At 53.1% G+C, this 50,845-nt stretch carries 49 protein-coding genes and 1 pseudogene (1 of these 50 running past the window's edge); 31 read left to right on the top strand and 19 right to left on the bottom strand.

Annotation, left to right across the window (positions count from 1 at the left end; translation table 11 throughout):
* Positions 1–116: 116 nt before the first annotated feature.
* Positions 117–623, bottom strand: coding sequence for a molybdopterin-guanine dinucleotide biosynthesis protein MobB (mobB, locus tag IAE27_RS23380; RefSeq protein WP_004107330.1), 507 nt, complete (start codon positions 621–623; stop codon positions 117–119).
* The gene (mobA, locus tag IAE27_RS23375; RefSeq protein WP_004116769.1) at positions 620–1,201 is read right to left on the bottom strand and encodes a molybdenum cofactor guanylyltransferase MobA; all 582 of its coding nucleotides are present in this window, start codon (positions 1,199–1,201) and stop codon (positions 620–622) included. Before mobA ends, mobB begins: the two co-directional genes overlap by 4 nt.
* A 71-nt stretch (positions 1,202–1,272) precedes the next feature.
* On the opposite strand from mobA, the gene IAE27_RS23370 reads away from it, so the two are divergent.
* From IAE27_RS23370 to dsbA, 3 genes are all read left to right on the top strand, one after another.
* Positions 1,273–1,542 carry a YihD family protein gene (locus IAE27_RS23370; RefSeq protein WP_004107333.1) on the top strand — a complete coding sequence of 90 codons (270 nt, stop codon included), beginning with the start codon at positions 1,273–1,275 and terminating at the stop codon, positions 1,540–1,542.
* Between the two features lie 75 nt (positions 1,543–1,617).
* The gene (locus tag IAE27_RS23365) at positions 1,618–2,604 is read left to right on the top strand and encodes a serine/threonine protein kinase (RefSeq protein ID WP_070555374.1); all 987 of its coding nucleotides are present in this window, start codon (positions 1,618–1,620) and stop codon (positions 2,602–2,604) included.
* 27 nt (positions 2,605–2,631) lie between these two features.
* Positions 2,632–3,255: a thiol:disulfide interchange protein DsbA gene (gene dsbA / locus IAE27_RS23360; RefSeq protein WP_004107338.1), complete on the top strand. Its 624-nt coding sequence runs from the start codon at positions 2,632–2,634 to the stop codon at positions 3,253–3,255.
* A gap of 49 nt (positions 3,256–3,304) precedes the next feature.
* Here the strand turns inward: dsbA and IAE27_RS23355 are convergent, their stop codons facing one another.
* Positions 3,305–4,204, bottom strand: coding sequence for an acyltransferase (locus tag IAE27_RS23355; protein WP_070555371.1), 900 nt, complete (start codon positions 4,202–4,204; stop codon positions 3,305–3,307).
* A gap of 396 nt (positions 4,205–4,600) precedes the next feature.
* Between IAE27_RS23355 and polA the strand changes: the two genes are divergently transcribed.
* Positions 4,601–7,390, top strand: coding sequence for a DNA polymerase I (gene polA / locus IAE27_RS23350; protein ID WP_070555368.1), 2,790 nt, complete (start codon positions 4,601–4,603; stop codon positions 7,388–7,390).
* Between the two features lie 347 nt (positions 7,391–7,737).
* Here the strand turns inward: polA and yihA are convergent, their stop codons facing one another.
* Positions 7,738–8,370, bottom strand: coding sequence for a ribosome biogenesis GTP-binding protein YihA/YsxC (gene yihA / locus IAE27_RS23345; protein ID WP_004107344.1), 633 nt, complete (start codon positions 8,368–8,370; stop codon positions 7,738–7,740).
* 584 nt (positions 8,371–8,954) lie between these two features.
* On the opposite strand from yihA, the gene yihI reads away from it, so the two are divergent.
* Entirely contained in the window at positions 8,955–9,461 is a 507-nt protein-coding gene (gene yihI / locus IAE27_RS23340) for a Der GTPase-activating protein YihI (protein WP_154022709.1), read from the top strand.
* Between the two features lie 188 nt (positions 9,462–9,649).
* Positions 9,650–11,023: an oxygen-independent coproporphyrinogen III oxidase gene (gene hemN, locus IAE27_RS23335; protein WP_070555364.1), complete on the top strand. Its 1,374-nt coding sequence runs from the start codon at positions 9,650–9,652 to the stop codon at positions 11,021–11,023.
* 36 nt (positions 11,024–11,059) lie between these two features.
* On the opposite strand, the gene IAE27_RS23330 is transcribed toward hemN, so the two are convergent.
* The 4 genes from IAE27_RS23330 to glnA all read right to left on the bottom strand — a co-directional run bounded on the left by IAE27_RS23330 (position 11,060) and on the right by glnA (position 15,345).
* Positions 11,060–11,170: a YshB family small membrane protein gene (locus IAE27_RS23330; RefSeq protein ID WP_016809591.1), complete on the bottom strand. Its 111-nt coding sequence runs from the start codon at positions 11,168–11,170 to the stop codon at positions 11,060–11,062.
* A gap of 109 nt (positions 11,171–11,279) precedes the next feature.
* Positions 11,280–12,689, bottom strand: a complete 1,410-nt coding sequence (gene glnG / locus IAE27_RS23325) for a nitrogen regulation protein NR(I) (RefSeq protein WP_004107350.1) — start codon at positions 12,687–12,689, stop codon at positions 11,280–11,282.
* Positions 12,690–12,697: 8 nt separating this feature from the next.
* Positions 12,698–13,747: a nitrogen regulation protein NR(II) gene (gene glnL, locus IAE27_RS23320; protein ID WP_004107353.1), complete on the bottom strand. Its 1,050-nt coding sequence runs from the start codon at positions 13,745–13,747 to the stop codon at positions 12,698–12,700.
* A 188-nt stretch (positions 13,748–13,935) separates the two neighbouring features.
* Positions 13,936–15,345: a glutamate--ammonia ligase gene (gene glnA, locus IAE27_RS23315; RefSeq protein WP_004107355.1), complete on the bottom strand. Its 1,410-nt coding sequence runs from the start codon at positions 15,343–15,345 to the stop codon at positions 13,936–13,938.
* Positions 15,346–15,723: 378 nt separating this feature from the next.
* On the opposite strand from glnA, the gene typA reads away from it, so the two are divergent.
* The 5 genes from typA to fabY all read left to right on the top strand — a co-directional run bounded on the left by typA (position 15,724) and on the right by fabY (position 20,554).
* Entirely contained in the window at positions 15,724–17,547 is a 1,824-nt protein-coding gene (typA, locus tag IAE27_RS23310; RefSeq protein WP_004107356.1) for a ribosome-dependent GTPase TypA, read from the top strand.
* 133 nt (positions 17,548–17,680) lie between these two features.
* Positions 17,681–18,280 carry a glucose-1-phosphatase gene (gene yihX, locus IAE27_RS23305; protein WP_004107358.1) on the top strand — a complete coding sequence of 200 codons (600 nt, stop codon included), beginning with the start codon at positions 17,681–17,683 and terminating at the stop codon, positions 18,278–18,280.
* The gene (locus IAE27_RS23300; protein ID WP_004107366.1) at positions 18,274–19,134 is read left to right on the top strand and encodes a virulence factor BrkB family protein; all 861 of its coding nucleotides are present in this window, start codon (positions 18,274–18,276) and stop codon (positions 19,132–19,134) included. The genes yihX and IAE27_RS23300 overlap by 7 nt, the downstream gene beginning before the upstream one ends.
* Positions 19,131–19,568, top strand: coding sequence for a D-aminoacyl-tRNA deacylase (gene dtd / locus IAE27_RS23295; protein WP_004107369.1), 438 nt, complete (start codon positions 19,131–19,133; stop codon positions 19,566–19,568). The genes IAE27_RS23300 and dtd overlap by 4 nt, the downstream gene beginning before the upstream one ends.
* Before the next feature lie 44 nt (positions 19,569–19,612).
* Positions 19,613–20,554, top strand: a complete 942-nt coding sequence (gene fabY / locus IAE27_RS23290) for a fatty acid biosynthesis protein FabY (protein WP_187326134.1) — start codon at positions 19,613–19,615, stop codon at positions 20,552–20,554.
* A gap of 17 nt (positions 20,555–20,571) precedes the next feature.
* Here the strand turns inward: fabY and IAE27_RS23285 are convergent, their stop codons facing one another.
* Positions 20,572–21,336 carry an alpha/beta hydrolase gene (locus tag IAE27_RS23285; RefSeq protein WP_200092884.1) on the bottom strand — a complete coding sequence of 255 codons (765 nt, stop codon included), beginning with the start codon at positions 21,334–21,336 and terminating at the stop codon, positions 20,572–20,574.
* A gap of 116 nt (positions 21,337–21,452) precedes the next feature.
* Between IAE27_RS23285 and IAE27_RS29695 the strand changes: the two are divergent.
* Positions 21,453–21,610 (top strand): annotated as a pseudogene (locus tag IAE27_RS29695) (VapC toxin family PIN domain ribonuclease); the annotation flags it as partial.
* A 40-nt stretch (positions 21,611–21,650) separates the two neighbouring features.
* Here IAE27_RS29695 and fdhE read toward each other — a convergent pair.
* The 4 genes from fdhE to fdnG all read right to left on the bottom strand — a co-directional run bounded on the left by fdhE (position 21,651) and on the right by fdnG (position 27,518).
* Positions 21,651–22,580, bottom strand: a complete 930-nt coding sequence (fdhE, locus tag IAE27_RS23280; protein ID WP_070555358.1) for a formate dehydrogenase accessory protein FdhE — start codon at positions 22,578–22,580, stop codon at positions 21,651–21,653.
* A 340-nt stretch (positions 22,581–22,920) separates the two neighbouring features.
* Complete coding sequence (gene fdoI, locus IAE27_RS23275; protein WP_004116787.1) at positions 22,921–23,556, bottom strand: formate dehydrogenase cytochrome b556 subunit; 636 nt, start codon at positions 23,554–23,556, stop codon at positions 22,921–22,923.
* A complete protein-coding gene (gene fdxH / locus IAE27_RS23270; RefSeq protein ID WP_004107383.1) occupies positions 23,553–24,455 on the bottom strand; it encodes a formate dehydrogenase subunit beta in 903 nt (300 codons plus the stop codon). The genes fdoI and fdxH overlap by 4 nt, the downstream gene beginning before the upstream one ends.
* A 12-nt stretch (positions 24,456–24,467) precedes the next feature.
* The gene (gene fdnG, locus IAE27_RS23265; protein ID WP_094298909.1) at positions 24,468–27,518 is read right to left on the bottom strand and encodes a formate dehydrogenase-N subunit alpha; all 3,051 of its coding nucleotides are present in this window, start codon (positions 27,516–27,518) and stop codon (positions 24,468–24,470) included.
* Positions 27,519–27,674: 156 nt separating this feature from the next.
* On the opposite strand from fdnG, the gene fdhD reads away from it, so the two are divergent.
* The 10 genes from fdhD (at position 27,675) to IAE27_RS23215 (ending at position 35,335) form a co-directional block, all read left to right on the top strand.
* Positions 27,675–28,511 carry a formate dehydrogenase accessory sulfurtransferase FdhD gene (gene fdhD / locus IAE27_RS23260; RefSeq protein ID WP_004107391.1) on the top strand — a complete coding sequence of 279 codons (837 nt, stop codon included), beginning with the start codon at positions 27,675–27,677 and terminating at the stop codon, positions 28,509–28,511.
* 128 nt (positions 28,512–28,639) lie between these two features.
* On the top strand, positions 28,640–28,852 hold the full coding sequence (locus IAE27_RS23255; protein WP_004107394.1) for a YdgH/BhsA/McbA-like domain containing protein: 213 nt from the start codon (positions 28,640–28,642) through the stop codon (positions 28,850–28,852).
* A 500-nt stretch (positions 28,853–29,352) separates the two neighbouring features.
* A complete protein-coding gene (locus IAE27_RS23250; protein WP_004116804.1) occupies positions 29,353–30,333 on the top strand; it encodes a 6-phosphofructokinase in 981 nt (326 codons plus the stop codon).
* An 11-nt stretch (positions 30,334–30,344) separates the two neighbouring features.
* Positions 30,345–30,659 (top strand): PTS sugar transporter subunit IIB, encoded by a 315-nt coding sequence (locus IAE27_RS23245; RefSeq protein WP_004107427.1) that lies wholly within the window; start codon positions 30,345–30,347, stop codon positions 30,657–30,659.
* The gene (locus IAE27_RS23240; RefSeq protein WP_004107430.1) at positions 30,652–32,019 is read left to right on the top strand and encodes a PTS sugar transporter subunit IIC; all 1,368 of its coding nucleotides are present in this window, start codon (positions 30,652–30,654) and stop codon (positions 32,017–32,019) included. Before IAE27_RS23245 ends, IAE27_RS23240 begins: the two co-directional genes overlap by 8 nt.
* Positions 32,006–32,848 (top strand): class II fructose-bisphosphate aldolase, encoded by an 843-nt coding sequence (locus tag IAE27_RS23235; protein WP_004107433.1) that lies wholly within the window; start codon positions 32,006–32,008, stop codon positions 32,846–32,848. Before IAE27_RS23240 ends, IAE27_RS23235 begins: the two co-directional genes overlap by 14 nt.
* Before the next feature lie 56 nt (positions 32,849–32,904).
* Positions 32,905–33,174, top strand: coding sequence for a hypothetical protein (locus IAE27_RS23230; RefSeq protein ID WP_024274856.1), 270 nt, complete (start codon positions 32,905–32,907; stop codon positions 33,172–33,174).
* A gap of 9 nt (positions 33,175–33,183) precedes the next feature.
* Complete coding sequence (locus IAE27_RS23225; protein ID WP_108704358.1) at positions 33,184–33,621, top strand: PTS sugar transporter subunit IIA; 438 nt, start codon at positions 33,184–33,186, stop codon at positions 33,619–33,621.
* A complete protein-coding gene (locus IAE27_RS23220) occupies positions 33,618–34,169 on the top strand; it encodes an AAA family ATPase (protein WP_016809581.1) in 552 nt (183 codons plus the stop codon). The genes IAE27_RS23225 and IAE27_RS23220 overlap by 4 nt, the downstream gene beginning before the upstream one ends.
* 131 nt (positions 34,170–34,300) lie before the next feature.
* A complete protein-coding gene (locus tag IAE27_RS23215) occupies positions 34,301–35,335 on the top strand; it encodes a YiiG family protein (protein ID WP_004116813.1) in 1,035 nt (344 codons plus the stop codon).
* 37 nt (positions 35,336–35,372) lie between these two features.
* Here the strand turns inward: IAE27_RS23215 and IAE27_RS23210 are convergent, their stop codons facing one another.
* Both IAE27_RS23210 and IAE27_RS23205 read right to left on the bottom strand, forming a co-directional pair.
* On the bottom strand, positions 35,373–35,696 hold the full coding sequence (locus tag IAE27_RS23210; RefSeq protein ID WP_004107443.1) for an AzlD domain-containing protein: 324 nt from the start codon (positions 35,694–35,696) through the stop codon (positions 35,373–35,375).
* Positions 35,696–36,355: an AzlC family ABC transporter permease gene (locus IAE27_RS23205; protein WP_016809579.1), complete on the bottom strand. Its 660-nt coding sequence runs from the start codon at positions 36,353–36,355 to the stop codon at positions 35,696–35,698. Before IAE27_RS23205 ends, IAE27_RS23210 begins: the two co-directional genes overlap by 1 nt.
* Before the next feature lie 100 nt (positions 36,356–36,455).
* On the opposite strand from IAE27_RS23205, the gene IAE27_RS23200 reads away from it, so the two are divergent.
* The 9 genes from IAE27_RS23200 to IAE27_RS23160 all read left to right on the top strand — a co-directional run bounded on the left by IAE27_RS23200 (position 36,456) and on the right by IAE27_RS23160 (position 48,084).
* Positions 36,456–37,004, top strand: a complete 549-nt coding sequence (locus IAE27_RS23200; protein ID WP_004107447.1) for a helix-turn-helix domain-containing protein — start codon at positions 36,456–36,458, stop codon at positions 37,002–37,004.
* Positions 37,005–37,079: 75 nt separating this feature from the next.
* Positions 37,080–38,075, top strand: a complete 996-nt coding sequence (locus tag IAE27_RS23195; protein WP_004107449.1) for a substrate-binding domain-containing protein — start codon at positions 37,080–37,082, stop codon at positions 38,073–38,075.
* 114 nt (positions 38,076–38,189) lie between these two features.
* Complete coding sequence (locus IAE27_RS23190) at positions 38,190–40,313, top strand: alpha-galactosidase (protein ID WP_064344070.1); 2,124 nt, start codon at positions 38,190–38,192, stop codon at positions 40,311–40,313.
* A gap of 41 nt (positions 40,314–40,354) precedes the next feature.
* Positions 40,355–41,620 (top strand): MFS transporter, encoded by a 1,266-nt coding sequence (locus tag IAE27_RS23185; RefSeq protein ID WP_024274858.1) that lies wholly within the window; start codon positions 40,355–40,357, stop codon positions 41,618–41,620.
* 39 nt (positions 41,621–41,659) lie between these two features.
* Positions 41,660–42,253: a DapH/DapD/GlmU-related protein gene (locus tag IAE27_RS23180; protein ID WP_004107456.1), complete on the top strand. Its 594-nt coding sequence runs from the start codon at positions 41,660–41,662 to the stop codon at positions 42,251–42,253.
* Between the two features lie 102 nt (positions 42,254–42,355).
* Complete coding sequence (locus IAE27_RS23175) at positions 42,356–43,735, top strand: carbohydrate porin (protein WP_070555341.1); 1,380 nt, start codon at positions 42,356–42,358, stop codon at positions 43,733–43,735.
* Between the two features lie 410 nt (positions 43,736–44,145).
* Positions 44,146–45,156: a LacI family DNA-binding transcriptional regulator gene (locus IAE27_RS23170; protein ID WP_004107460.1), complete on the top strand. Its 1,011-nt coding sequence runs from the start codon at positions 44,146–44,148 to the stop codon at positions 45,154–45,156.
* Positions 45,157–45,227: 71 nt separating this feature from the next.
* Positions 45,228–46,616 carry a glycoside-pentoside-hexuronide (GPH):cation symporter gene (locus IAE27_RS23165; protein ID WP_108704354.1) on the top strand — a complete coding sequence of 463 codons (1,389 nt, stop codon included), beginning with the start codon at positions 45,228–45,230 and terminating at the stop codon, positions 46,614–46,616.
* Positions 46,617–46,719: 103 nt separating this feature from the next.
* Positions 46,720–48,084, top strand: coding sequence for a NosD domain-containing protein (locus IAE27_RS23160; protein ID WP_004116819.1), 1,365 nt, complete (start codon positions 46,720–46,722; stop codon positions 48,082–48,084).
* 54 nt (positions 48,085–48,138) lie between these two features.
* Here IAE27_RS23160 and rhaM read toward each other — a convergent pair whose 3' ends face one another.
* From rhaM to IAE27_RS23140, 4 genes are all read right to left on the bottom strand, one after another.
* Complete coding sequence (gene rhaM, locus IAE27_RS23155) at positions 48,139–48,453, bottom strand: L-rhamnose mutarotase (protein WP_004116822.1); 315 nt, start codon at positions 48,451–48,453, stop codon at positions 48,139–48,141.
* Positions 48,450–49,598: a lactaldehyde reductase gene (gene fucO / locus IAE27_RS23150; protein ID WP_049591431.1), complete on the bottom strand. Its 1,149-nt coding sequence runs from the start codon at positions 49,596–49,598 to the stop codon at positions 48,450–48,452. The genes rhaM and fucO overlap by 4 nt, the downstream gene beginning before the upstream one ends.
* A gap of 160 nt (positions 49,599–49,758) precedes the next feature.
* Complete coding sequence (locus tag IAE27_RS23145) at positions 49,759–50,763, bottom strand: ABC transporter permease (RefSeq protein WP_049128776.1); 1,005 nt, start codon at positions 50,761–50,763, stop codon at positions 49,759–49,761.
* Positions 50,760–50,845, bottom strand: the final stretch of a protein-coding gene (locus tag IAE27_RS23140; protein WP_115240104.1) for an ABC transporter permease. The gene runs 919 nt beyond the window's last position; 86 of the gene's 1,005 nt are visible here — the last part of the coding sequence; the start codon falls outside the window, past its right edge — the gene reads right to left on this strand; the stop codon is at positions 50,760–50,762. The genes IAE27_RS23145 and IAE27_RS23140 overlap by 4 nt, the downstream gene beginning before the upstream one ends.

The raw sequence follows: 50,845 nt of genomic DNA, 5'->3' as shown, positions 1-50,845 counted from the left end.
GTGAAGAGCCCATCCTGACGGATGGGCTTTTTGCGTTTTTGTCGTCTGAAAATACCAACAGAAACCTTCAGGTCGATAGATCATGGCTATGTACCTGAAAATTTACCTGCTCCTGGCTAAACCCCTTTTAACCACTGCATAATAAAAGCGGCTATCTGCGGAACATCGTTTAAATCTAACAGTGGAAGCGACGTCTCGACCGGCCTATCGCTGGCGATAGCAATCACATTATCGTCAAACACTAATTCTTCTGTACTATGCCCGCTGTTGTGCCGATAAAGCAGGATTTTGGGCACGGGTTCATGTTTAAAACCCTCAACCAGGACTAAATCCAACGTTGAGGCATCCATTCGGCTGACCAGCCATGCCAGATCCAGTGAAGGCTTATCTGGCGTTTCCGTCATTAATGCCCAACGCTGCGAACTGGCGACAATGGTCTGAGCCGCTCCGGCTTTACGCAGTTCATAACTGTCTTTACCCGGCTTATCCACGTCCATATCGTGATGGGTATGTTTAATTAGCCCTGGCCGTAAACCTTCTGCACGCAGTGCCGGAATCAGAGCCTTCAATAAGGTTGTTTTACCTGTACCGCTCCAGGCAGCGATGGCTAAAAGTGGGATCATGATGGCACCTGCATATGTTGCAAATCGTCGAGAGTATTAACGTTTATAAATGCTGATTTTACATCGCTAAAATCGACGCTATGACCGCCAATTTTGTGCAGAAATACCATTACTCGCCGCTCTCCTGCGGCCAGATACGTTTCCAGTTCGCCGATCACCTTGCGATTTACCAGAGCAATGGCCGGATGGTCTCGTTCACCATCGTGTACCCAAACGGCCAGGGCTGATGTTTTGTGCTGCATTAAGCGAGTCGCCAGAAATGATGGGATAAATGGCGTATCGCACGGACAAAACAGAAACCATTCGCCCTCGACCTGATGCATTACGGAAAGCATGCCGGCCAACGGCCCGGGAAAGTCGTTCAGAGAGTCGGTAATAATCGGGTAGCCGCTGCTTCGCCAGCAATCAAGATTGCGGTTAGCGCTAATCACCAGCCTGGCGACCTGAGGCTGCAGCGTATCGGCGACATGACGCCACAGGGCCTTACCATTCAGCAGCTGTAATCCTTTATCTATTCCTCCCATGCGCGTGCCTCTTCCCCCCGCCAGCACGACGCCGGTTATTACCTCACCCTGCATATCAATATCGCCTCTTTCATTGTGGGTTTGTCCCTGCTAACGTACTCCTATCAAGATTAAGGAGCATTGCTATGAAATGTAAACGCCTGAATGAAGTGATTGAACTCCTCCAGCCGGCCTGGCAGAAAGAACCTGAACTGAATTTGATGCAATTCTTGCAAAAACTAGCGAAAGAAGCGGGTTATGCTGGCGAATTGAGCGATCTTTCCGACGATATTCTGATCTACCATTTGAAAATGCGCGACTCGGCAAAAGAGGCCGTTATTCCGGGTATCCAGAAAGATTATGAAGAAGATTTTAAAACCGCCTTGCTACGCGCCCGCGGCGTGATTAAAGAGTAAAAGGTTGTAAGCGCTGCCGCGGAATCGGCAATGAGATGATATCCTGTATCATTCGTACGATTATCGGATGTCAGGATGCACGATAAGGCTTTCACTTTTCAGACGCTTCACCCGGATACCATCATTGATGGTTTATTTGATCTGGGTATGCGGGTAGATTCCGGTCTTACTCCGCTTAATAGCTATGAGAACCGAGTTTACCTGTTTCAGGACGAAGATCGTCGCCGCTATGTGGTGAAGTTCTATCGTCCTGAGCGCTGGTCTGCCGAACAAATCCTCGAAGAACACCACTTTTCGCTTCAGCTCGTTGAGGACGACGTGCCCGTTGCGGCGCCTTTGTTGTTTAACGAGAGCACGCTTCACCAACATCAGGGATTCTTTTTCGCCGTTTTCCCCAGCCTGGGTGGACGTCAGTTTGAGGCGGATAATCTCGATCAGATGGAGTGGGTTGGGCGTTATCTTGGCCGTATGCATCAAACGGGACGCAAACAGCGCTTTGTCGCTCGTCCGGAGATAGGCACCAATGAGTATCTTCTGGAGCCCCGACAGGTCTTTGAGCTCTCCCCACTGATTCCTGCTGGCCTGAAAGATGCCTTTCTCAGCGCTACCGATAAACTCATTGACGCGGTAATGGCGCAATGGCACGGACGCGCCAATATTTTACGGTTACACGGTGATTGCCATGCGGGAAACATCCTCTGGCGCGATGGCCCCTTGTTTGTTGATTTAGATGATTCACGTAACGGCCCTGCTATCCAGGATCTGTGGATGCTGTTGAACGGTGATAAACCCGAGCAGCGTATGCAGCTTGAGATGATTATTGAAGCGTATGAAGAGTTTAGCCCTTTCAATACGGATGAGATTGCTCTCATCGAGCCTTTACGTGCAATGCGGTTAGTTTATTATCTGGCGTGGTTGTTAAGGCGCTGGGAAGATCCCGCTTTCCCTAAAAATTTCCCATGGTTGACCGGGGAAGATTACTGGCGCGGGCAGACAACAACTTTTCTTGAGCAGGTAAAGGTTCTGCAAGAACCGCCTCTTCAGTTAACGCCAATGTATTAATGTGATATATCCAGGAGAGAGTTAATCATGAAAAAAATTTGGCTGGCGCTGGCTGGTATGATTCTGGCTTTTAGTGCATCCGCTGCCCAGATCACCGACGGTAAGCAGTATATTACCCTCGATAAACCCGTTGCTGGTGAGCCTCAGGTGCTCGAGTTTTTCTCGTTCTATTGCCCGCATTGCTATCAGTTTGAAGAAGTCCTTCACGTATCAGATAACGTGAAGAAAAAGCTGCCGGAAGGCGTCAAAATGACAAAATACCACGTTGAGTTCCTGGGCCCACTAGGCAAGGATCTGACTCAGGCATGGGCTGTGGCGATGGCGCTGGGCGTGGAAGATAAGATCACCGTCCCAATGTTTGAAGCGGTACAGAAAAACCAGACCGTCCAGACCGTGGCCGATATTCGTAAGGTCTTCGTTGATGCCGGCGTCAAAGGTGAAGATTATGATGCGGCCTGGAACAGCTTTGTGGTGAAATCTCTGGTGGCTCAGCAAGAGAAAGCCGCTGCTGATTTCCAGCTGCAGGGCGTGCCTGCTATGTACGTTAATGGTAAATACCAGCTTAATCCGCAGGGTATGGATACCAGCAACATGGACGCATTTGTTGCCCAGTATGCTGATACCGTTAAGCAGCTGGTTGATAAGAAATAAAAAATAAACGCCGGTCACTGACCGGCGTTTTTCTTTTCTGCGTCCCAATTCACTTCTTTGCCTGCTGCATGATTTCCGTTAGCTGCCGATCTTTCTCTTCCCAGAGCGTATTTAGCCAACGCTGAAAGCGTCGCTTAAAGTTTTTATCATTTACATAGTCGCCATGCAGCTCTTCCGCTACGGGCTCAAGATGGATTCGCACCACAATGCGCGTTAACCGACCGCACAGCATATCGTAAAACGGTCTTTGGTTATTTTCCGGGTAACACACCGTGACGTTCAACAGCTTATCAAACTGCGAGCCCAGCACGCTTAATGCCATTGCGATACCTGCCGCTTTTGGCGCTAACAGATTGTGGTATGGCGAACGGGTTAGCTGTCGCTTTTCTTCAGTAAAACGTGAACCTTCAACAAAGTTGACGATAGTGGTGGGATGCGCGCGGAATTTCTCGCAGGAGCGGCGAGTAGTTTCAACATCTCTGCCACGGCGCTCGGGATGGCGGAGTAAATAGCCTCGGGAATAACGGCGCATAAAAGGCATATCCAGCGCCCAGCAGGCCAGCCCAATAAACGGAACCCAGGCGAGCTGTTGCTTGAGGAAATATTTATTCATCGGAATCTGTTTGCGGAACAGCACGCAAAGTACCACGATATCGGCCCAGCTGTGATGGTTGCTGATAAGCAGATACCAGTTCTTTTTACTCAGACCATCAAGGCCCTGCACATCCCATTTAAGCCAGGGATTAAGGCGCAGCAGCCACGCCAGTCCTTCACACCAGCAGTACATCATGAAATTGCAAAAAACGGATATCGAGCGCCAGACCGCAGGAACGGGCACAAGAAGTTTAATCAGCCCGGCGATGATGATTGGCACGGAGCAGATGACGGTGACTATGATAGTCAGGGCGATACTCAGCGGGAGCGTTATCGCGGCGAGTAATCTCGGCATAGTTAAATTATTCAGAAAGTTAGGCTGATAAAGAACGCCTATAAACAGCGCAAGGGGCTGATTTTATCAGAAAATAGAGTAAATAACGGGTCTTACCAGAACAGAAAAATTTCTGGATCTTATATCCACATGGAACATCGAGTCGCCATGATGATAATAAAGCAGGTTGTGAGCCTATAATTGCATGATAAATATGGAATATTTTTCCGTTATATTATTTTATTAATCATTGGTCGATCAACGTTATAAAACTATTCACAAAGTTATCCACAGGTTAGGCCGCAACGCGATCCTGGGGATCGCTGAATCTTTTCGACGAATTGTGGGAAAAATTCAGGATTTAATGTCCGTCTGTGGCATCCTTTACCGATAATCTGATAAACAGGCACGGAAAATATGGTTCAGATCCCAGAAAACCCTCTCATCCTCGTTGACGGCTCTTCTTACCTTTATCGGGCATACCACGCGTTCCCCCCGCTGACGAATAGCGCAGGCGAACCGACAGGCGCCATGTATGGCGTGCTGAATATGCTGCGAAGCCTGATCCTGCAGTATCAACCGACCCATGCTGTCGTTGTGTTTGATGCCAAGGGAAAGACTTTCCGGGATGAACTGTTTGAGCACTATAAATCTCATCGTCCACCGATGCCGGACGATCTCCGTGCGCAGATCGAGCCGCTGCATGCCATGGTGAAAGCGATGGGCCTTCCGCTAATGGCCGTTCCTGGCGTGGAAGCAGACGATGTCATCGGTACCCTGGCCCGTGAAGCTGAAAAAGTAGGGCGTCCGGTGCTGATCAGCACCGGTGATAAAGATATGGCTCAGCTGGTTACGCCGGGTATTACGCTCATTAATACCATGACTAACACCATCCTTGGCCCCGACGAAGTCGTGACAAAATACGGCGTTCCACCGGAACTGATCATCGATTTTCTGGCCCTGATGGGTGACTCCTCGGATAACATTCCGGGCGTGCCTGGGGTGGGGGAGAAAACCGCGCAGGCGCTTCTGCAGGGACTGGGTGGTCTTGATACGTTATATGCTGAGCCTGAAAAAATCGCCGGATTGACTTTCCGCGGCGCGAAAACGATGGCGGCAAAGCTGGAACAGAATAAAGAGGTGGCTTACCTCTCTTATCAGCTGGCGACGATCAAAACGGACGTTGAACTGGATTTGGGCTGTGAAGATCTGCTGGTTGAACAACCTGTTGCGGATGAACTGCTGACGCTGTTTAAAAGATATGAATTTAAACGCTGGATCACTGATGTAGAGTCCGGTAAGTGGATGCAGGCAAAAGGCGCTAAGTCTGCGGCCAGGCCGCTGGCAGCGGCTGCCGACGTGGCCGAGGCAGAAGAAGAAACCGCGACAGTGCTCTCCGCTGAAAACTACGTCACCATTCTGGATGAACAAACATTGCTCACCTGGATTGAAAACCTGAAGAAAGCGCCGCTTTTTGCCTTTGATACCGAAACCGACAGCCTGGATAACGTATCCGCCAATATGGTGGGCCTCTCCTTCGCCATTGAACCTGGCGTGGCGGCCTATGTACCGGTCGCCCATGATTATCTGGACGCGCCGGATCAAATCCCTCGCGACCGCGTCCTGGAATTGCTGAAACCGTTACTGGAAGATGACAAGGTTCTGAAGGTGGGGCAAAACCTCAAATATGACCGCGGGATCCTGGCTAACTACGGCATTGAACTGCGCGGTATTGCCTTCGATACCATGCTGGAGTCCTACATTCTCGACAGCGTGGCGGGCCGTCATGATATGGATAGTCTCTCCGATCGCTGGCTGAAGCACAAAACCATTACCTTCGAAGAAATTGCGGGGAAAGGTAAAAACCAGCTCACATTTAACCAAATTGCGCTGGAAGAAGCAGGCCGCTACGCGGCGGAAGATGCGGATGTCACCCTGCAGCTGCACCTCAAAATGTGGCCTGAACTTCAGCAAAATGAAGGTCCGCTGAACGTCTTTAAAAATATTGAAATGCCGCTGGTGCCGGTGCTATCCCGCGTGGAGCGTAACGGTGTGAAGATTGATCCGGCCGTGCTGCATGCGCATTCTCAGGAGATAGCCAAGCGCCTGATTGAACTGGAGAAGAAGGCGTACGATATTGCGGGTGAAGAGTTTAACCTCTCGTCGCCGAAGCAGCTGCAAACGATCTTGTTTGAAAAACAAGGCATTAAGCCGCTGAAGAAAACCCCTGGCGGTGCGCCTTCTACCTCGGAAGAGGTGCTGGAAGAGCTGGCGCTGGACTATCCGCTGCCGAAAGTTATCCTCGAATATCGTGGACTGGCAAAACTTAAATCCACCTATACCGATAAGCTGCCGCTGATGATCAGCCCGAAAACGGGGCGGGTTCATACTTCCTATCACCAGGCGGTGACCGCTACGGGGCGTTTGTCGTCTACCGACCCGAACCTGCAGAATATTCCGGTACGCAACGAAGAAGGGCGACGTATCCGCCAGGCGTTTATTGCACCGGAAGATTATCTCATTGTCTCGGCCGACTACTCGCAAATTGAACTGCGCATCATGGCGCATCTCTCCCGCGATAAGGGTCTGCTGACCGCATTTGCGGAAGGCAAAGATATCCACCGGGCGACGGCGGCTGAGGTCTTTGGTTTGCCGCTGGAGAGCGTTAGCAGCGAGCAGCGCCGTAGCGCGAAGGCGATCAACTTTGGTCTGATTTACGGCATGAGTGCATTCGGTCTTGCGCGACAGCTGAATATCCCACGCAAAGAAGCGCAAAAGTATATGGATCTCTACTTTGAGCGCTATCCGGGCGTTCTGGAGTATATGGAGCGTACTCGCACCCAGGCCAAAGAGCAGGGGTATGTTGAAACGCTGGATGGTCGTCGTCTCTATCTGCCGGACATCAAATCCAGCAATGGCGCGCGTCGCGCTGGCGCCGAACGTGCGGCGATCAATGCGCCAATGCAGGGTACCGCGGCCGATATCATTAAACGTGCAATGATCGCGGTAGACGGCTGGCTGCTAAGCGAAAAACCTCGCGTGCGGATGATCATGCAGGTGCACGATGAACTGGTCTTTGAAGTGCATAAGGACGATCTTGAAGCGGTCGCGAAAAAGATCCACGAACTGATGGAGAGCAGTACGACGCTGGCGGTTCCGCTGCTGGTGGAAGTCGGTAGTGGAGAAAACTGGGATCAAGCGCACTAAGTATTCGTCGGGTAAGGTCATTTTTTGTAAGTGAGTAACATAATTTATCGTGTTTTGTGATGATCATTTGAATTTGCTATGTAAAGAGTGAAAAAAAACTACAAAAAATGCTTTATCCGTAACCGAAAGAAGAGTAGAGTTAAAGACGTAGGGTACAGAGGTAAGATGTTCTATCTTTCAGACCTTTTACTTCACGTAATCGGATTTGGCTGAATATTTTAGCCGCCCCGGTCATTTATGACCGGGGCGTTTTTTATTGCGCGAAAGAAAATTTTACGCATCGATGCATGCAAAGGCGGGGAGCCCGGATAAGGCTTCACGCGCCGCTATCCGGGTTTTTTGCGAACTTATTCGCCGTCTTCGGGTTCTTCCTGCGGTGGGATATCGTTATACCAGCTATCCAGCTTCTGACGCAGTTTATCCACACCTTGCTTCTTCAGGGAAGAAAACGCTTCTACCTGCACATCTCCGTTAAAGGCGATGACCGCTTCGCGAACCATATTGATCTGCGCTTTCCGCGCACCGCTGGCGAGCTTATCGGCTTTAGTCAGCAGTACCAGCACCGGGATATCGCTTTCGACGGCCCACTGGATCATCTGTTGATCGAGATCTTTAAGCGGATGACGAATATCCATCAGCACCACCAGCCCTTTCAGACAGAGGCGTTTCTCAAGATATTCACCCAGCGCGCGCTGCCACTTGATCTTCATCTCTTCCGGAACCTGGGCGTAACCATAGCCCGGCAGGTCGACAAGGCGTTTGCCCTCAGCGACTTCAAACAGGTTAATCAGCTGCGTACGCCCGGGCGTCTTCGACGTGCGCGCCAGGCTTTTTTGGTTAGTCAGCGTATTCAGAGCGCTGGATTTCCCGGCGTTAGAGCGGCCAGCAAATGCCACTTCAATACCGGTATCGGCAGGAAGATGGCGGATATCTGGCGCACTAGTGACAAAATGCGTCAGTTGATAATTCCAGTTGGTCAAGACGGTCGTCTCCGTTAAATCAGGCTATGGCGGGGATTATACCTGAACAACAGAAAAAGACTGTTTTTACCGCATCTCATTGATGTAAGTTAAAACCATACTCTTTGTGAGACATCGGCTATTGGTTATATGAGATATGAGTGAGAAAAATCCGAGCGTAAATAACACAAAAGCTTATAAATCATAATATTAAGCCGAAAGAAAATTCTGAAATTAGATTTTTTTCTGTACAGTCAGTTGTAGGTTTTCCTCAAACCAGTAAAGTAGTGACCAAGGGCGAGGATGCTAACAGGATGATGACTCAGGATGAGGGGTCAGGAAGCGCCAGGAGGCGAGGACTACGGATTGTCAGGATGACAAACGTCTGGAAGACGTTTTAAAGGGAAATGGAAGTAACAGGGACCGTTGGTAGCTGAAGGAAAGACAGGGTGTGTCGTTAGCTAACATGGAAAGTAGAAGCCCTTTAAGGGTTGTCAGTACGGAAAAAGGCGACAGAGTAATCTGTCGCCTTTTTTCTTTGCTTGCTTTCTGCTAGATTCCGCCTCAATTCTATACTGAAGAAAATGGCCTGAAGATTACCCAACATGAAAAAACCGACATCCGTACCTCGTGGCAAAAAAAATCGCAAAACGCGTGAAGAATTGAACCAGGAAGCTCGCGAGCGTAAGCATCAGAAGAAGCATCGCGGCCATGCGGCAGGCAGTCGTGCGACTGGTGGCGACACCGCTTCAGCAGCCAAAAAACAAGGTCAGCAGCAAGATCCCCGAATTGGCAGTAAAAAAACCATCCCGCTGGGCGTAACTGAAAGCGCTCCGGCGATTAAGCAGCATAAACCAAAGAGCGAGAAACCTATGCTTTCACCGCAGGCTGAGCTGGATTTGCTGGAGAACGATGAGCGCCTGGATGCGCTGCTGGAACGCCTTGAAGAGGGCGGCACCCTGAATGCTGAAGAGCAAACCTGGGTTGATGCCAAACTGGATCGCATTGATGAGCTGATGCAGCAGCTGGGCCTCTCCTATGATGATGACGAAGATGAAGAAGAGGAAGAGCGCAAAGAAGATATGATGCGCCTGCTGAAGGGTGGAAACTAACGTTTGCATCCCATCGGATTCCCGGTCCTGCTTATAACCCTTCTGGTTATATGTTATCTGCTGTGGTTATTCGTTAAACTACGACGGTTGTCGCGGCGTCAGAAATGGCTGCGCAACCGGCTCATTACCCGAGGTGCGGTTGGGCCGGGGCGGCGTACCCGCCGACGGCACCATCGGAAGGAGTGAGCATGTCTGTGCAGTTAATCGACTGGGATCTGGCCCTGATCCAGAAATATAATTATTCCGGGCCGCGTTATACTTCGTATCCCACCGCGCTGGAGTTTTCTCCAGAATTTGGCGCTGCTGAATTTGATGCGGCGGTTGTCCGCTATCCGCAGCGTCCTCTATCGCTATACGTGCATATCCCGTTTTGCCATAAACTCTGCTATTTCTGCGGCTGCAACAAAATCGTCACCCGCCAGCAGCATAAGGCTGACCAGTATCTGGATGTGCTTGAGCAGGAGATTATTCATCGCGCTCCGCTTTTTGCTGGCCGCAAGGTTAATCAGCTGCACTGGGGCGGCGGTACGCCGACGTATCTGAACAAAGCGCAAATTAGCCGCCTGATGGGGTTGCTGCGTACGCATTTCGATTTTAACGCGGATGCAGAGATTTCCATTGAAGTCGATCCGCGTGAAATTGAGCTTGATGTCCTGGATCATTTACGCGCCGAAGGCTTTAACCGCCTGAGCATGGGCGTGCAGGACTTCAACAAAGAAGTGCAGCGTCTGGTGAACCGCGAGCAGGATGAAGCATTTATCTTCGCGCTCCTTAATCACGCGCGTGATATCGGCTTTACCTCAACCAATATCGACCTGATTTACGGTCTGCCGAAGCAAACGCCGCAGAGCTTCGCTTATACGCTACAGAAAGTGGCGGAGCTTAATCCCGATCGTCTGAGCGTATTTAACTATGCGCATCTGCCCACGCTGTTTGCTGCACAGCGCAAAATCAAAGATGCCGATTTGCCCTCAGCTGAACAAAAGCTGGATATTCTTCAGGAGACGATTGCTTCGTTAACCTCTGCGGGATATCAGTTTATCGGCATGGACCACTTTGCCCGCCCTGATGATGAGCTGGCGATAGCCCAACGGGAAGGTATTCTGCATCGCAACTTCCAGGGATATACCACCCAGGGAGACACCGACCTGCTGGGGATGGGCGTGTCGGCGATCAGTATGATTGGCGATTGCTATGCGCAGAACCAGAAAGAGTTGAAACAGTATTATCAACAGGTCGATGAAACCGGGACGGCGCTGTGGCGCGGTATTGCGTTGACGCGCGATGACTGCATTCGTCGTGATGTCATTAAGGCGCTGATTTGTAACTTCCGTCTCGACTTTGCGGCGGTAGAGAAACAGTGGGCGCTCATCTACGATGACTACTTTGCCGAAGATATGAAATTGTTGGCGCCGCTGGCTAAAGACGGGCTGGTGGATGTGGATGAGAAGGGCATTCAGGTTACGCCGAAAGGCCGGCTGCTGATTCGCAATATCTGTATGTGCTTTGATGCTTACCTGCGGCAGAAAGCGCGGATGCAGCAGTTTTCTCGCGTGATATAAGCTATATCCCCTCTCCTTACCGGAGAGGGGATATTATCAGTTAAACAGCCCAACCATCGCCGCGCACAGGACGGCAGCTACCGCCGTCTGCGGCGTATGACCCGCTGCAACTCCGCTCGATATAATATTAATGAGTGATTCAAGCATGATTACCCCCGTCTTTCCGGGCAAGATCATACTCAACGCATAGCAACAGTAAAGTACAAAATAGCAGCAGTTTGCGCTGGATGACTATTTTTTACGCGCCGCCGCGCTGCTACTCCATTCCCAACTCTTTTAACTTACGCGTCAGAGTGTTACGGCCCCACCCTAGCAGCCGCGCCGCCTCTTGTTTATGCCCCTGAGTATGGCGTAACGCGGTGGTCAGCAGCGTACGCTCCATCTCCGGCTGCGCTTCTGAGAGCAGGTTTTGATGACCGGAGCGCAGCGCGCGATCGGCCCATTGCCCCAGCAGCGTCGCCCAGCTATCCGGCAGCATTTGCGTCGGATTATCCGGTATCGCGGTTTCAAACAGCTCACTGGGGAGATCCTGCGTCAGAACTTCCTGACCCGCGGCCATCACCGTCAGCCAGCGGCAAGTGTTTTCCAGCTGACGAACGTTGCCCGGCCACGCCAGCCGGGTTAACGCCATCTCCGTCTCCGGATGCAGCTGTTTGGCCTCCACGCCCAGTTCACGAGCGGCAATTTGCAGGAAATGCCTCGCCAGGCGAGGAATATCTTCCCGACGCTCGCGCAGCGGCGGCAGATGGACGCGAATCACGTTCAGGCGATGGAACAAATCCTCACGGAATTTCCCCTCCTGGACGCGCAGCTCAAGGTTCTGGTGGGTGGCGGCAATAATACGCACATCCACTTTCACCGGCGCATAGCCGCCCACGCGGTAAAACTGACCATCGGCCAGGACGCGCAGCAGACGGGTCTGGACGTCCAGCGGCATATCGCCAATCTCGTCAAGGAACAGCGTACCGCCGTCTGCCTGCTCAAAACGTCCCTGACGCACGGTATTGGCGCCGGTAAAAGCGCCTTTCTCGTGGCCAAAGAGCTCTGACTCAATCAAGTCTTTAGGGATTGCCGCCATATTCAGCGCAATAAACGGCGCCTTGGCGCGCGGGCTGTGGCGATGCAGAGCATGGGCAACCAACTCTTTGCCGGTACCGGATTCGCCGTTGATCAGCACGCTGATAGAAGAGCGCGACAGGCGGCCGATAATGCGAAAGACGTCCTGCATTGCCGGCGCTTCGCCGATGATATCGGCCGTTGGGCTATTAATCGGCGCATTACGCGGCTGTTGTTGCTCCTGGTAATGGCTAATTGCCCGGTCAACCAGCGCTACCGCTTCATCAATATCAAACGGTTTCGGCAGATAATCAAAGGCGCCTTGCTGATAGGCGCTTACCGCCGCATCAAGATCCGAATGCGCCGTCATTATGATGACCGGTAGCATTGGATGGCGCTGTTTAATTTGCTTTAACAGCGCCAGCCCATCCATTCCCGGCATGCGGATATCAGACAGCAGCACATCCGGGGTTTTGGTCGTGAGGGCATCAAGCACCTCGTTACCGCTCTCAAACGTTGTACAACTCAAGCCTGCCCCGGTGAGCGCGCGTTCAAGCACCCAACGGATGGAGCTATCGTCGTCAACGATCCATGCTATCCCTCGTTGCATAAACACCTCTACTTCCGAATAGGCAGGTACACCGAGAATTCGGTATGCCCTGGCCAACTGGTAAATTCAATTTTCCCGGAGTGCTGATCGATAAGGCTGCGGGCAATAGACAGACCGAGTCCGGTACCGCCTTCGCGCCCGCTCACCATCGGATAAAACAGCGTGTCCTGTAAATGAGACGGTATTCCCGGGCCGTTATCTTCAACGTCAATGCGCGCAGCGAGGCGGTAGCGTACGCCGTGTAAGGTTAACTGGAAGGCCGTGCGGGTGCGCAGAGTGATCTCGCCGCCCTCGGGTCCCAGCGCCTGCAGCGCATTACGGACGATATTCAGCAACACCTGTTCGATTTGGTCAGGGTCATGCGGGAGTTCCGGCAGGCTGGGGTCGTAATCGCGAACCAGTTTGACGTTATCCGGCAGCTCCATCGACACCAGCTTCACTACCCGCTCAGCGACCTTATGGATGCTTTCCGTCACGTGCATCCCGGGATGCTGCGGCCCCAGCAGACGGTCGACCAGATTTCTTAACCGATCGGCCTGTTCAATAATGACTTTGGTATATTCCATTAACGCAGGATCGGGCAGCGCTTTGCTCAGCAGCTGTGCCGCTCCGCGCAAACCGCCCAGCGGGTTTTTAATCTCATGGGCCAGACCACGCACTAAGTCGCGTGCGGCAATCTGCTGTGCGTGCTGCAGCTGCTCCTGGCTCAGACGACGCTGATTATCCATCGGCGCCATTTCCAGCAGAATATAGCCTTCCGGCAGGCGCTGCGCCGTCAGGGAAAGGATATGCGAGCGGCTATCAATGACCAGCGTCACTTCGTTATCGGTAAAACCCTGCCCCGCAGCGAGGCTCTCCTGCATGAGGCCGATATTCAGCGAGAAATAGCTCAACAGTTCCGGCAGCGGCGTGCCGAATAGCTTACGAGAACTTTGCGCCAGCAGCTGCTGCGCCGCCGGGTTCGCGTAATGAACCGCCAGGTCATCATCGACCAGTAAGATACTGTTGATTAAAGAGTTAAGGATCTGCCCAGCATCGGGCAGTGTGCCTGTTGCCATTCGACAGTCTCCAGAAAAAGAGTGCACCATTTTAGTGCAGTATAGCTTTTTATGAATAAAAAGCTCACGAGATCAGCGTGTTGGTGGAGAAAAAAGCCCATCCTGAGATGGGCTGAAAGTTTCCACGGCAACAAAACATCCCTGGTACCCCGCGCCACAACACGAAGCACCATGGATTTACAGCAAAATCAGACGCTGTAGTACAGCTCGAATTCAACCGGGTGCGGAGTCATACGGATGCGGTCGTTTTCTTCCATACGCAGGGCGATGTAAGCATCGATAGCGTCGTTGGTGAATACGCCGCCGGCGGTCAGGAATTCACGGTCTGCGTCCAGCGCGTTCAGTGCTTCTTCCAGAGAGCCTGCAACCTGTGGGATCTCTTTCGCTTCTTCCGGCGGCAGATCGTACAGGTTTTTATCCATGGCTTCGCCCGGATGGATTTTGTTCTTGATACCGTCAAGGCCAGCCATCAGCAGCGCGGCGAAGCACAGGTACGGGTTAGCCGCCGGGTCCGGGAAGCGCACTTCGATACGGCGCGCTTTCGGAGAGGTGACAACCGGAATACGGATAGACGCGGAACGGTTACGGGCAGAGTAAGCCAGCATTACCGGCGCTTCGTAGCCCGGGACCAGACGCTTGTAGGAGTTGGTGGTCGGGTTAGCCAGGGCGTTAATCGCTTTAGCGTGTTTAATTACGCCGCCGATGTAGTACAGCGCTTGTTCAGACAGGCCCGCGTATTTGTCGCCGGAGAACAGGTTTACGCCGTTCTTGGACAGGGACATGTGGCAGTGCATACCGGAACCGTTATCGCCAAACATCGGTTTTGGCATGAAGGTCGCGGTTTTGCCGAAACGGTGTGCGACGTTGTGCACAACGTATTTGTAAATCTGAATTTCATCCGCTTTTTTGGTCATGGTGTTAAAGCGGGTGGCGATTTCGTTCTGACCGGCAGTCGCCACTTCGTGGTGGTGAGCTTCAACAACCAGGCCCATCTCTTCCATGATCATACACATGGTGGAGCGGATATCCTGAGAGGAGTCTACCGGCGGAACCGGGAAGTAACCGCCTTTCACGCCCGGACGGTGGCCTTTGTTGCCGCCTTCGTATTTGGTGGAGGAGTTCCATGCGCCTTCGATATCATCGATAGCGACGTGGGAACCGGAAATGGACGCACCAAAACGGATGTCATCGAACAGGAAGAATTCTGGTTCTGGCCCGAACAGTACGGTGTCAGCCAGGCCGGTAGAGCGCAGATACTCTTCAGCGCGCTTAGCAATGGAACGCGGGTCGCGGTCATAGCCCTGCAGAGTGCCGGGTTCCAGGATGTCGCAGCGGATGATCAGAGTCGGTTCTTCATAGAACGGGTCGATCAGCGCGGTGGTTGCATCCGGCATCAGAACCATGTCGGATTCGTTAATACCTTTCCAACCGCCAATCGAGGAGCCATCAAACATTTTGCCTTCTTCGAAGAATTCGGCATTTACCTGATGAGAAGGAATAGTTACGTGCTGTTCTTTACCTTTGGTATCGGTGAAGCGCAGATCGACAAACTTCACTTCATGCTCGTTCAGCATCGTCAAAACGTGTTCAGCGGACATACTTAAACTCTCCCGGATTGGTCTGTGTCGTCGTGGAAACGAAAACTTTTTTGCTACTAAAAGTGGCGTTGTTGCCTTAAAAAATACAAAGCGAAATCTGTGCCAACTTTTAAATTGCCCCCAAAAGGCGTTATCATGCACGTCATCGTGCAAAAGGGCTGCACCAAAATGAATGCATTGCACCAATATAGTGCATTTGTGTGAACGTTGGGCACTTATTTGGTGCAATTGGACTCGAATAACCCTTTTAATGCTCCGTGAAAGCGATCACAAAGAATCTCTGCAATACTTGTTTGCGGAGGATGTTTGTGATCCTGTTTTGTACTGCGATTAATCCGTGTACAATAACGCGCTATTTCTAATGCCTGAGGCAAAGTTGTGATCGAAAATCTGCGTAATATCGCCATCATCGCGCACGTTGACCATGGTAAAACTACCCTGGTTGATAAGCTGCTACAGCAATCTGGTACGTTCGACGCGCGTACTGAAGCACAAGAACGAGTGATGGACTCCAACGATTTGGAGAAAGAGCGTGGGATTACCATCCTCGCTAAAAACACTGCTATCAAATGGAATGATTACCGTATCAACATCGTTGATACCCCTGGGCACGCCGACTTCGGTGGTGAAGTTGAACGTGTCATGTCCATGGTAGATTCTGTGCTGCTGGTGGTTGATGCCTTTGATGGTCCGATGCCGCAGACGCGCTTCGTCACCAAGAAAGCTTTTGCCCACGGTCTGAAGCCGATTGTTGTTATCAACAAAGTTGACCGTCCTGGCGCGCGCCCTGACTGGGTTGTCGATCAGGTATTCGACCTGTTCGTTAACCTTGATGCTACCGACGAACAGCTGGACTTCCCTATCGTTTACGCTTCCGCGCTGAACGGTATTGCGGGTCTGGATCACGAAGATATGGCTGAGGATATGACTCCGCTGTATCAGACTATCGTCGATCGCGTACCGGCACCGAACGTTGACCTTGATGGCCCGCTGCAGATGCAAATCTCCCAGCTGGACTACAACAACTACGTTGGCGTCATCGGCATCGGCCGCATCAAGCGCGGTAAAGTGAAGCCGAACCAGCAGGTCACTATCGTTGATAGCGAAGGCAAAACCCGTAATGGTAAAGTCGGTAAAGTTCTGACCCACCTGGGTCTGGAGCGTATCGAGAGCGACATCGCTGAAGCGGGCGATATCATCGCGATCACCGGTCTGGGCGAGCTGAACATCTCTGACACCATCTGCGATACGCAGAATGTTGAAGCGCTGCCGGCGCTGTCTGTCGATGAGCCGACCGTTTCCATGTTCTTCTGCGTTAACACCTCTCCGTTCTGCGGTAAAGAAGGTAAGTACGTTACCTCTCGTCAGATCCTTGACCGCCTGAATAAAGAGCTGGTGCACAACGTGGCGCTGCGCGTTGAAGAAACTCCGGATGCAGACGCATTCCGCGTTTCTGGCCGTGGTGAACTGCACCTGTCCGTTCTTATCGAAAACATGCGTCGTGAAGGTTTCGAAATGGCGGTTTCCCGTCCGAAAGTTATCTTCCGCGAAATCGACGGCCGTAAGCAAGAGCCGTTCGAGAACGTGACGCTGGACGTCGAAGAGCAGCACCAGGGGTCTGTTATGCAGGCGCTGGGTGAGCGTAAAGGCGACCTGAAAAACATGAATCCTGATGGCAAAGGCCGCGTACGTCTCGACTACGTGATCCCAAGCCGTGGTCTGATCGGCTTCCGTTCAGAATTCATGACCATGACCTCCGGTACCGGTCTGCTGTACTCCACCTTCAGCCACTACGATGACGTTCGTGCGGGTGATGTGGGTCAGCGTCAGAACGGCGTTCTGATCTCCAACGGTCAGGGTAAAGCGGTGGCGTTTGCGCTGTTCAGCCTGCAGGATCGCGGTAAGCTGTTCCTGGGCCACGGCGCAGAAGTTTACGAAGGCCAGATCATCGGTATTCACAGCCGTTCTAACGACCTGACGGTAAACTGCCTGACTGGTAAGAAACTGACCAACATGCGTGCGTCCGGTACTGACGAAGCAACGGTTCTGGTTCCACCGGTTAAGATGACCCTGGAGCAGGCTCTGGAGTTCATCGATGACGACGAACTGGTTGAAGTTACCCCGACTTCCGTTCGTATCCGTAAACGTCATCTGACCGAGAACGACCGTAAACGCGCAATGCGCGGCGCGAAAGAAGAGTAATTAACGCTTCTTTTCGCTATCTGAACCCTGCCTCAATGGCAGGGTTTCTTTTTTGTACAAAGCCCTGCCACCCATAGTCAAACTCCCCCTTTCCCGCTACAGTTAATTTTCCACGGTGCAAAAGGAGAGGGCCATGCTCTATATCTTTGATTTAGGTAATGTGATTGTCGATATTGACTTCAACCGGGTGCTCGGGACGTGGAGCGATTTAACGCGGATCCCTCTTGCGACGCTGAAGCAGCATTTCACTATGGGTGAAGCGTTCCATCAGCACGAGCGCGGCGAAATTAGCGATGAGGATTTTGCGGCGGCGATGTGCCACGAAATGAACATGCCGCTTAGCTACGAGCAGTTCTCCCACGGCTGGCAGGCGGTTTTCGTCGCCCTGCGACCGGAGGTGACGGCAATTATGCAAAAATTACGCGAGCAGGGGCATCGAGTCGTGGTCCTGTCCAATACTAACCGTTTGCATACCACCTTCTGGCCGGATGAATATCCAGAAATACGCGCCGTGGCTGACCATATCTATCTCTCCCAGGAGATGGGGATGCGTAAACCCGAAGCGCGGATCTACCAGAGCGTGCTCGAATCGGAAGGTTTCTCCGCAGAGGATACGGTTTTCTTCGATGATAACGCGGATAATATTGCCGGCGCTGATCAGTTAGGTATCACGTCAATTCTGGTAACCGGAAAGGAGACGATACCGAACTACTTTGCGAAGCAGCTATGCTAAAAACCGTTCATCAAAAAACAGCGCGCCATCTGCGGCCGCTGGTGGCCTGGCTGAAGCTGCTATGGCGGCGTATTGATGAAGATCATATGACGACCCTGGCGGGAAACCTGGCCTATGTGTCGTTACTCTCCCTGGTGCCGCTTATCGCCGTTATATTTGCGCTGTTTGCGGCCTTTCCGATGTTTTCTGATGTCAGTATCCAGATTCGACACTTTATTTTTGCCAATTTTATTCCGACCACCGGCGATGTGATTCAGGGCTATATCGAGCAGTTTGTCGCCAACTCCAGTCGGATGACCGCCGTGGGCGCTTTCGGCCTGATTGTGACATCGCTGCTGCTGATGTATTCCATTGATAGCGCATTGAATACTATCTGGCGCAGCACCCGAACCCGGCCAAAAACCTACTCCTTTGCCGTCTATTGGATGATCCTCACGCTGGGGCCGCTGCTGGCGGGGGCCAGCCTTGCGATCAGCTCCTATCTCCTGTCGTTACGCTGGGCCAGCGATCTGAATAGCGTGATTGACGATGTGCTGCGTATTTTTCCGCTCATTTTATCGTGGGTGGCATTCTGGCTGCTATACAGCATTGTGCCGACGGCCGAGGTCCGTAACCGCGATGCGATAATCGGTTCCCTGGTTGCGGCGCTGCTCTTTGAGGCGGGGAAGAAAGCTTTTGCTTTATATATCACTGCGTTCCCGTCCTATCAGCTGATTTATGGCGTGCTTGCCGTGGTACCCATTTTGTTCGTCTGGGTGTACTGGACGTGGTGTATCGTCTTGCTTGGCGCTGAAATTACTGTCACTCTCGGTGAATACCGCAAACTGAAAAAAGAAGAAACAGAACAATCATGATTGCATTAATTCAACGCGTATCCCGAGCTAGCGTTACCGTGGAGGATGAAGTGACGGGCGAAATCGGTCCCGGGCTTCTGGTGCTGTTAGGCGTCGAGAGAGACGATGATGAGCAAAAGGCGAATCGCCTGTGCGAACGCGTGCTGGGATACCGTATTTTTAGCGATGCTGAAGGCAAAATGAATCTTAATGTGCAGCAGGCTGGCGGCAGCGTGCTGGTGGTTTCACAGTTTACGCTGGCAGCGGATACCGAGCGCGGGATGCGTCCTGGATTTTCTAAAGGCGCGGCACCGGATAAAGCGGAAGCGCTGTACGAGTATTTCGTTGAGCGCTGCCGCCAGCAGAAAATGAATACGCAGACCGGGAGATTTGCTGCCGATATGCAGGTTTCTCTGGTGAATGATGGTCCTGTGACCTTTTGGTTGCAGGTATGAGCCAGCTTCCGGGCAGGCTGCGGGTAACAAAAGAGAGTACAGCTATGTATCACCTTCGCGTACCGCAAACAGAAGAAGAGTTAGAGAGCTACTACCAGTTCCGCTGGGAGATGCTGCGTAAGCCGCTGCATCAGCCGAAAGGGTCCGAGCGCGATGCGTGGGATGCGATGGCGCACCATCAAATGGTGGTCGATGAAGAGGGTAATCTGGTTGCCGTTGGGCGACTGTATGTGAACGCGGAAAACGAAGCCTCGATCCGTTTTATGGCCGTACATCCGTCAGTACAGGATAAGGGGCTGGGAACCCTGATGGCGATGACGCTGGAGTCCGTCGCCCGTCAGGAAGGCGTTAAGCGCGTGACCTGTAGCGCCCGTGAAGACGCGGTAGAATTCTTTGCCAAGCTCGGGTTTGTGAACCAGGGTGAAATCACGACGCCGACCACCACGCCGATTCGTCATTTTTTGATGATTAAGCCAATAGCCTCGCTGGACGATATTTTACATCGCGGCGACTGGTGCGCTCAGCTGCAGCAGGCCTGGTATCAGCACATCCCTCTTAGTGAAAAAATGGGCGTGCGTATTCAGCAGTATACCGGGCAAAAGTTTATCACCACTATGCCGGAAGCCGGTAACCAGAATCCCCACCATACGCTGTTTGCCGGCAGCCTGTTTTCGCAGGCAACGTTAACCGGCTGGGGGCTTATCTGGCTGATGCTGCGCGAGCGGCATCTTGGCGGCACAATTATTCTCGCAGATGCTCATATTCGTTACAGTCAGCCCATTAGCGGACGCCCCAGCGCTGTTGCCGATCTCGGCTCATTAAGCGGCGATCTCGATCGCCTGGCGCGTGGGCGCAAAGCGCGCGTTCAGCTGCAGGTTGAGCTATTCGGTGACAATCGGCTCGGCGCGGTTTTTGAGGGTATCTATATCGTGCTTCCTGCGAAGCCGTTCGGCTCTTATGAAGAGGGTGGCAACGAAGAGGAGTAGCCTCCCTTTACGCTTATCTACTGGCCCGGTGATTTTACCCGCCAGGCGATATCTCTCATCGCGCTGGCTGCCGCTGGGCTGATACCGCCCAGCTGGAAGAAGCCGTGAATCACTCCGAGATAGCGCTGACAGGTGCACTCTACGCCCTGTTCAAGCAGGCGCTGGTAAAGCGCTTCGCCTTCATCACGCAAAGGATCGTATTCTGCCGTCAGAATATGCACCGGCGGTAAGCCGTTAAAGTCTTTACGCCATAGCGGGCTGGCTTCCGGGTGGTGGAGTGTCGTCGACGAAAGGTACATTTCATAGCCGCTGAGCAGAGTGTCTTCGGTGATAATGTAATCTTTACCGTTATCGATATAGCTCTTCATACTGGCGGTGGCATCCAGCATCGGGTAAATCAAAACAAGCTGCGCGGGTTGCCATGCCCGGGTGGTTTTCAGCCGCAGAGCGGTGACCAAGGCCAGATGACCCCCGGCGCTGTGGTAAGCCAGCTGACGGAGCTGATGGTCATGCGTGGCGAAACCACCGCTGATAAAGCAGCCGCCGTGAAAATAGATGACCGCAGGGAGAGCGCCTGAGGCGTTGAGGGGGGAGACAATGCGAAATGTCATGCCTTCGAGCTCGATATCTTCTACCTGAACGCGCTTTTCTTGCTCTCCAGCCAGTACCGTGCTGGCGATATAGCCGCGTCTCCGGTCATCAATACTCTGAGCGCGCGATGAGGGGCGACCCGCCTCGATAAACTCCCGCACCTGTATTGCAATACCCTTTTCAAGCGCCATTTTTATTCCCTTAACCTGTTTGGATATACAGGTTTATAGCCTGATCGTGAGCAAAAGAAAACCGGGGATTTTCGTTGGGAAGTGATTCTGGAAAGCGGCTCGCAAAAGTGAAACCCATTGCTGGACGAAGCAGCAATCGCAGGGAGGAGTATGGGATAAAGCTGCCGGATGCCATCGTACTGGCAACAGCGCAAATAGATCGTTATGAACTGGTCACGCGCAAAGCAAAAGTTTTGCCGGCATACCGGGAGTGATTACGCTTTATCATTTGTAAGTCGGGCAGCAGAAGAGGCTGCCCGACATGCTGCTCGCCGTTACTCCCCCTCTCCCGGGAACAGGAACGGGTTGATGGAGCTGCGGGCAAAGCCCTCTTGTTCCATCCGTGCGTCCAGCACCAGTGAGGCGAGGTCGTCGGCCACGGCTTCTACTTTGGGATCCTTTTCCTGATAAAGAATCTTCAGGTAGGTACCGCAGTCGCCGCAGCTTTCGGCTTTAACGGCCGCCTGCTCGTTATCTAAAGACCAGTAGTGCAGATCGCGCGTCTGTTCGCAGTTGCTGCATTTCACGCGCACCACGTGCCACTCGGTTTCACACAGGTTGCAGTGCAAATAGCGCAGGCCCTGAGTGGTGCCAATTTGCACTATGCTGGAGACCGGCATCGAGCCGCAAACCGGGCAGAATTGACGCTGCTCACCGTATTCGGCGCGAGCTTTACCGGGTATCAGGCTGGCCATCTGCGCCCAATAGAGCGATAGCGCGGCCCAAATAAACGGTGCTTTATCGCTGCTAACGGAGGCAAAATCGGAGACAAATAGCGCGCTTGCCATCAGTTCCAGCTCTTGCTCTGACGCTTTTTCCAGATTCTCGATAACCGCCAGCGCCGGGCCGCTCATCTCGGGCTTCAGTTCGGCAATCAGCGAATGCAGTAGCTTGTGCCAGTGCTTGTCGCGCGGTAAAACGTGAATATCGAGCGGTGGTTTGCCCTGATCGTTCGCTTCTTTAATGCGTGCGGTGAGATCCATCTGCAGGGGATGATCGTACAGCACCACTTCCTGCGCGTGGGCGATAAGCGCAGCAAAGCGCAGATAATCCCCCAGCGGATTATTTTCAGCCAGTTCGCGCAGGCGCTCGGCACGACGGTTATATAAATTTTTGAGTCGAGGAAACAACAACGGTGGAATCATATCCGTCGCGCGTTTCTCGCTCTTTTCCAGCTCATCTTGCGGGATGATACGAATGCTCATTCAGTCACTTCCTGGTTTCAGCAGATTCGGCGATGGTCGCGTCCGCTCTGTGATTTGGCGGGCATCATGCGCCCGCTCTGGTGATGTCATTAATGATAACCGTAATCGGCATACGGGATATACCCATGACATCGCAATGTGTGCGCTACGATACCTGATATCGATACCCCAGACTATGCACCGTTAGGATTAGCCATCCTGTCCCATGAGTTTAGCGAAGCGGGAAGAGTGCCAATCCCGCCTGCGGTGCATGAGGGCTGGAGGCAGCAAAAGCGAACGGTATCCGCAAAAAAATGGCGTCGATATACGACGCCATTTATAAGACCAGCAAAGCGCACGCTTACGACTGGCGCTTATCCTGCTTTTCGCGGACTTCACGATACCAGCGCGGATGATGCTTCTTCGCCCAGGTCTTCGTGACCCAGCCTTCCACCATCGCGGTTATCGTGCCCTTCACCCACAGCGCGGCGTAAATATGCACCATGATCACCACAATCAGCGCCACCGCAGAGAAGGAGTGCAGCATCAGCGCGAAGCGGATAACCGGGATGGAGAACGCCGGCGCAAAGTACGGACGCCAGATAATCACCCCGCTGACCAGCAGCAGCACCAGCAAGATAATCGCCGCCCAGAACACGCATTTCTGGCCGAAGTTATAGCGTCCGGTATCGCCCACTTCCTCGTTGACGACAATCTTGCGAATATTCTTCGCCCAGAAAATATCGTCCCGGTTGATCAGGTTGTGGTGCCAGTAGCGGAAGAACATGATGATGAACGAGGCAAACATGATCACGCCCACAAACGGGTGCAGAATGCGCGCCAGCTGCGGTGTGCCCATGATTTGCATCAGCCAGTTGAAGGACGGGAAGAAAAAGCCCAGCCCGCTCACCGCCGCCAGCACGAAGCAGAAGGCGGTGACCCAATGGTTGATTCGCTCCGGCGCGGTGTAGCGCACGATGGTGTCACGTCTTTTCATTTGCGCACCTCGTCTTTCTCTTCATCCAGATTGTCCTCTTCCTCTTCCGCGCGGTTCGGACCGACGCCGACGTAGTGGAAGATGCTGGCGGCGAAGGTGGCCGCAAATCCGACCGCGGCCAGCGGTTTCCAGATCCCTTTCCAGAACTTCACGGTAGCGCTGATTTCCGGATTTTCCGGCAGGCCGTGATAGAGATTCGGCTTGTCGGCGTGGTGCAGCACGTACATCACGTGCGTGCCGCCAACGCCTGCTGGATCGTACAGACCTGCGTTGTCATAACCGCGGGTTTTCAGCTCGGCGACGCGCTCGCCTGCCAGCGTTTTCATATCCTCTTTGGAGCCAAAGTGGATAGCACCGGTCGGGCAGGTTTTCACGCAGGCCGGTTCCTGGCCAACGTTAACGCGGTCCACGCACAGTGTGCATTTATAGACGCGGTTGTCTTCCGGGTTCAGACGCGGCACGTTGAACGGGCAGCCAGCAATGCAGTAGCCGCAGCCGATGCACTGCTCAGACTGGAAGTCGACGATGCCGTTGGCATACTGAATGATTGCCCCTTCCGCCGGGCAGGCCTTCAGGCAGCCCGGATCGGCGCAGTGCATACAGCCATCCTTACGGATGAGCCACTCCAGTTTGTCGTTCTGCTCCACTTCCGAGAAGCGCATCACGGTCCAGGATTTGGCGGTCAGATCGGCGGGGTTATCGTACACCCCGACGTTATGACCCACTTCATCACGAATGTCGTTCCACTCGGAGCAGGCCACCTGACAGGCTTTACAGCCGATACAGGTCGTGACGTCGATAAGCTTCGCCACCTCTTCCTGATGGTCCCGCGCGTGCGGCGCGGGGGTGAAGCCGTTAGTCGCGGAACGACGGATAATGTCTTGCGATTGATAAGCCATAATTCGTCTCCGTTACGCCTTTTCCACGTTCACGAGGAAAGCCTTGAACTCCGGCGTCTGCGTGTTCGCATCCCCGACAAACGGCGTCAGGGTATTGGCGATAAACCCTTTCTTCGCCACGCCTTCGTAGCCCCAGTGAATCGGAATACCGATAGTATCGATATCCTTGCCGTCCGCTTTCAGCGTGCGAATACGCTTGGTCACCACCGCCTTGGCTTTAATATAGCCGCGGTTAGAGGAGACCTTCACGGTATCGCCATGGGCGATGCCGAGCTTGTTCGCCAGCTTCTCGCCGATCTCCACAAACTGCTCCGGCTGCGCGATGGCGTTGAGAAGCGCGTGCTTGGTCCAGTAGTGGAAGTGCTCGGTCAGACGGTAAGTGGTACCGACGTAAGGGAATTTTTCCGCTTTGCCCATCTGCTCAAGGTCGCCTTTAAAGACGCGAGCGGCCGGGTTAGAGACGACATTCGGGTGCAGCGGGTTAGTGCCCAGCGGCGTTTCAAACGGCTCGTAGTGTTCCGGGAACGGCCCCTCCGCCATCTTATCGATAGCGAACAGACGTCCCATCCCTTCCGGCTGCATGATAAACGGCCCGACATCGCTGTCCGGCGCCGCGGCGCTGTAGTCTGGAATATCCACGCCGCCCCACTTCGCGCCGTCCCATTTCAGGAGCTGACGCTTCGGATCCCACGGTTTACCCTGCGGATCAGCGGAGGCGCGGTTATACAGGATACGGCGGTTAAGCGGCCACGCCCATGCCCAGCCGAGGGTATTGCCAAGGCCAGATGGATCGGCATTATCGCGACGGGCCATCTGGTTGCCGTCAGGCGTCCAGCTGCCGGCGAAGATCCAGCAGCCGCTGGAGGTCGTGCCGTCGTCACGCAGCTGCGCAAACGAACTGAGCTGCTGGCCTTTCTTGACGATCACAGCACCGGTTGCCGGGTCGGTGATGTCAGCCAGCGCCTTGCCGTTGCTCTCCATCGCCACTTCTTCCGATGCCGGTTCATGCGGCGTGGCGTAGTTCCACGTCATGTTCAGCACCGGTTCCGGCGCCGGTCCGCCCTGTTCGGCGTACATCTTGCGCAGGCGTAAGAAGATACCGGCGAGGATTTCACCGTCGGTGGCCGCAATCCCCGGGGCGTCAGCGCCTTTCCAGTGCCACTGCAGCCAGCGGCCGGAGTTAACGATGGAACCGTTCTCTTCGGCGAAGCAGGTGGACGGCAGGCGGAACACTTCGGTCTGGATTTTCGCCGGATCGACGTCGTTCGACTCTCCGTGGTTTTGCCAGAAAGTGGAGGTTTCGGTGTTGAGCGGATCGATGGTCACCAGGAACTTCAGCTTCGACAGCGACGCAACAACCTTGTTTTTGTTCGGGAACGAGGCTACCGGGTTAAAGCCCTGGCAGATATAGCCATTCACTTTACCCTGATTCATCATCTCGAAGTATTGCAGGACGTCGTAGCCCTTGTCCCACTTCGGCAGCCAGTCAAAGCCCCAGCTGTTTTCCGCCGTTGCTTTATCGCCAAAGAAGGCCTTCATCATTGAGACGAAGAATTTCGGGTAGTTACCCCAGTAGTTCACCTGATCCTTCAACAGCGGTTTCGGCGTATTGGCGGCGAGGTAGGTTTGCAGGTCAGTCTGTTTCTCGCTCGGCAGCGTCATATAGCCAGGCAGGCTCTGCGACAGCAATCCTAAGTCGGTGAGACCCTGAATATTGGAGTGGCCGCGCAGGGCGTTTACGCCGCCGCCCGCCATGCCCATATTACCGAGCAGCAGCTGGATCATCGCCATGGTGCGAATGTTCTGCGCGCCGATGGAGTGCTGCGTCCAGCCCAGTGCGTACAGGAAAGACGCGGTTTTATCAGGAGCGCTGGTTTCCGCAATGTACTCGCAGACTTTCAGGAAGTCCGCTTTTGGCGTCCCGCAAATATTTTCGACAACTTCTGGCGTATAGCGGGAAACGTGCTGCTTCAGCAAATTCCAGACGCAGCGCGGATGCTGCAGCGTGGTATCGCGTTTAGCAAAGCCGTTTTCATCCAGCTCATAGTTCCAGGACGTTTTGTCGTACTTGCGGGCTTCGGCGTCATAGCCGCTGAATAAACCGTCTTCAAAGCTGTAATCTTCACGCACGATCAGGCTGGCGTTGGTATAGGCTTCGGTATATTCACGGTTAATCTTTTCATTGTTCAACAGGTACAGGATGACGCCTGACAGGAAGGTAATGTCAGTACCGGAACGAATGGGGGTATAGAAATCAGCCACCGACGCGGTACGCGTAAAGCGCGGATCGATCACAATTAGCTTCGCGCCATTGTGGATCTTGGCTTCCATCGCCCAGCGGAACCCAACCGGGTGAGCTTCAGCGGCGTTGCCGCCCATCACCACGATAAGATTGGCGTTCTTTATGTCGACCCAGTGGTTGGTCATCGCACCGCGACCAAATGTTGGAGCAAGACTTGCTACCGTTGGTCCGTGTCAGACGCGCGCCTGGTTGTCGACCGCGAGCATACCGAGCGCGCGGGTAAATTTCTGGGTTAAATAACCGGTTTCGTTACTGGAGGCGGAGGCGCACAGCATACCGGTGGTCAGCCAGCGGTTGACGGTGGTGCCTTCGCTATTCTGCGCGACAAAGTTGGCGTCGCGGTCTTCTTTCATCAGCTTAGCGATACGGTCGAATGCTTCATCCCAGCTGATTTGCTGCCATTTATCAGAGCCTGGCGCGCGATATTCTGGAAATTTCAGGCGACTTTCGGAGTGGATAAAGTCTACCAGACCGGCCCCTTTAGGGCAGAGCGCACCACGGTTGACCGGATGGTCCGGATCACCTTCGATATGGAAGATAGACGCTTTGGCATTTTTTGCGCCGTCGCCGAGGCTGTACATTAACAGCCCACAGCCAACGGAACAGTAAGTGCAGGTGTTACGGGTTTCGCGGGTGCGCAGCAGCTTGTACTGCCGTGTTTCCGCTAGCGCTAAACCGGGCGCAAAGCCCAGCGCCGCTGCCGTGGTTCCTGCCATACCGCCAGCGCAGATCTTAAAGAACTGCCTTCTGCTGACCTGCATGGTTCGCTCCTTGTTTCGACATTGTCACGTATAGTTATTTGCTTTGCGGTAAGGGCCGCAAAGGTTCAGAATTGGGGGTAATTTCCCTCGTTCCCGGAGGGATATAAACAGAATACCACATTGTGTGTATGCCTGTTCCAATACGGTTAAGACAAAGTGAACAAGAAGCCTCTTGAACAAATCGAAAATGTGACCGATATCACAGGTTATCGCCAGGTATCGCTCTGGAAGCGCCCAAATTTGCAACATCCTCAGCCAGACGAGTTAGCTGAAGAGGTACCCGTTGCGCTGGTTTATAACGGCATCTCGCACGTGGTGATGATGGCGACGCCGAAAGACCTGGCGCAGTTCGCCGTCGGCTTTTCCTTATCCGAAGGGATTATAGAGAACCGGCGCGAGATTTATGGCATCGACGTCGTTCAGGCCTGTAACGGCCTGGAAGTGCAAATTGAGCTCTCCAGCCGCCGCTTTATGGGATTAAAAGAGCGCCGTCGTGCGCTAGCCGGCCGCACTGGCTGTGGCGTATGCGGCGTGGAACAGCTCAACGATATTGGTAAGCCCGTGCAGCCTCTGCCTTTTACCCAGACGTTCGATCTGGCGAACCTCGATCGCGCGCTGGCGCATCTGCGGGATTTTCAGCCAATAGGCTGCCTTACCGGCTGCACGCACGCGGCGGCTTGGGTAACGCTTTCCGGCGAGCTCGCGGGCGGCCACGAAGACGTTGGCCGCCACGTGGCGCTGGACAAACTCCTCGGACACCGCGCGGAAGCTGATGGCGCCTGGCAGAACGGTGCGGCGCTCGTCTCCAGCCGCGCCAGCTATGAAATGGTGCAGAAGGCGGCGATGTGCGGGGTGGAAATTCTTTTTGCGGTCTCTGCCGCGACCACGCTGGCGGTTGAAGTTGCTGAGCGCTGTAACCTGACGCTGGTGGGCTTCTGCAAGCCGGGTAGGGCAACCGTATACACGCATCCGCAGCGGTTAATTGCAGGTTAAAATTAAGTCAGTTTTTTTGAATGATAACAGCAAATCCTTCCACTTTTTGTTTGGCGATGTGAGGGCTACTATTTATCACACCAAGGCACGGCGCCTTATCAAAACAACTAACGTAAAGGGTTTATCTCATGAAAAGCATCAAAACTTTTGTCGCTGTTATCGCACTTTCCGCTTCTTTTGGTTCCTTTGCTGCGGAAACCGTCACCGCTACCGCAGCAACGATGGACGGTGCGGAAGCGAAGATCGCCGCTCAGGCCCAGGCCGCAGGCGCGTCGTCTTACAAAATTACCGAAGCGTTTACCGGTAACCGCGTGCACATGACCGCTGAACTGAATAAATAAGCTTAAAGCTACTGTCGAAAGAGCGCCCAAGGGGCGCTTTTTTTTGTCTGAAATTTATTCCCTGGGGTGCTTTACGTAGGCGCCTTTGCCGTGAGGAGCGACGATATCAGCACCAAACAGGTGGAATGCAGCTTTGCGCGTAGGGCCCTACAACAATGGACAGGCAGCAGATGAGAAAGTCGTTAACCCTCCCGAGGCAAAAAAATGCGCTATTTATCACATTTCCGCCTTTTCATTACCGCCGGGTTTATTGGTCGAAACCGTCAAGCTGGCCGCAGAACGGCTCATTCAGGCAACTTAATGATCTTAAAGAAAATAAAAAAATAATTGTTAAGGCGATCGCCTTTTATAAAGGAGAGATTGATCACAAAAAACGTGATAATAAACCCGGTGTCAATATTAGGTGTGACTAAATTTATCGACATATTGTGATCTCTATTGCAAATAACAGCCTTGAAGTCGGGGAAAAATGTTGGCAGGTAAAACGGCGGGGGCAGACAATGAAAATTGGCATTGTTATTAGCGGTGGCGATGTTTCTGGAATTAATAACTTTATATTTCAGATTGCCAGACTGGCGAGTGCCGATATCACCGTTTTTAACGGGGGCATACCCGGGTTATTGGATAAAAATCATCACGAAGTTGCGTGGCGCGATCTGGTTGATTTCTCCATAACGTCTATTCCGATCATCACATCCGGTCGGACCAGCCGCAAGCTGTTGCGCAGTGAATATGAAACCATAGCTAAAAAAATTAAATCATTGCGTATCGATGTGCTGATTATGGCCGGCGGCGACGGCAGCCTGCAGTTTCTCAATACGCTGAGTGAATTTGATATTAACTGCTTTGGCGTCGGGATGACTATCGATAATGATGTATACGGCAGCGATTATACGATTGGTTTTTCTACTGCCTGCGAGCAGATTATTAAAGAAGTTTCCCGTTTAAGAAATACCGGAAGAGCATTACCGGGTCGGGTATTTATGGTTGAAATATTAGGAGGCTATTGTGGAGAGTTAACGTTGCAATCCGCTATTAAATCTAATGCTGATATTGCCCTGATTCCGGAATCACAGATGCCGTTAGAAGCGCTGGCCGAGCGGGTGAAGCACAAGCTAAAACAGCAAAATAGCGTGGTGATCCTCTGCTCTGAAGGCTACACCAGAGAGTATTCTCCCGGTTTTCAGGGGGCCATTGATACCATGATTAAGCAGCTCGAACCGCAAATTGGCGTACGCATCCGCAAAACCATCGTGGGCTACGGCTTACGCAGCGGCGACCCGACCTGCGAAGAAATCTATCAGGGGACGATTATGGCCTGCGAAGTGGTTCGCTGCATTCAGTCCGGCATGAAAAATAAAGCCATTATAATTAATTCCAGTAACAAACCTATTCCGATTGATTTAGTCAGTATGAAAAAACGTCTGGTCGATACCGAAGGACACCATTATAAACTTGCCAAACAACTCAATATTATTTGAGGAGACCCTACATGCTGAAAATTCTTTGCGTATGTGGCTGCGGCCTCGGTTCTAGCTTTGCCATCGAAATGACGGCGAAGGCGGTTTTAAAGAAACTGGAAATTCCGGCGCAAATTGAACATACCACAATTTCCGAAGCCGGGGCGTTTAAATCAGACATGATTCTGACGCAAAAAACCTTTGCCGATATATTAACCGCAGATGCCAGTGAGGAGGAAATTAAACGTGTGGTGGTACTGCATAAACTGACGGACAAAGATGAGGTTGAAGCCAAAATCGTCGCATTCTTAAAAGAGCGTAACCTGAAGGTGGCAGATTATGAATAGCTTTGTAGAGTTTATCGTCAAAGATTTGCTCGGCCAGGCTTCGATATTAATTGCATTTATTGCGATGCTGGGCCTGATTTTACAAAAAAAATCAGCGGGCAAAACGGCGGAGGGAACCTTTAAAACGCTGCTCGGTTTCTTAATAATGATGGCCGGAATCAACATTATTGTCGCCACGCTAACGTTCCTTAACGATATCTTCACCCAGGGATTCGGCATGAAAGGCTACATTACTGATGTTGCCGCCATCGCCGGGTTAGCCAACCGTGAATTAGGTTCCGAAGTGGCGCTGACCCTGATGGTCATTTTTGCCGTTAACATTATTATCGCCCGCCTGACGCCGCTCAAATATATCTTCCTGACCGGCCAGGCTCTGCTGTGGATGGCGACCATCGGCGCGGTAATCGGCTATAAAGCCGGGCTGACCGGACTGTCGCTGATTTTAACCGGCGGTATTTTCGGCGGCGTAATGGCGGTATTGATGCCCGCTCTTGCGCAGCCGGTGGTCAGACGTATTACCGGTTCCGATGATGTGGCGCTGGGGCACTTCTGCACCATCGGCTATCTGGTGCAGGCGGCGGTGGCTAAAGTGGTCGGGAAAGGTTCCCGCTCAACCGAAGATCTTGAGCTACCTGATAACTTTAAGTTCCTCCAGGATACCTACCTTGCGATGGCGGTGGTAATGGTGCCGATGTACCTCATTCCCGCGCTTGCCGCAGGCCCGGAATATATCGCGCAGTTTTCCGGCGGTATTAACTACCTGATGTACGCCTTTATGCAGTCTATACAGTTTGTGGCGGGGGTATTCGTTCTCTATAGCGGCGTGCGCTTATTGCTTAACGAGCTGGTGCCGGCATTCCGCGGCATCGCCATGCGCATTGTCCCGGACGCAAAACCCGCGCTGGATTGCCCGGTACTGTTCCCCTATGCGCCCAATGCGGTGATTGTCGGCTTCCTGGCAACGACCGTCGGCTCCATTATCGGCATGCTGGTATTCCCGATGTTTGGTCTGGCGATGATCCTGCCCGGCCTGTTAACCAACTTCTTTGCCGGCGGTACGGCAGGCGTGTTTGGCAACGCGCTGGGCGGCCGGCGCGGAGCGATGATTGGCGGCGTCATTCACGGCCTGTTTATTACCTTTCTGCCCGCCATTTTAGTGCCGATGCTGGAAAGCTACGGCTTTACCGGCGTCACTTTCAGCGATTCTGACGTCATTAGTTCCGGTCTGGTATTGGGCCACGCCTTCCAGAATAACTGGCTATTTGTTGCTCTGTTCATTGTTTTTGTTGCCGCACTGGCATGGTTCGTAAACGGTAAATCAGCTAAGCCAAAAGGGGAAAATATTCATGAGTCTGTATAACTTCAACGCGATTCTGAAAATTGCGCAGGAAAGAGATTTTAAAGCCATTGGCTCGTTTAATTTGCACTGTATTGAAATGCTGCCCGCCTTTTTTAAAGCGGCGCAGATAAGCGATAGCCCATTAATGATTCAAATCTCTACCGGGACGGCGGAATATCTCGGCTATCGTTTACTGGTGGATGCCGTGCGCTCGCTCGCGGAAAGTGAAAACGTGCCGACCTGTCTGCATCTGGATCACTGCTCTGATATCAGCGCCATTGAAACGGCAATGGATGCCGGATTTTCATCAGTGATGTATGACGGCTCCCATCTGGGGCTGGAGGAGAATATCGGCAATACGCGTATCGTGGTGGAGATGGCGCGCCCGCGGAATATCACGGTAGAAGGCGAGCTGGGGGCGATAGGCGGCTCGGAAGATGGCAAAGCCGTTGCCGCAGAAGATATTTGTTTCACCACGGTGGAAGACGCCAAACGCTTTGTGAAGGAGACGCAGGTGGATATGCTGGCGGTCTCCGTAGGCACGGTACATGGCCTCTATACCGGCAAAGCGCAGATCCAGCATCAGCGGCTGAAAGAGATTAGCGCCGCCACAGGCGTACCGTTAGTGCTCCACGGCGGTACCGGCGTCAGCGATGATGATATGCGCCTGGCCGTAACGGAAGGCATCAACAAAGTGAACGTCGGTACTGAAATGAACGTTCAGTGGGTCGATCAATGTAAAACCACTTTTGAAAAAGGCAAAGTTAACGACAGCGTGCGCAAATTCTTAATTCCGGCGAATAATGCGGTCACCCAGGTATTAATGGAAAAAATCGCGCTGTTTAAATAATACTTTATTTTTAATCGTATTCCGTTGCCCTGCTGTCCGTCAGGGAGGAGCTCGCTATGTTTGAATCTTTGAAAACGCTGTGGAAAAAAGAGAGTAGCCCGCCGCAGGATTATGACGCACAGTCCCGCCAGCTGGCGGGGGAAATCGCCAGGCTGGAAGGCGAATTACGGGGCGACCCGGGAAATGGCGAAGTACAGAAAGCATTAATGCTGGTTTATAACCGGGCGCTGTCGGTATATGCCAAAAGCCATACGCATCGCCAGGAAATAGATGCGCTTTTTGTGCGCATTGATGAGTTACGTAATGTTATTCGCCGTAATATATAGGAAGTGATAATGACGATAAAAGAACTGCTTATTGAGGCCGATGCGATTCAGGTCGGCGTCACGGAGTCCGACTGGCAGAAGGTGATCCAACTGGCGGCCAGCCCGCTGGTGGCAAAGGGATATATCTCGGCAGATTACGGTCAGGCGGTGATCGATAATACCCTGCATCATGGCGCCTATTACGTTTTTGATGAGGGCATCGCCATCCCGCATGCCAGACCGGAGTGCGGCGTAAAGCGCAACTGCTTTAGCCTTGTTGTGCTGGATAAGCCAATTCAGTTTGCTAATAGCGAGAAGGCGGATATCGTCATTATGTTCGGCGCGCAGGACAGCAATGCCCATATAGAAGAGGGGATTCGTGCGATTGTCGCTCTGCTCGATAATAACGAGACCATGGAGAAGCTGCGGGCCGCCAGCAGCAAGGAGGAGGTCGTTGCGTTGCTATGAACAGATATCTCACACCCGGCTGCAAAACGGTAATTTTAATTAACGGCATTCCCGCCTCGGGTAAAAGCACCGTCACCCGGCAGCTATCGGCAGCGTTTAATCTGCCGCAGCTGGCCATCGACGGTATTAAAGAGCCGTTTATGGCGTGCTTTACCGGGATCGATCGGTCCTTCAACCGGCAGCTGGGCTGCGCCGCGTATGAAGTGATATGGTCGATTGTCGGTCAGTCACCGGCAGGCTGCATCTGGCTCATTGACGCCTGGTTTGGCTTTCAACCGCGCGACATGCTGCAGCAGCTGCTACAACAAGCGGGCGTTGAAAAGGTTCTGGAGGTCTGGAATCACATCCCGCCTGAGCTTGCGGTGGCGCGCTATGCCAGCCGATTACACGATCGTAAGCCGGGGCATCCGGGCGAAGAGTATCTGCCGGAACTGGCTCGGCTGGCGCAGCAGGCGGAACCAATGCGGCTGGGGCCGGTATTGACCGTGGATCAGCAAAAACCGCTGGATATCGAGCGCGTTATTCTTTGGATAGCAGCACAGATTTAGTCAGGCTAAATAACATCATTAGTTTAAAAGCGCCTGCGGGCGCTTTTTTTGTATCGGCATAAAACGATTATGCGATATGATTTATCCTCCTGTCTTTAGATTGGTTTAATTGTTTTTAATAAAGGATAGTTATGAAAAGGAATTTATTGGCGGCAGCAATAAGCTGCGTCTTATTAATGGGGCTTGTTGGATGCGACGATAATAAATTACCCGAAAGCGCTCCTGCTCCTGCAGCAGCTCCGGCTAGTCCATCCGCATCTTCAGGTGCAGATAACAAGGAAGTTAAAAACGCCAGCCCAGACCGCATTATTAGCGAAAAGATGAGCGTATATATTGAGTGTTATAATGATATCGATGAAGATATTTATCGTAGCATTAAATACTATGCTCGCTGGTTAGACGATCTGAAGGTCGGTCCCACCGGAAAAGAAAAGAGTGTTGGTGGTATCACGGATGTTTCCGCAGAGTTTGATAAGTGCCTGGCCAATATGACGCACGTTTCGAGTTTAAAGCCGTCGCTGGATCCTATCGATAATCTCGCTTTACCTTATATTAATTCATCCATTAAGCTGGCAGAAGTCATCAATAAGATGAATAAATATTACGAACAGCAAGATTATAAAGATGATGCTTTCGCTAAAGGCAAAGCGCTGCATACTCAGTTTATTCAGGCATTAGCCGCGTTCAAACCCGCATCAGATGCTTACTCAGAAGCGATTCATGAAATTAATAACCGCCGTCAGGAACAGCAGTTGAAAAAGATTGAGGCCAAAGAAGGCAAGTCTTTTGATTACTATTCGCTATCCATTATGTTGACCAGCAAAAAGGTTAACCAGGCGCTTGAGGCGGATAAATTTGATACCGATGCTGCGATGAAACTCGTCCAGGATCTGGGTGAACAAATTGAGCAATTGAAGTCAAAACAGGGCGAAACCAAAAAAGGTCCCCGGATGCGTGAGATCAGAGCCCCGACGTTTATCGAAGCGGCGGAAAAGTACCTTCTGGATGCCAAAACGCGCGTCCGCCGCGTTCGCGATAACACGCCGCTGACGTCTGGGGAAGCCATGTTGATGGATGGCGCCCCGCAAATGGTGGATGGCTCCTTTGAACATCTCATGGCGAGCTATAACCAGCTCGTAAGATGGTTTAATACATTGAGTGATTAAACTGGCTGAAGAATGATAAAAGCGCCTGTGGGCGCTTTTATCGTAAACCCGCCATCCGCAGCAGCGCCGTCACCACGGCAGCGGCGATAATCACCACGATCAGCGGCATCTTACGCCAGGCAAGAAATACCGCAAAGCCCACGCCCAGCACCCGCGCCATCCCGGCAAAATGTTCACCTTCGTAGAAGGTGGTTGCCAGCGCGACGGAAAAGAGCAGCACCGTTGCCGCATCGGAGAGTAGCGCCTGTGAGCGCTCAGAAAAGGCCAGCCGACTGCCGAGCTTCGCTCCGCCTAAGCGCATTAAGTAAGTGCCCAGCGACAGAATCGCGATACCGGCGATAAATAGCGTCATATTGCCCATTATTTTCTCCTCGTCAGCAGGCCAAACAGCGACAGTAAAACCGGCAGACCAACCGGCGCAAAAGGTACGGCGGCCAGCGACAGAGCTGCTCCGCTGCAGGCGCGGATCAAGGTGGTGCGATTTTTAAATGCCGGAACCACCAGCGCCAGCAGAATGGCCGGAAAGACCGCATCGAGGCCAATGGTTTCCGGAGCCGGGAGCAGTTTGCCGACCCCCGCGCCCAATAGCGCGCCCAATGGCCAGATCAGCGCCACGCCCAGACCGCACAGCCAGTAGGCCGCCCGCCGCTGCTCGGGGGTTTTCTGCGACAGACCAAACACCACGCTTTCATCGTTCATAATATGGCAGCCGAGGAAGCTGGCGGCGCGCTGGCCGACCAGGTCGCGAACCGTCACGCCGAAGGGAATATGACGAGCGTTAACCAGTAAACCGGCCGCCGCCGCCGCCAGGGGATTTCCGCCGCTGGCGACAATGCCGATAAACATAAACTCCGAGGCGCCTGCCAGGACGCTGACCGAAAGCACAAAGGGCACCCAAATCGGGAAACCGTAGGCGATGGCCAGCGAGCCATAGGACATACCGACGATGCCCACTGCGAGGCAGACTAAAACAATTGCTCTGAGGGTGTCGCCTTTAAGACTGGCGAAGTGATGTTTCATACTCTTTAGCCATATCGAACGAATTTCCATTATAATGAACGCAACAGAATCGTATTTCAAGACGAACGAAACGTTCGTTATAAAAAACACGGAGGGCTGGATGACTCAGCCAATTAGCCTGATTGCCAAAAGCCTGGTTCGTGAACGCGCGCGCACCGGTCTTTCCCTTGCTGAAGTTGCGCGACGGGCGGGAATTGCCAAATCAACGTTATCGCAGCTGGAGTCCGGTAACGGTAACCCGAGTCTGGAAACGCTGTGGGCGCTGTGCGTGGCCCTCGATATTCCTTTTGCCCGGCTGCTGGAGCCGCAGGTCAACACCACCCAGGTGATCCGCCGCGGCGAGGGGACGAAAGTGATTGCCGAGCAGGCAAACTATCAGGCGATTTTACTCGCCGCCTGCCCGCCGGGCGCGCGGCGCGATATCTATCTCCTGCTAACCCAGCCGGGGGCTGACCGTATCTCTCACCCTCATCCACCGGGTTCCGTGGAACATATTATTATCACCCAGGGGCGGGCGCGGGTCGGCCTGACGGAGGCGCCGGAAGAGTTGGGAGAGGGGGATTACATCTGCTATCCCGCCGATCGGGAGCACGTTTTCCAGGCGCTGGAACCGGATACCCAGGCGCTATTGGTCGCCGAGCAGAACTAGTCACGGCGGCAGGGTGGACGCCATGCCCGTATTGCGGGACACTAGCCGCATTCTCCCGCGAAGACAGGGAAACTTATGTCGCTGAAAGCCATTGCTAAAGAACTTGGGATCTCGGTTACAACCGTCAGCCGCGCGTTGAACGGCTATGACGACGTGTCGCAGGAGACGCGCGCCCGCGTCGAGGCCGAAGCGCAGCGTCGCGGCTATCGGCCAAACACCTTTGCGCGCCGCCTGAAAATGGGCAAAATCGACGCCGTCGGCCTCGTTTTTCCCGTGCGTCCCGCGCCGTTGAATAACAACGTCTTCCTTGAGATGGTCGGCGAGATTAGCCACGAGCTGGCGCGCTATGAGATCGATTTACTGCTGATAGCCGATGACGAACAGGCCGATAAACACGGTTATATGCGTATGGTGCAGAGTCGTCGTGTTGATGCGCTGATTGTTGCCCATACTCTGGACGATGATCCGCGCCTGATTCAGCTGCTCTCTTCCGGCTTTCCTTTTCTCGCCCTGGGGCGCAGCCGTCTGCCACAGCCCTATGCCTGGTTTGATTTCGATAACCAGGCGGGAACGTACCGCGCAACCCGCCATCTGATTAGCCAGGGGCACCAGCGTATAGCGCTGCTGAGCGAAAATAACAATCAGGCGTTTATTACGCAGCGCCGCAATGGTTACCTGCAAGCCCTGCGCGAAGCGGGGCTGGCGGAAACCTGGCTGCGCAGCGTGTCGCCCACCCGCCGCGGAGGGTTTCAGGCGACGATGGAGCTGCTGCGTCTGCCCGAACCGCCTACGGCGATAGTCACCGATTGCAACACCCACGGCGACGGCGCGGCGATGGCACTTGCCCAGCTCGGGCGTCTTACCGGCTCCGATCGCGTCTCACTGGTGGTTTATGATGGCTTGCCGCAGGACAGCATCATCGAAACTCCGGTGGGCGCGGTGATCCAGTCCACCCGGCAGGGCGTGGGCCGCCAGATAGCCAGCATGGTTCGCCGCTTAATCGCCGGCGACGATCTCGCCTCTCTCCAGGTGCTCTGGCAGCCTGAATTTATCCCCGGCGAAACTGCCTGATTCCCCTCCCGTCAGATTAATTTCCTGAACTCGATCACGGATCCGAAACGTTTTGGTTGGCGTCCGAAACGTTTCGGATCAACAGTAAGCTATTCCTTGTTGTGGAGAAGTCTGATGTCTGATTCGATTTTACGCCTGCAAAGCGCAGCGGCTGATGTGGTGATCAAAACCCGCCCATTCGCCGAAATTATCTACTGGGGGCCGCACTTAAGCCATTTTTCGCCGCAGGATGCCCTGAGCATTGCCCGCCCGGTGGCCAATGGTCGTCTTGATGTGGATTCACCGGTGACCTTAATGGCTGAGCTGGGTCACGGCCTGTTCGGCGCGCCGGGCATCGAAGGCCACCGTCAGGGGCTGGACGCTTCGCCGATGTTCACCACGACCGAGGTGGCGCAGGATGGGCAGAATTTAACCCTCATCAGTGAAGATGCTCAGGCAGGCCTGCGGTTATGCAGTGAAATTCAGCTTGATAACAGCGGCGTGCTGAGCGTTCGCCATGGCTTGACCAACCTGCGTCCGCAGCCGTGGCAGGTAGATCGCCTGGCCGTCACGCTACCGGTCGCCGAGCGCGCCCGCGAAGTCATGGCCTTTCATGGCCGCTGGATCCGCGAATTCCAGCCCCATCGCCTGCTCCTTGAACATGACAGCTTCGTGCTGGAAAACCGTCGCGGACGCACTTCCCATGAACATTTTCCGGCGCTGATTACCGGCAGCCAGGCCTTTAGCGAGATGCAGGGGGAAGTATGGGGCGTGCATCTGGGCTGGAGCGGTAACCATCGCCTGCGGGCGGAAGTGAAAACCGATGGCCGTCGCTACCTGCAGGCGGAAGCGCTCTATCTGGCGGGCGAAATGGCGTTGGCGGAGGGGGAAACCCTGTGGACTCCGCACCTCTACGGTAGCTATTCAGCGCAGGGGCTGAACGGCATGAGCCAGCAGTTCCATCGTTATCTGCGCGAACGGATTATTCGCTTTCCGGGCAACAAACCGCGCCCGGTGCATCTCAATACCTGGGAAGGGATCTATTTCGACCACGACCCGCAGTACATCATGCGCATGGCGGATGAGGCGGCGGAACTGGGCGTTGAGCGCTTTATCATTGATGACGGCTGGTTTAAAGGGCGCAACGACGACTGGGCGGCGCTCGGCGACTGGTATCTTGATGAGCAAAAATATCCGCACGGTCTGACCCCGGTTATCGACCACGTAAAATCGCTGGGCATGGAGTTCGGCATCTGGGTTGAGCCAGAAATGATTAACCCTGACTCCGATTTATACCGCGCGCATCCTGACTGGGTGCTGGCGCTGCCGGGCTATACGCCGCTTCCCGGGCGCCATCAATTTGTGCTGAATCTGAATATCCCGGAAGCCTTTGATTATCTGCTGGAGCGGATGAGCTGGCTGCTGGGCGAGCACGCGGTGGATTATGTGAAGTGGGATATGAACCGCGAACTGGTACAGCCCGGGCATAACGGTAAAGCTGCCGCCGATGCGCAAACCCGCCAGTTCTATCGCCTGCTCGATACGCTGGTGGCTCGCTTCCCGCATATTGAATTTGAGTCCTGCTCCTCCGGCGGCGGGCGAATCGACTACGAAGTGCTGAAGCGCAGCCATCGCTTCTGGGCTTCAGATAATAACGATGCCCTGGAGCGCAACACTATCCAGCGCGGCATGAGCTACTTCTTCCCGCCGGAAGTCATGGGCGCGCATATCGGCAACCGCCACTGTCACGCCACCTTCCGCCAGCACAGCATTGCGTTTCGCGGCCTGACGGCGCTGTTCGGCCATATGGGGCTTGAGCTGGACCCGGTAAGCGCTGACGAACAAGAGCGTGCCGGCTACCGCAAATACGCGGCGTTGCATAAGCAGTGGCGCGATGTGATTCATCACGGCGTGCAGTGGCGTATCGATATGCCGGACGCCACTACGCTGGCGCACGGCGTGGTAAGCGAAGACCGGAGCCAGGCGATTTTCCTCGTCAGCCAGCTGGCGATGCCGGACTACACCCTGATGGCGCCGCTGCGCGTGCCGGGACTGGAAGCGGGAGCGCGCTACCAGGTCACGCTGCTCGACCATCCGAATATTCAGATTACGGGAGAGGGCGGCCACACCATGCGTAAGCTGCCGGAATGGATGACGACGCCGCAGACCGTAAGCGGCGAGTGGTTGCAACTGGCGGGGCTGGCGCTGCCAATCCTTGACCCGGAAAGCGCCATTTTGATTGGCCTGCAACGCGTGTGATGACGACGGGCCGCGCGGCGGCCCTTTTTGAGGAATACACCATGAACCCGACCGTCTGTACCCATAAAAACAACCCCAATTTCTGGATTTTCGGGCTGTTCTTCTTTCTCTACTTTTTCATTATGGCCACCTGCTTTCCGTTTTTGCCGATCTGGTTATCGGATGTCATCGGCCTGAATAAAACCGAGACCGGGATTGTTTTCTCCAGCCTGTCGCTGTTTGCTATCTGTTTTCAGCCGATACTGGGCGTGATCTCCGATAAGCTGGGGCTGAAAAAGCATCTGATGTGGATTGTCACCGTGCTGCTGGTGCTGATCGCGCCCTTTTTCCTCTACGTTTTTGCGCCGTTGCTGAAAACCAATATCTGGCTCGGCGCGCTGAGCGGCGGAGCCTATATTGGCTTTGTGTTCTCCGCCGGCGCCGGGGCGATGGAGGCCTATATCGAACGCGTGAGCCGCAATAGCGGGTTTGAATACGGCAAGGCGCGGACTTTTGGCTGCCTCGGCTGGGCCCTGTGCGCCACCACGGCGGGGATGCTGTTCAGCGTTAACCCGGAGTGGGTGTTCTGGATGGGCTCCGCCGCCGCGCTGGTACTGGTTGTGCTGGTGGCTATCGCTAAACCGCAGGCCAGTCAGAGCGCACAGGTGATGGATTCTTTAGGGGCTAATCGTCCGGCGGTGGATTTAAAAACTGCCGTGAGCATGTTCCGCCAGCGCAAAATGTGGATGTTTATTCTGTACGTCATCGGCGTCGCCTGCGTTTATGACGTCTTCGATCAGCAGTTTGCCACCTTCTTTAAATCCTTTTTTGCCACCCCTGAATCGGGCACCCGCGCTTTTGGTTTTGCGACCACCGCCGGGGAAATATGCAACGCGATTATTATGTTCAGCTCGCCGTGGATTATTAACCGCATCGGGGCGAAAAATACGTTACTGATTGCCGGAATGGTGATGGCGGCAAGGATGATCGGTTCATCGTTTGCCACGACGGCTGCGGAAGTGGTGGCGCTGAAAATGCTCCACGCGCTGGAAGTGCCGTTCCTGCTGGTAGGGGCCTTTAAATATATCACCGGCGTATTTGACGTCCGCCTGTCGGCGACGATTTATCTGGTTGGCTTCCAGTTTTCCAAACAGGTGGCGGCGATCTTCCTCTCCGCTTTTGCTGGCAACATGTATGACCGCATCGGCTTCCAGGACACCTATATGATCCTCGGCGGAATTGCCCTGGCCGTTACGCTAATATCCGCCTTTACCTTATCGGGTAAGGCAAAGCCGGAAAAGATTAGCGATAGCGCTATGACGGTTTAGCCAACGGAGCAATTAGTCACCGTGACAGGAGCGGTTTGTATGATGGATATGAAAGAAAGAATGAACAGCGGCGAGCTCTATATTGATTCAGGATATGGCTTACCGCAGCAGCGGCTGATGGGGAAGGCGCGAGCCTATGAGTACAACCACTCCCATCCGTTTAACCAGGAATTAAGAAACGACATTATTCAGCGGATGTTTGCCCGCGTGGGTAAAGAATGCTGGATAGAACCACCGATTAATTTTGCCTACGGAACTCACATCTCCATTGGCGATAATTTTTACGCTAACTTTAATCTGACGCTGGTTGATGATGCTGAGATCACCATTGGTAATAACGTGATGTTTGCGCCAAATGTGACGATTTCAACCGCCGGCCACCCGATCCATCCGGATCTGCGCCACACCCAGCAGCAGTTCTCTTTGCCGGTGGTTATTGAAGACGGCGTCTGGCTGGGCACCGGGGTGATTATCAATCCTGGCGTCACTATCGGAAAAAACTCGGTCATTGGCGCCGGGAGCGTGGTGAACCGTTCCATACCGGCAAATGTTGTCGCCGCAGGCGTCCCTTGTCGGGTATTAAGAGACATTACCGATGAGGATAAAAATAAATATCAGCTGTTCGCAGGCTGAACTTCAATAATAAAATAGAAAATCTTCCTGATATAAAAAATAAAAATATATACGGGTGAGTTTATGACTCACCTGGCCCTCTTTTACCTCCGGAAAATAAAAATGAATAAAACAGCATTATCGATAGCCATAGGTTTGTCTTTGATAACCGGTTCAGCGGTAGCGAAAGATAATCATCTGACGCTGGAACAAAGGATGGAGCTGCTTGAAGCGCGGCTTGCCGCCGCTGAAAGCCGGGCGGCGGTGGCCGAAGGCCAGGTGCGGGATTTACAGGCGAAGCAGAATTCCGCTATACAGGCGGCGCAAACCAGCGTAGCGGTTAAAAGCATGGCCCCGACCGCTGAGAGTAAAAAAAATATTTCAGTTCCTGAGCTGAAATTATCCGGCTATGGCGATCTGAAAATCTACGGCGATGTCGAATTCAATATGGATGCGGAAAGCAAACATGGCTTGCTGGCCATGACCAATGCCGACGTTGGCAGCGATACAACCTATGATAAGTGGGATTTAAATGGCCGCATTCTGCTCGGTTTTGACGGTATCCGTAAAATGGAAAACGGCTATTTTGCCGGGTTCTCTATCCAGCCGCTAGCGGACATGACCGGTTCGATGAACCTTGATGATGCGGTTTTCTTCTTTGGTCAGGAGAACGACTGGAAGGTGAAAGTGGGGCGTTTTGAGGCGTACGATATGTTCCCGTTAAATCAGGATACCTTCGTTGAGCACTCAGGAAATACCGCTAACGACCTGTACAGTGACGGTCATGGCTATATCTATATGATGAAAGAGGGACGCGGTCGTTCTGACGCAGGCGGTAACTTCTTACTGAGTAAACAGTTAGATAACTGGTATTTTGAGCTTAATACACTGTTGGAAGACGGTACTTCGTTGTATAACGACGGCGGTTATCACGGTCGCGACATGGAGCAGAAAAAGAACGTGGCGTACCTGCGTCCGGTGGTGTCCTGGGCAAAGGATGAATTTTCCGTTGCGGCGGCCGTGGAAGCGAACGTGGTACAGAATGCCTACGGCTATAAAAATACGCAGGGTCACTTCGTCGATCAGTCTGACCGCACCGGCTATGGCCTGACCATGACCTGGAACGGCCTGAAGAGCGACCCGGCGGACGGTGTGGTAGTAAACCTGAATACCGCTTATATGGATGCCAATAACGAGAAGGATTTCACCTCCGGGGTGAACGCGCTATGGCGGCGCTTTGAGCTGGGATATATCTACGCGCATAATAAAATCAGCGATTATGCCGGCGTGATTTGCGAGAACGACTGCTGGATTAAGGACCAGGGCACTTACAATATTCATACTTTGCACGCGTCGTATCAAATTCCGAACGTCATGAACATGCAGAACTTTAATATTTATCTCGGCGCTTATTACTCCTTTCTCGACAGCGACGACAAGCTGAGTCAGGGGGATGATGACGATCGCTACGGCGCGCGGGTGCGCTTTAAGTATTTCTTCTGATAATTATCGTTATAGCCAGAGTACATTCTATTAAATTGCACATTACTTTAATGAACAGTAGCCGCTATATATAATTAAGCCAGCACTTCTAATGCCTTATCCTGAGTGAAGATGTCATCTGACACTCTGTCGTTTACTCGGCAAAAAGGATGAGGCGCCTTCATGCGTTCAATACCTTTCAGCTAAATCCCACACGACCACCAGCAATATTTTTTTGACATAATATATTATTCTTTTACGCTGATTTATGCTTTTGTATAGGCCGGTCTTTAAGCTATGTAAGGAATAATAAAATTGCGAAGGCTAAACGTCATTCCATGTAACGCGACAACATGTGAACTGGCTTACATTTTCGATTTAGCTCACAATTTATAGTGAGCTCCAGGAGTCAGAAGGTGTATTCAATTACCATGGCATCGATTAAAGACGTAGCAAAAAGAGCTGGGGTCTCGACGGCAACCGTATCACGAGTCCTGAATAATCATCCCAGCGTGGTCGCGGAAACGCGTAAGGCGGTGCGGGAGGCGATGGATTATCTTTGCTATGTTCCCAGCAAAAGTTCGTTTCAACTTAGCGGTAAATGTTCCGGACTGATTGGTGTGGTTGTGCCTAATCTGGTCAATCCTCACTTCTGTGAACTGTTGGCGACAGTGGAAGAAGAGGCCCGGTACATCGGTAAATCGGTGATCGTCAAAACGCACCAGAATCAACCGCAACAAGATAAGCATATTATTCATACCCTAGTGGGGATGGGCATTGACAGTTTGCTATGGGTGCCGACAGAAGCAGAAGCCGGTCTTTCAGAATGGTTAACTATTACCCGAATCCCGGTTGTCGTCGTTACGCAGGTGTCCCGGTTCTTTAATTCTGTATCGATTAATCAGGATCGCGGGGCTGAAAGTATTGCGGAGCATTTCATACACACCGGACATGTTGCATTTGGTTTTGTTGCCCAGGAAGGCGTTGATAACCGCAAGGTATCGTCGTACAGCAAAAAAATAGCGAGTCATGGTTTAAAGCTTGCCAAAGATAATTCGTTCTGGATAACAAAAGGTGAGGGTGAGAAGGTCTCAGGTCATATAAGCATTCTTGATGATATTATTGAGAAACTCAGCGAGCCGAAGCGAACCTGTACATGTCTGTTAGTTTATAACGATATTGCGGCAAACTATCTTATCGATGGGCTAGAAGCAAAAGGCATCGCCGTTCCAGAAGATATTGCGATTGCCAGTTTTGATAATACCTTGCTGGCGCAAACAAAAAGAATTACCAGCGTTGCGCAGCCGGTAAGTGAAATCGCTCATCTCGCTTTCCAGATGGTGAAATATCAACAGCAGCCGGACAGTATTGAAATGCACGAAATTGTCTCTCGGTTAATTATTCGTGAGAGCAGCGTAAAAATTAATATTACTACCCTGTAAAAGATTTATGTTTAGCAATGGCGCGACGACTGGCGCCATGGGTCCCTTTTAATAAAAAAATAGGTATATTTATGTCTGCTACCGCAATGGAAAGGCCGAGCGCTTATGAAAAGCTGGGGCTGAGGGAGAAGATCGGCTACGGCATGGGTGACGCCGGATCAGGAATGATATGGAGCGTGCTGGCACTGTATCTGACCTGGTTTTATACCGACGTGTATGGCTTAAGTGCCGGAGTTGTGGGGACCTTATTCCTGGTTATCCGTATCTTTGACGCTTTTAGCGATCCGCTGATGGGGGCCATCTGCGACCGCACCGTGACCCGTTGGGGTAAGTTCCGCCCATGGTTATTATGGATGGCGTTTCCGTTTGGGCTGGGTGCGGTGCTGATGTTCACTACGCCAGAACTAAGCATGAATGGCAAGATTATCTATGCCTGGGTCACCTATTTAATGATGTCGCTGATTTATACCGCGATCAATATTCCCTATTGCTCGGTTGGCGGCGTGATTACTCTCAATCAGAAAGAGCGTATGGGCTGCCTGTCATGGCGTTTTTTCCTTAACGGACTGGCAACGTTAATTATCTCCTCATCTATTTTGCCGTTAACGGACTGGCTGGGTAATGGCGACCGCGCCTCCGGTTTCCAGCTGACGATGATGATTATGGGCGGTGCGGCAACCCTGATGTTCCTCTTCTGCTTTTCCAGCATAAAAGAGCGCGTGGTGTCGGTTAAGGAAAACGAGTCATTAAAGAAAGACCTGCGGGATATTATCAAGAACGATCAGTGGCTATTGATGATCTCTATAACCTTTCTAAATGTTTTCCCGGCCTTCATCCGCGGCGGCGTCACCATTTATTATGCTACCTATGTGATGAAGGCCTCTGTCGGATTTATCACATTGTTTATGGCGCTGGGTGTGGCCTGTAATATGCTGGGCAGCGTGCTTGCCAAACCGCTGACCGATCGCTTTGATAAACTCGCGCTGTTCCGCATTATTAATATTATTCTCGGTGTTCTGTCATTTGCGCTGTGGTTTATCGAACCGCAATCCCTGACCCCGCTGATGGCGTTATTCATCATTATTAACGTTCTGCATTTAATTCAGTCAGGCCCGATTCTGTGGGCGATGATGTCCGACGTTGATGACTACGGTGACTGGAAGTTCGGCAAGCGCCTGACCGGTATCTCCTTCGCGGGTAACCTTTTTATGCTGAAAATGGGTTTGGCGGTGGCCGGCGCTATCGTCGCGTGGATTCTGGCGTTTACCGGCTATGTCGCTAATGAGCCGCAGCAAAATGCGCAGACCATTCAGGGCATCATCATGATGTTCTCACTACTGCCGATGGTGAGCTATTTCATCAGCGCGTATCTGGTGCGCTACTTCAAGCTGAATAACGCGTTCCTTGAAAAAATCAAAGCCGATCTTGCAAAACGTGAACTGGAAAAAGGACGCGATTAATCGCCAGCGGATCAGGCTATCCGTATTATTTATCATTAAATATCAGTGTTAATCAAAACAGTTTTTTTAATTAATTTTCTGTTCATAGCAGAGGAGGTTCTTCATGACGCATAATAATTATTATGACGTGACGCAGTGGCATATCGGTAATCCGTATAAGGATATCGGCGAAGTTATCAACAGTATTATTCTCGATATTAAAAATCGGCAAACCGCAACCGACATGAATAATGGTGGAAAACCCGGCGCCGCTATCTATATCCCGCCCGGCGATTATCATCTGACGACTCAGGTTTTGATTGATATCAGTTATTTAAAAATAATGGGCGCCGGACACGGGTTTGTCTCTTCAAGTATTCGCTTTAATACGCCGGCTGACGAGTGGGCGAATTTGCATGATATATGGCCGGGTGGTAGCCGTATCCTGGTCGATCTTTGCCCGCAGCCCGGTGATGAAGAACACGCTGGCGCTGCATTTTACGTGAAACGCAGCGGAGCACCGCGAATAAGTTCAGTGGCGTTTGAAAACTTCTGTATTGATGGCTTGCATTTTATTGATGATGGGCTGGGAAACAACGATCCGGAAAATAGCTATATTAACGGCAAAACCGGGATTTATATCGCCAGCGCTCAGGATGCTTTCCGGATTACCGGCATGGGATTTATCTATCTTGAGCATGGTCTCACGACGTACAATAGTGATGCTATGGCGATCCATAATAACTTTATCGCCGAATGCGGCAACTGCATCGAGCTTCGGGGCGCTGGACAGGCTTCTAAAATAACCGATAACCTGATTGGCGCAGGCTATAAAGGCTATTCGATTTATGCCCAAAACTTTGGTGGGTTATTAATTTCTGGCAATAATATCTTTCCGCGTGGCGCCAGCAGCGTTCATTTATCTGGCGTTGTTCGTTCTACCGTGACCGGTAATCGGTTGCACTCATTTTATCCAGGGATGTTGGTACTGGAGAATAACAGTGCGGAGAATCTCATCGCGGCCAATCATTTTTTCCGCGATCGTGAACCCTGGCCGCCGATGCAGACCTATGACAACGGCCTGGATGATGCCTATGGTCTGCTGCATATCAATGGTAGTCATAATTCGTTGATTGCCAATCATATTTCCGAAACGATTGATATCCAGTATCTCAAGCCGCTGGGAATAAAACCGGTCATCATCCGGCTGGTTTCCGGGAAAGGGAATTATATTGCGAATAACCATATCGTGGCGACCACGGAGACGTCAGCGGCGCAGGCGCAGCCCTCCGAAGAGGATGCCTGCTTTGCGGCGCAGGTCAGCGCTTTGCTGACGACGGCCAGGTTAAAGGAGCTTGATGCGGTTGCCGTGCAGGTAGAAAAAGAATCCGCGCAAAACACGATACTGGATAGCGGAAGCGACGATCGGGTGCTGATGGACAGGGCGGTAAACGCCTTCAGGGCCACGCCCGTTCCCGGAACGATGTAACGCTCTTCGATCTGAAGCGGTGGCCCCGCTAAATGCAGCGGGGCCGTCATGGATTTAATCGAGATAAAACACCTCTTTGAGCTCTGCGCTCACCGGACTGTTGTCCGGATTGGCTGGCATGACATCGCGCATATACTGCCACCAGCGCTGACACACCTCGGTCCCGGCGACGGCGTTCCAGCGCGCTTCGGATTCAATCTCCACCGTGGCGAACAGCAGATGGCGCTCTTTATCGAGATAAATCGCGTAATGGTGCGCGCCGTGGGCTTTCAGCACCGCTTCCAGCTCCGGCCAGATGGGATTATGGCGGCGCTGATACTCTTCATGCGCGTCCGGGTTTACCTGCATCACGAAAGCTTTGCGGATCATAATGCCTCCAGATACAGTTCGCGGACTTCGTCGCGGCTGGCGGTGCGCGGGTTGCACGGCGCGCACGGGTCGGCCAGCGCTTTGTCCAGCCAGCCTTCGATATCGGCTTTGCTAACGCCAAGCTGACTAAAGCCTTGCGGGATGCCGACGCGTTTACTCAGCGCGCGGATGGCGTTGATGGCCTCCATGCTGGCTACCTCATCGCTCATGCCGCGGGTATCGACGCCCATCGCCTGCGCGACGCGAGCGAAACGGGCAACCGCGTTCGGGCGATTAAAGTTTTCGATGATCGGCAGCAGGATGGCGTTGCACACGCCGTGCGGAAGATTGTGGGTAGCGCCCGGCTGATGAGCCAGCGCATGCACCAGGCCAAGACCGGCGCTGTTAAACGCCATGCCCGCCAGATACTGGCCAAACGCCATTTGCTCGCGGGCTTCAAGATTGTGCCCGTCGTCCACGGCTTGCGGCAGCCATTGGTTGATCAGGCGAATCGCTTCCAGGGCATTGGCATCGGTCAGCGGGTGCGCGCCAACGGAAACAAAAGCTTCAATGGCGTGGGTCAGCGCGTCCATGCCGGTGGCGGCGGTAATGGACGGCGGGATATCCAGCATCACGCTGGCGTCATCGACGGCAATATCGGGAATGATATTGGGGTCGATGATCACCTCTTTCACCTGACGTTCGGCGTCGATAATGACCGCATTGCTGGTCATCTCCGCGGCTGTTCCTGCTGTGGTGTTGATTGCTACCAGCGGCACCCCGGCGTTTTTCACTTTGCCGACGCCGGAGTAGGCGGTCGATGGCCCCGGGTTGGCGGTGAGGATTTTCACCGCTTTAGCGGTATCGATCGGGCTGCCGCCGCCGAAGGCGATAAGGTAATCACACCCGGCCTCGCGATATGCCGCGTAGCCTTTTTGCACCAGCGCTTCCGTTGGGTTAGGGAACACCTCATCAAACAGATGATAAGACATTTGCTGTTCATCCAGGGCGGTAAACAGGCTGTCGAGCAGACCCATCTTGACCAGATGACCGTCGGTGACGATCAGCGCTTTACCCCACCCTTTACCTGCCACCAGCTTAACCATATCACCGATTGCGCCCGCGCCGTGGAGGCTGATTTTGGGTAGTGCCAACATAAAACTCATGATAATTCTCCTTAATGTTGATTTGGGTAATCCGTTTCCCTTCACCCGCCCCCGCGTCGCGGCTGGCGCCTTACCCGGGCTACAGGTTCACTGGCGTCTGCAGGCCGGTAGCCTGGACAGGTGCGTAGCACCGCCTCCGGGATTTAGGGTGAAGGGGAAATTAAATTCGTCTTCGTTGCATCATCCGCCGGGTAATAATCGGCAGCGAAATAACCACAATCAGCATCGCGCCGATGATGATCGACATCACGATGCCCGGCACGTTGAGCAGGCTCAGGCCAAACGTCACCAGCCCCATCAGGAAAGCGGCGATAATCACCCCCACCATGCTGCCGGAACCGCCGAGAATATTGACGCCGCCGAGTACCGCCATCGTCACGACCGCCAGCTCCCAGCCCATCGCCAGCGTCGGGCGGGTACTGCCGAGCCTTGAGGTCAGTAGAACCGCCGCCAGGCCGGCCATCAGCCCGACCAGCGCGAACAGCACTAGGTTGTGACGCTTGACGTTGATCCCGGAGAACCAGGCTCCGGTCGGGTTATTGCCGATGGCGTAGGTCCGGCGGCCAAAGTTGGTTTTATGCAGTAGGAAGGTAAAGGCGGCAGCAAGAAGGATAAACAGCGCAAACTCAAAAGAGAGCGCGCCCCACACGTAGCCCTGGCCAAACCAGGCGAAGCTGTCCGGGTAGTGATTGAGCGCCTTGTCGCCCAGCAGAATGTAGGTTATCCCGCGATACAGGCTCATGGTGCCGATGGTGATCACGATCGACGACAGGTTAAAGCGCGTCACCAGGATACCGTTGAACAGGCCGCACAGCAGCCCCACGCCCAGCCCGACGGCCACCAGCAGCGGCGTATCCATACCCGCTGCCGCGCAGAAGCCCATCGCCGTTGAGCTCAGCGCCATCGTCGAGGCTACCGAAAGGTCGATCTCTCTGGCGATAATCAGCATCGCCATCGGCAGCACGATGATCGCTTTTTCGGTGAAGTTAAACGTGGCGTCCGACAGATTCCAGATATTAAGGAACCAGGGGGATGCCAGGGCGTTAACCATAAATACCGCCAGGGTTACCGCCAGCAGAAACCCTTCCCAGCACAGCAAGCGGCGCAGCGGCGACGGCGCGGCCGGGACGCTTTTCATCTCTTCAGACATCATCATTTTGCTCATGATTTCACCGCCTGTTTCTGTCGGGCTAATGCCGCGTCGCGCAGGATTAACCGTCCGTGGCCTTTATTGCCTCGTTCGTTAA

The sequence above is a fragment of the Klebsiella sp. S69 genome (genome assembly GCF_016516145.1).
In the GTDB taxonomy this organism is placed as follows: domain Bacteria; phylum Pseudomonadota; class Gammaproteobacteria; order Enterobacterales; family Enterobacteriaceae; genus Klebsiella; species Klebsiella oxytoca.
Note: the sequence above shows the minus strand (reverse complement) of the source record. Positions and strands in the feature narration are given on the sequence as shown.

Excerpts from the sequence above, each read along its gene's own strand:
- mobB (WP_004107330.1), bottom strand. The coding sequence starts at position 623 with ATGATCCCACTTTTAGCCATCGCTGCCTGGAGCGGTACAGGTAAAACA.
- mobA (WP_004116769.1), bottom strand. The coding sequence starts at position 1,201 with ATGCAGGGTGAGGTAATAACCGGCGTCGTGCTGGCGGGGGGAAGAGGC.
- IAE27_RS23370 (WP_004107333.1), top strand. The coding sequence starts at position 1,273 with ATGAAATGTAAACGCCTGAATGAAGTGATTGAACTCCTCCAGCCGGCC.
- IAE27_RS23365 (WP_070555374.1), top strand. The coding sequence starts at position 1,618 with ATGCACGATAAGGCTTTCACTTTTCAGACGCTTCACCCGGATACCATC.
- dsbA (WP_004107338.1), top strand. The coding sequence starts at position 2,632 with ATGAAAAAAATTTGGCTGGCGCTGGCTGGTATGATTCTGGCTTTTAGT.
- IAE27_RS23355 (WP_070555371.1), bottom strand. The coding sequence starts at position 4,204 with ATGCCGAGATTACTCGCCGCGATAACGCTCCCGCTGAGTATCGCCCTG.
- polA (WP_070555368.1), top strand. The coding sequence starts at position 4,601 with ATGGTTCAGATCCCAGAAAACCCTCTCATCCTCGTTGACGGCTCTTCT.
- yihI (WP_154022709.1), top strand. The coding sequence starts at position 8,955 with ATGAAAAAACCGACATCCGTACCTCGTGGCAAAAAAAATCGCAAAACG.
- hemN (WP_070555364.1), top strand. The coding sequence starts at position 9,650 with ATGTCTGTGCAGTTAATCGACTGGGATCTGGCCCTGATCCAGAAATAT.
- IAE27_RS23330 (WP_016809591.1), bottom strand. The coding sequence starts at position 11,170 with ATGCTTGAATCACTCATTAATATTATATCGAGCGGAGTTGCAGCGGGT.
- glnG (WP_004107350.1), bottom strand. The coding sequence starts at position 12,689 with ATGCAACGAGGGATAGCATGGATCGTTGACGACGATAGCTCCATCCGT.
- glnL (WP_004107353.1), bottom strand. The coding sequence starts at position 13,747 with ATGGCAACAGGCACACTGCCCGATGCTGGGCAGATCCTTAACTCTTTA.
- glnA (WP_004107355.1), bottom strand. The coding sequence starts at position 15,345 with ATGTCCGCTGAACACGTTTTGACGATGCTGAACGAGCATGAAGTGAAG.
- yihX (WP_004107358.1), top strand. The coding sequence starts at position 17,681 with ATGCTCTATATCTTTGATTTAGGTAATGTGATTGTCGATATTGACTTC.
- IAE27_RS23300 (WP_004107366.1), top strand. The coding sequence starts at position 18,274 with ATGCTAAAAACCGTTCATCAAAAAACAGCGCGCCATCTGCGGCCGCTG.
- dtd (WP_004107369.1), top strand. The coding sequence starts at position 19,131 with ATGATTGCATTAATTCAACGCGTATCCCGAGCTAGCGTTACCGTGGAG.
- fabY (WP_187326134.1), top strand. The coding sequence starts at position 19,613 with ATGTATCACCTTCGCGTACCGCAAACAGAAGAAGAGTTAGAGAGCTAC.
- IAE27_RS23285 (WP_200092884.1), bottom strand. The coding sequence starts at position 21,336 with ATGGCGCTTGAAAAGGGTATTGCAATACAGGTGCGGGAGTTTATCGAG.
- fdhE (WP_070555358.1), bottom strand. The coding sequence starts at position 22,580 with ATGAGCATTCGTATCATCCCGCAAGATGAGCTGGAAAAGAGCGAGAAA.
- fdoI (WP_004116787.1), bottom strand. The coding sequence starts at position 23,556 with ATGAAAAGACGTGACACCATCGTGCGCTACACCGCGCCGGAGCGAATC.
- fdxH (WP_004107383.1), bottom strand. The coding sequence starts at position 24,455 with ATGGCTTATCAATCGCAAGACATTATCCGTCGTTCCGCGACTAACGGC.
- IAE27_RS23255 (WP_004107394.1), top strand. The coding sequence starts at position 28,640 with ATGAAAAGCATCAAAACTTTTGTCGCTGTTATCGCACTTTCCGCTTCT.
- IAE27_RS23250 (WP_004116804.1), top strand. The coding sequence starts at position 29,353 with ATGAAAATTGGCATTGTTATTAGCGGTGGCGATGTTTCTGGAATTAAT.
- IAE27_RS23245 (WP_004107427.1), top strand. The coding sequence starts at position 30,345 with ATGCTGAAAATTCTTTGCGTATGTGGCTGCGGCCTCGGTTCTAGCTTT.
- IAE27_RS23240 (WP_004107430.1), top strand. The coding sequence starts at position 30,652 with ATGAATAGCTTTGTAGAGTTTATCGTCAAAGATTTGCTCGGCCAGGCT.
- IAE27_RS23235 (WP_004107433.1), top strand. The coding sequence starts at position 32,006 with ATGAGTCTGTATAACTTCAACGCGATTCTGAAAATTGCGCAGGAAAGA.
- IAE27_RS23230 (WP_024274856.1), top strand. The coding sequence starts at position 32,905 with ATGTTTGAATCTTTGAAAACGCTGTGGAAAAAAGAGAGTAGCCCGCCG.
- IAE27_RS23225 (WP_108704358.1), top strand. The coding sequence starts at position 33,184 with ATGACGATAAAAGAACTGCTTATTGAGGCCGATGCGATTCAGGTCGGC.
- IAE27_RS23220 (WP_016809581.1), top strand. The coding sequence starts at position 33,618 with ATGAACAGATATCTCACACCCGGCTGCAAAACGGTAATTTTAATTAAC.
- IAE27_RS23215 (WP_004116813.1), top strand. The coding sequence starts at position 34,301 with ATGAAAAGGAATTTATTGGCGGCAGCAATAAGCTGCGTCTTATTAATG.
- IAE27_RS23210 (WP_004107443.1), bottom strand. The coding sequence starts at position 35,696 with ATGGGCAATATGACGCTATTTATCGCCGGTATCGCGATTCTGTCGCTG.
- IAE27_RS23205 (WP_016809579.1), bottom strand. The coding sequence starts at position 36,355 with ATGAAACATCACTTCGCCAGTCTTAAAGGCGACACCCTCAGAGCAATT.
- IAE27_RS23200 (WP_004107447.1), top strand. The coding sequence starts at position 36,456 with ATGACTCAGCCAATTAGCCTGATTGCCAAAAGCCTGGTTCGTGAACGC.
- IAE27_RS23195 (WP_004107449.1), top strand. The coding sequence starts at position 37,080 with ATGTCGCTGAAAGCCATTGCTAAAGAACTTGGGATCTCGGTTACAACC.
- IAE27_RS23190 (WP_064344070.1), top strand. The coding sequence starts at position 38,190 with ATGTCTGATTCGATTTTACGCCTGCAAAGCGCAGCGGCTGATGTGGTG.
- IAE27_RS23185 (WP_024274858.1), top strand. The coding sequence starts at position 40,355 with ATGAACCCGACCGTCTGTACCCATAAAAACAACCCCAATTTCTGGATT.
- IAE27_RS23180 (WP_004107456.1), top strand. The coding sequence starts at position 41,660 with ATGATGGATATGAAAGAAAGAATGAACAGCGGCGAGCTCTATATTGAT.
- IAE27_RS23175 (WP_070555341.1), top strand. The coding sequence starts at position 42,356 with ATGAATAAAACAGCATTATCGATAGCCATAGGTTTGTCTTTGATAACC.
- IAE27_RS23170 (WP_004107460.1), top strand. The coding sequence starts at position 44,146 with ATGGCATCGATTAAAGACGTAGCAAAAAGAGCTGGGGTCTCGACGGCA.
- IAE27_RS23165 (WP_108704354.1), top strand. The coding sequence starts at position 45,228 with ATGTCTGCTACCGCAATGGAAAGGCCGAGCGCTTATGAAAAGCTGGGG.
- IAE27_RS23160 (WP_004116819.1), top strand. The coding sequence starts at position 46,720 with ATGACGCATAATAATTATTATGACGTGACGCAGTGGCATATCGGTAAT.
- rhaM (WP_004116822.1), bottom strand. The coding sequence starts at position 48,453 with ATGATCCGCAAAGCTTTCGTGATGCAGGTAAACCCGGACGCGCATGAA.
- fucO (WP_049591431.1), bottom strand. The coding sequence starts at position 49,598 with ATGAGTTTTATGTTGGCACTACCCAAAATCAGCCTCCACGGCGCGGGC.
- IAE27_RS23145 (WP_049128776.1), bottom strand. The coding sequence starts at position 50,763 with ATGAGCAAAATGATGATGTCTGAAGAGATGAAAAGCGTCCCGGCCGCG.